Raw genomic sequence first — 56,174 nt, 5'->3', positions numbered from 1 at the left:
CTCGCGCCCGGCTGCGGAGTCGTCGGCGGCGACTTGAGTGTGTCGAGCGTGCTGACTATCGCCGTCACGGCGTTCGGCGACCTCGACGACCGTGACCCCGTGACACGCTCGGGCGCGCGGCCGGGCGACTGGGTCGCGGTCTCCGGCCCGCTGGGGCTCGCTGCCGAGGGGCTGCGGATCCTCTTCGAGCACGGGGTCGATGCGACGGGGGCTCCGGATGCTGATGCCGCAGCTCGGCTGCGCGCCGAGCATCCCGTGCCGCTCGCCGCCCAGCTCACGCCGCACCCGCCGATCGCGGACGGCGTGGCCGCCGCCCTCGGCGGAGCCTCGTCGATGCTCGACCTCAGCGACGGGCTGGCCCTCGACGCGCGCCGCATCGCTCGCGCGAGCGGCGTCAACCTCGACCTCTCGAGCGAGCAGGTGCGCGAGGTCGCGCTCGCGCATGGCCTCGACCCCGCAGCCCCGGCGTCGCTCGCGCTCACCGGGGGAGAAGACCACTCGCTGCTGGCGACCTTCCCGCCCGACGTCGCGCCGCCGCTCGACGCGCTGCCGGGCGGCTTTCGTGTCATCGGCCGGGTGGTCGCTGCCGATCGTCACGGGCCCGCGTTGCTCGTCGACGGCCGGGTGTTCGACGAGCGCGGCGGCTGGGACCCGTTCGCGGAGTGGAGCGGGCAGACTGGCTGACCAGGTTGACGACCTCGGGACAAGGTCGGCTTGACCGCTAACCTTTCGTCGTGGACGTCGGATGGGTTGAACGAGAGTTTGACCGCCGTGCCTCCACCTACGACCAAGGCTCCTTTCACGCTTCCGTTGCGGACGCCGCCGCGCGGTTCGCCGCTCCGACAAGCATCGAGACCGTGCTGGATGTTGCGACGGGCACGGGACTTGTCTTGCGCAGCCTGCAGACGCTGCCCGCTGCTCACCTGACAGGCATCGACGTTTCCTTGGCCATGTTGAAAGTTGCACGTACTGCTTTGCCAGGTGTGCGCTTCCTCCAGGCGAGTGCACATGATCTGCCCTTCGAGTCGGGGGAGTTCAACGTGATCACCTGCGTTTCAGCGATGCCCTACATAGGAAGTCCCGACGCGGCTGTCCGCGAGTGGCGCCGAGTACTCGCCGACGATGGGCGCATTGTTGTTTCCGCCTTCGTGACCGACGGACTGACCGGCCCGACGCTGACTCGACGCGCCGCCCATCAGCACGGTCTGATTGTTGAGGATCCGAACGCGGCGACGTCCACTGTCGAGAAGTGGCGCGAGATCTCCGCGAGGGCCGGGATGCACGTTGTCCGCGCCGAGATCTCGACGACGCCAATTCCGAGTGCGACGGCAGACTCATTGCTCAGCCCGCAGTACCCGTTCGACGTGCGCAACGACCTACACGACGCAACCCCGGATCAGTGGGCTCTCGTCGGTGCAACATTGCGCGAATTGATTACAGCAACCGTCGAATGGCGGGCATCGGTCTTGTTGGTGGAGCTGCGCAACGATCGGAACTCGCGCTCCCAGCGGAAGTGACCGTCACACCCACTTTGATGTACATCTGCATGAGTCGGTTGTACAATAGGCACATGAATCCCCTCAGCGTCGCCGACGCCCGCAAGCAGTTCTCCGAGGTCATCGACCGTTCGCAGACCGAAGCGGTGTTCATCGAGCGCCGCGGACAACGTGCTGCGGTCGTCATCAGCCCCGAGCAGTATGAGCGCATGCTTGACGCGCTCGACGAAGTCGACGACGTTGCCGCGTTCGACGCGGCGATGGAAGAGGAGGGGCCGAACATCCCCTGGGCGCAAGCGAAGGCCGACCTGGGCTGGGCGTGAGCTACCGAATTGAACTGCGGCCGGCCGCCATTCGAGCCCTCAAGAAGATCGACCACCGAGATCGCGAGCGCATCCGCGGGGTGATCGCCCTACTCGGCGACGACCCTCGGCCGCCGGCCGCGAAACCCTTGCGCGGGCGACCCGCCTGGCGCGTGCGCGTCGGCGACTATCGCATCATCTACACGATCGACGACGGAGTGCTGCTCATCGTCGTCGTGACGCTTGGCCATCGCCGCGAAGTGTACGACCGCTGACCCGTGTCAGCTGCCGGTCGGCTCCAGCCAGTAGATGACCGTTTCGCCGTAGCGAGATGTATTGGCGAGCTCGAACCCGACCACAGCACCGTGCGGCAAATGCCGCCCGCGGATTTCGACCACACCGGCGAGTTCTAGCTCCCCTCGGTTCCGATTGGCGCACTTGGGCGGGGAGCGCGCCAGAGCTTGGGCTCAACTAACCGGTCCTGCACCTATGGCCCTCGGCGATCCCAATGGTGCCTGCTGACACGTTGAGCGGTCACCGTAGGCGGGGAGCTCCTTCCAAAACCTGATTCTGTCGGGTCCGACTGCCAGAATGAAACGGTGGATGTCGAGGCGATCGCCGTTGCTGAGGTCAGTCGGCTCGTGGCCACTTGCACCGCCCTAAAGCCCTACATTTCGCTGAACGACAAGACCCCCTTCACTGATGGTCACGTCGACCTCTACTCCGGCCTGAAGCAGTCCAAAGAGCAATGGTTGGGCAGGGTGGACGTTCAAGTAAAGGGTCGGTCAGTAAAGGCAAACGAGCGGACGTCGATAACGTTTTCGATCAAGCGCACTGATCTGAAGGCGTACCAGAAAAACTCCGGCGTGCTCTACTTCGTGGTGTTGGTCGAAGACTCCGGTGCGAGTACCACGTATTGCGCCCTGCTGTCACCGTTCGCCATCGAGGACCACTTTGCCCGGTCGTCGCCAACGACCAAAAACATAACGGTTGGCCTGAAGCTGTTCCCCACGTCGCCATCGGAGATCCAGCCCATCTTCGCGTTAGCTCTGAAGACACGGGAGCAGCGCATCTCTCAAGGATTCGATGCGGTTCTCTTCGAGCGGATGAAGAGCTTGACCATCCACACAGCAACAGAGATCGACTTCGCTGTGCCAGTAACTCTCTCCCCTGGCTCTGCCGATTTTGCGCTTGTGCTCACCACTGAGGATGGGCTCGAGGTTCCCTTGTCGGGGGTCTTTCAAGTCACGCCGCTGGCCTTTACGAAGCGTCCGATCGCCGTGGAGTTCAGAAGTGGAGATATGGCGTACAAGGGCGGGACAGCAGTTCAAACGGCCGACGGTTCAGTTGAGATTGAACTTGCAGCTGGTCTGAGCATCGTCTTTCGAGCTTCTGGCGATCAACACTCGATGAGTTTCTCGTTCACGCTGGAGCGCTCCCTTGCGGACCGCCTGAAGGGCCTTGAGTTTTACGCCGCGTTGCTCGCCACTCGGGCAATCAGCATTGACGGTGTTGAGCAGCAATTCGTAATGGCGGAAGGTGACTCAGACGCGGAGTTGATCACGCACCTTAGTGCGCTTAGAGAACTCCGTGAGCTTTTCGACTTGCTGAATGTGGACACGCGGTTTATCGACATCCAAGCAATCGACGACAAGCTTTCGAGGCAACTGAGCGTGCTTCGACGGGCCTTCGTTCACGGTGAGGAGATATCCGATCCAGAGCTCGAGACTTCTCGTGTGCTTCAGAAGGTGGGGGACTGGGGGCTCATGTTCTTGGTCGTTCCCGGGAGCAAGCCGGGGAGATGGCGAATGGTCGACCCGTTCAATGATCTGACTCGCCAGCAATACAGGATGAGCTATATCGATGAGGGAGTTCGTCAGGTCATTCCAGTAACTGCGTACGACATGGTGGAACCCGATCAACTTGGCACAGTTCTGAATGCGAACCTGCGCTCGATCGTCGGAGCCTATGAAGCGCTGTCGGACTATTCTTCGACATTCGGTCAGGCAAATCTTCGTGTGCTCGCCTTGATCGCGGCGGCTGATACGCACGAGGCGCGAGCGGAGGAACTGCTCGAAGCGGCAATCGCGCTGAACAACTGGCTCATTGCTTCTGAGGGACAGAAACCACAGCATCTACTGAATTCTTGGCAGATGAAATGGCGTAAGGGCGGTCTTTCGGCTCCGGAACGCAACGAGGTGCGCGCCTTCCGAAAGAGCATCAAAGACGATTCAGAGATCTCTCCGCGGAAGCTCCTCTTGGCCTGCGCCCTGCTTCTTGGAGAAGAGGAGGAGGTGGCTTTCTTGGCGGGTCAACTCACACCAGACGAATTGAGTGAGATGCAGGGGTGGCCAATCTGGAGACTTCGCAAGGACCCACCTTCGTAGAGGTCTTCTTTGCAGGCTCTACCAACGCCCCGCTCGAACCAATCTGAAGCAAGGAGCGGCGAACCTTTACTTCGTTGGTGGGATCCGAAGCACAAGAGTGCTCTTGGTCTTGTGTCCTTTGCCTACGGCACTGGCTACCGGGCCTAGTGGAACTCGGCGGCGGCCAACCCAAGTTCGATCGCAAGCAGGCAGGGTGAGGTGTGGCGTGGAGCAATCGGTGAACGAAGCTTGCGCTCTAAGGGACTTCTCTCCATCTATCGGATTCTGGCTCCAGCCAGTAGATCGCCGTCTCGCCGTACCGCGACATCTTGTCGAGCGCGAGTCCAGCGGGCCAGGCGGGCACCGGGGTGCGTGACGAGCGCTCGAGCGCGATCACCGCATCCGTCGCCAATCGCGGCACGAGCCCCTCGAGTACGTGGTCGAGCTCGAGCCCGACCACCTCGTACGGCGGGTCGATGAAGACGAGATCAAACTGGTCGAGCGCCGACGACAGGTACGAGGTCGCGGGCTTGCCGATGATGCGGATGCTCGGCCTCTCGCCGCGCCCCGCCCGACCACTCACGAGCGCGGCGTTGGCCTTGCACACCTGCACCGCCGAGTACGACTTCTCGACGAGCACGGCCGAGGCGGCCCCGCGGCTGATGGCTTCGAGCGCGAGGGCTCCCGAGCCGGCGTAAAGGTCGAGCACGCGTGCTCCGGCGATCGCGTCGCGGGCCTCGAGCGCGCTGAAGAGCGCCTCGCGCACGCGGTCACTCGTGGGGCGCGTGCCAGCGCTCGGCACCTTGAGCGTCAGCGAGCCCGCGAACCCGGAGATGATGCGTGTCACGGCCTCCACGCTACTGCGCTGCTGGGCGGCGCACGGCGCCGGGGCGCCAGACGGTCGGGTCGCGCGAGTAGCGTTGAACCCGTGAACACCAGCCCGCTCGACGCCAAACTCAGCAGCGCGGTGGGCGATCGCAGCGCGAACTCGCTGAAGAAAGCGTTCGGGATGCTCACGGTGGGTGATCTGCTCACCCACTATCCCCGGCGCTACGCCCGGCGCGGCGAGCTCACCGCGCTCAGCGAATTGCGCGTCGACGAGTCGGTGACCATCGTCGCCGAGGTGATCGAGGTCGTCGAGCGGTCGATGAAGCAGCGCAAAGGCAGCATCCTCGAGGTGCGCATCACCGATGGCAAAGGCATTCTCGTTCTTACGTTCTTCAACCAGGCGTGGCGCAAGAACGACCTCAAGCCCGGGGTGCGGGGCATCTTCGCCGGCAAGGTCGGCGAGTACCGCGGCACGCGGCAGCTCGCGCACCCCGACTACGAGCTCTTCGAAGCGGGCGACGAGCGCGACTCGGGGCCCGAGGCGAAGAAGTGGGCGATGATGCCCATTCCGATCTACCCGGCGACCTCGACGGTCGCGAGCTGGCAGATCGCCAAGGCGCTCGGCGTCGTGCTCGATACGCTGCCGACGCTCGACGACCCCGTGCCCGCCGAGGTGCGCTCGGCTCTGCGAGCCCACGACTCTGAAGCCCCCGAGCTGCTCGACCTCACAACCGCATACCAGTACATCCATCGGCCCGAGAATGACGGCCAGTGGCGCCGCGCGCGCGACACCCTGCGCTTTCACGAGGCCTTCGTGTTGCAGGCCGCCCTGCTGCAACGTCGCGCGGCCCTGCGCGAGCAGCCCGCGACGCCGCGCACGCCCGGCGCCGAGCTCGCCGGCTTCGACGCCGAGCTGCCCTTCACGCTCACCGACGACCAGGTGCTCGTCGGCGACGAGATCGCCCGCGACCTGGCCGCCGACGCACCGATGAACCGGCTCGTGCAGGGCGAGGTCGGGTCGGGCAAGACCCTCGTCGCGGTGCGCGCCATGCTCGCGGTCGCAGAGAGCGGCGGGCAGAGCGCTCTGCTCGCTCCGACCGAGGTGCTCGCGGCGCAACACTTGCGCTCCATCGTGCACACCCTCGGCCCTGACCGCGCTGCCCGCCTCAGGCCCGTGCTGCTCACCGGGCAGCTGCCGATGGCCGAGAGGCGCAAGGCGCTGCTGGCGATCGCGAGCGGAGCATCCCGCATCGTCATCGGTACCCACGCCCTGCTCGGCGACCAGGTGCAGTTCGCCGACCTCGGCCTTGTCGTCGTCGACGAGCAGCACCGCTTCGGCGTCGAGCAGCGCGAGAGCCTGCGCCGCAAGGGCGCTCGGCCGCCGCATGTGCTCGTGCTGACAGCCACGCCGATTCCGCGCACCGTGGCGATGACGGTGTTCGGCGACCTCGACATCTCGACGATCGCCCAGTTGCCCGCGGGCCGCACGCCCATCGTGAGCCACGTCGTGCCGCTTGCCGACAAGCCGGGCTGGTGGAATCGCGTGTGGCAGCGCCTCGGCGAAGAGCTCGAGCAGGGTCGGCAGGGCTTCGTCGTCGTGCCGGCGATCGACCCAGCGACACGCGAAGACGACCCGGATGCTCTGGCCGATGACCCGACCGACGGCTCTGCCGACGACGTGGATGCGGTGGCCCGCCCGCCCGCGACCGTCGCTGAGTTGACGCCCCTGCTGCAATCGCACCCAGCGCTCGCCGGGCGCCGAGTCGAGCCGCTGCACGGCCGGATGGCGACCGACGAGAAAGACGCGACGATGCAGGCCTTCGCGCGCGGCGAGATCGACGTGCTCGTCGCGACGACCGTCATCGAGGTCGGCGTCGATGTGCCGAACGCCTCGACCATGGTCGTCGTCGACGCCGACCGGTTCGGCGTGAGCCAGTTGCACCAGCTGCGCGGCCGCGTGGGGCGCGGCGGCGTGCCCGGACTGTGCCTGTTCGTGACCGCCGCGGTGCCCGAGAGCCTGGCGCGCGAGCGGGTCGAGGCCGTGGCGAGCACGCTCGACGGCTTCGAGCTCGCGCAGGTCGACCTCGAGCTGCGGCGCGAGGGCGACGTGCTCGGGGCTACCCAGAGCGGCGGGCGCTCGAGCCTCAAGCTGCTGCGTGTGGCCACCGACGGCGACCTCATTCTCGCGGCCCGCGAGGCCGCGGACGGGGTGCTCGAGGGGGATGCGGCGCTGAGCGGGCATCCGGCGCTCAAGGCCGCGCTCGATCGCCGTCTCGATGACGCCGCCCGCGACTTCTTGGCGAAGAACTAGCGTTTCGTCGATTTCGCGGCTGACCGCGCGGGAGAGAAGATAGGCCTGTGAGGGTCATCTCGTACAACCTGCGCAAGCACGCCGCCCGCGGCGAGCTCGAGAAGCTCGTCGAGTCGCACTCACCCAACCTGTTGTGCCTGCAAGAGGTCGACACCGAAGACCTGCCACGTGAGCTCGGCCCGCTGCATCTCGCCGATGCGACCAAGCTGAATCGGCTCGGCCTGGCGATCTTCTACAACCGCGAGCGTTTCGAGGCGCTGAGCACGAAGGCTTTCGCTTTGAAGCGCTCGCTGCACGATGTCATCGCCAAACCGGCCCACGAGCGGCTGCTCGGCACTCACCTGATCGATCGCGTGCACGACCGCGAGCTCGTCGTCGGGTGCTTCCACGCCGCCCCGCTCACGGCGCTCAACTCGTTGCGCCGCACGCAGATCCGCGCGGCGCACGAGGCGCTCGACAGCTTCGGGTCGACGCTGCCGACTCTCATGGTCGGCGACTTCAACTACCCCATCTTCAAAGACCACCTCTCGACGAGCGTGCAGGAGACCGGTCACGAGGTCACTCTGAGCGATGCGCGCACGTACACCCGCTACAAGTTCTTTCGAGGCCACTTCGATTTCGCCACGTCGATCGGACTCGACATCACGCGGGTCACGACCCTGCCGCAAGGCGAGTCAGACCACCTGCCGATTCTGGTGACGGCGAACTACTCAGACACCGACCGCGTCGACACGGGCTCGATCGAAACTCTGAAGTCTGACGACGAAACATCCGTGTGATCTGTGCTCGCTAGGGTGGGGGCATGAGCACCATTGCTGTTGTTCCCGGGTCGTTCGACCCCGTCACCCTCGGCCATCTCGACGTCATCGAGCGGGCGGCGGGCATCTTCGACGAAGTGCACGTCGTCGTCGTGCATAACCCGGCGAAAGAAGCGATGCTGCCGATTGCGCAGCGGGTGTCGCTCATCGAGCAGGCGGTCGCCGACCGAGCGCTGCCCGACAGCATTCTCGTGACGAGCTGGAGCGTCGGACTGCTCGTCGACTATTGCTCTGACGTCGGAGCCAGCGTGCTCGTGAAGGGCGTGCGCAGCCAGGTCGATGTCGCCTACGAGACGCCGATGGCCATCGTCAACCGCAACCTCGCGGGCGTCGAGACCATCTTCATGCTGCCCGACCCCGCTCACGCTCACGTCTCGAGCTCGCTGGTGCGGCAGGTCTCGGCGCTGGGCGGCGATGTAGCGCCCTACGTGCCGCGGGCCGTGGCCGAATACCTCGACACGGTCGATCAAGACTGACGTCGGGCCCGAGCGGCTCAGAGCGCTCTGAGGCCGTTGCCCACGAGTACGACACCGACGAAGAGCAAGATCACGCCGAGCATCGCCGAGTTGTGGCGGATCATCCAATCGCGAATGCTCTCGAGACTGCCGTAGACCCGTTCGCCGGCGATCAGAAAGGCGATGATGGGCGCTCCGAGTGAGATCGACGAGACCCCGAGAAAGATCCCGAGCACCACGACCGCCTGAGCGCCGACGAGGCCCGCCGTGCTCGCGGCGACGCCCGACCCGAACGCCAGAATGATGTTCTTCGGTTTCGTGGCGGCGAGTGCGGCACCGAGCGCGAATGATCGCAGGGCCGAGAGCCCGTCGATGCGCGACATCCACCCCGGCAGCTCGACCTCGTCGTCGGCGCTGGGCCGCCCGCGCCACTGCCGTGCTGCGAAGCCGATGCTCACGCTGCCGAGAACCACCAGCGTGATGGGGCCGATAACGCTTCCGCCGCCCACTCCTTCGGGCACGAGCTCGGCGAGCAGGTAGCCGGCCACACCGACCACGGCGATGCCCGAAGCCCACCCGAGCACGAAACCGATGCTGGTGGCACGCGGATAGCTCGACAGCAACATGACCACGACGGCGACGACTCCGAACGGGCTGAAGGCGATGGCGATCGCGAGCGGCAGAGTCTCGCCGATGACCGTCAGCACGCGCGACCGCTCACGCGCCGAGGGTGCTGAGGGCCTTGCCGATGAGCAACACACCCACGAGCAGCAGAATGACGCCGACCACCGCAGAGTTGTGACGCACCATCCAGTCGCGCAGCCGGTCGAGCGCGCCGCTGATGCGCTCGAGCGCGACCATCGAGAGCACCACCGGCACCATGATCGGAATCGACGAGACCACGGCGACAGCCACGAGCACGATCGCGGCCTCGCCACCGCTGATCATGGTCGCCTCGACGCTCACGCCAAGGCCGACGCTCAGCAGAAGGTTCTTGGGCTTGATGCCGCCGAAGAACGCACCGAGCGTGAACGCCGAAGGGGTCGAGATACCTTCGACCTTGGCGATCCACCCCGGCAGTTCGAGTTCGTCGCCAGGCTTCGGGCGCGCGCGCCACTGACGCACGGCGAGCACGATCGCCGCGATTCCGAGCAACAGCAGCAGGTAGGGCGCCGAGATGGAGGTGTCGTCGTCGCTGTGCGGCAGCACCGACGCGAGCAGAAAGGCCGCGGTCGAGACGACGGCGATCGAGATGACGAAGCCAATCAAGAAGGCGAAGCTCGCAGCCCTCGGCTTGCTCGACAGCAGCATGAGCACGACCGAGGCGATCGCGAGCGGGCTCAGGGCGAGCGCCACGGCGAGTGGAAGAACGGTGCCGATGGCATCAAGCATGGCGGGGCCTCCTCGGGCCGCAGGTGCGATCGCCTGCGCGAACGCGCGAGCACCTCACAGTGAACACCAGTCATGCACCGGGCACCAGTGGCTAGGGTGGCCACCATGGGTGCATGGGGATCAGGCGCGTTCGAGAACGATGCGGCGATGGATGCCGTCGACGAACTCGTCGACGGAACTTTCTCGTTCGACGAGCTGCGCGAGCTCATGGCTTCGGAGTACCTGGAAGAGCCGGGCGGCTCGATCGCCCTCGCCCTGACCGAGGTGGCGCTCACGGCGCTCGGTCGTATCGACCCGCCTGCTGCGCTCGACGAGGTCGACATCAGACTGATCTCGACGCAATTCGACGACCAGACCTACGATTTCATTCTCACCGCGGCCGAGCGGGCCGTCGGCTCCGACGGCTCCGAGCTCTACGAGCTCTGGGAAGAAGCGGGCGACGACGACCTGCGCGAATGGCGCACGGCATCTCTCACCTCGATCGAGACGCTGCGCGCCGCGATCTCGGAATGACCTCGACTACTGAACGGACGGACCCTCAATGACGCACCCCCTCACTCTCGGCTACAAAGCCTCGGCCGAGCAGTTCGACCCGCGCGAGCTCGTCGAGATCGCGGTCGCGGCCGAGGCGCACGGCATGGAGAGCGTCGCCGTGAGCGACCACTTTCAGCCGTGGCGGCACACAGGAGGGCATGCTCCGTTCTCGTTGACGTGGATGTCGGCGGTCGGCGAGCGCACGTCGAGCATCCGTATCGGAACTTCGGTGATGACACCGACGTTCCGCTACAACCCCGCTGTGCTCGCCCAGGCCTTCGCGTCGATGGGCGTCATGTACCCGGGGCGCATCTTCCTGGGTGTCGGCACGGGTGAGGCACTCAACGAGATCGCGACCGGCTTCGCCGGAGCGGGTGAACAGGAGTGGCCCGAGTTCAAAGAGCGCTTCGCGCGCCTGCGCGAGAGCGTCGACCTCATGCGGCAACTCTGGAGTGACGACCGCGTCAACTTTCGCGGCGAGTACTACTCGACGCACGACGCGTCGATCTATGACCGGCCCGAGCAACCCATTCCCGTCTACATTGCCGCCGGTGGGCCGTTCGTCGCGCGCTACGCGGGTCGCGCGGGCGACGGCTTCATCTGCACGTCGGGCAAGGGTGTCGAGTTGTACACCGACGAGCTCATCCCGGCCGTGAAGGAAGGCGCCGAGAAGGTCGGCCGCGACTTCGAGCAGATCGACCGGATGATCGAGATCAAGCTCTCGTACGACACCGACCTCGACGCGGTCCTCGAGAACACCCGGTTCTGGTCGCCACTCTCGCTCAGCAAAGAGCAGAAGCACGACATCACCGACCCGGTCGAGATGGAGAAGGCGGCGGATGCTCTGCCGATCGAGCAGATCGCGAAGCGCTGGATCGTCGGCAACGACCCTGACGCCGTCGTCGCCGAGATCGCGAAGTACGTCGAGTACGGCATGAACCACCTCGTGTTCCACGCCCCGGGCCACGACCAGCGCCGGTTCCTCGAGCTGTTCGAGCGCGACCTTGCCCCCCGATTGCGGGCGCTCAGCTGAACCTGGGCGAATCCGGGCCATCGCCGCGGGCGCTGGTCTCCTAGAAGACTGTCACTGGCCCAGACTCCCGCCCGGTGACGTTCTCTGGGGGGATTCCGCACCATGTCGAAGCACCGTCGTCACGCGTCGCGCGCGGCGTACCGACGTCACGCCTGGTCGACGACGCGCACGGTCTTCACGTCGATCATCGCTGGCCTCGTGCTCATGGCGAGCCTGGGCTTCTCGACGCCGACGCGCGAAGAACTGTTCGCCGTGTACGTCGATGAGAACGCGCAGCCGCTCGCAGTCGCGGCCGTGGATGCTCTGCCGATTGCCGAGCGTCACGACTTCGGGGCCACTCCCGGGTACGAGACGTTCATCGCCGGTGGCACGAATCACGACTGGGCGAAGCTCGTGCTGCTGATGGGCGACTTTCCGCTCACCGACAGCAACGTGACTGTGGTGACGCGGTGGATGCGTCAAGAGAACTACGTTGACGCCTGGTGGACTCGCAACAACCCGCTCAACAACGGCTGGGGCTCGGGCGGTGGGGGCGGAACCGGTCGCTACGCGACCCTCGTCGACGCTGCCGAGAACGCTGCCGAGGCGCTCAACACCTTGGGCCGCTACAGCGAAATCGTTGCGACGCTGCGCGCCTCTGCGCCGACGGCCGAGGTCGAGCGCGCGATCTGGTTCTCGGGCTGGGCCACAGGCATGTACAACAACGGTGCGCACTGGTCGTACGCCGACGTGCCGGTGATCGAAGCCCCGCCGAGCGCCTGGGGTAGGTAGCCGCCAGGCGCCCGGCTCAGTGCTGTCATCGCTCGCGCTAGCGCGGAGGCAGCAGCTGCAGCATGAGTCGCTGCGTCTGCCGTTCGCGCTGCTCGGTCGACATCTCGCGCTGCACCTGTCGAGACAGCTGGTCGCGCGAGTCGAGCTCGCGCGGCCGTCGGCTCCAGGCGACCAGCGCCACGCCCAGCCGCAAGGCCAGACGGTCGATGAGGCCGACGCGCCGCGCCGAAGCGCGGGTCGTGATCGTAGGACTCGGGGGGTGCTGCTGTTGACGACCCGGCCGGGCCGCCGTCATGGTGGTGTTCATCAGAAGTGGTTCCTCACTGCCGTCGGGCGCACGGTGGTGCAGCCCTGTCGAGATGCGGTGCTCATGGCACAGCGGGGGAGGGCGGCGCGCACGGTCGCGCGCGCCGCCCGAGAGCCCTGCGCAGCGCACCCACGATCAGGTGCAGCCGTCAGAGCCGTGGCGGATTCGAAAGAGTTCGAATCGGGCTTCGAGAGCGTCGCCACCGGCATGGAGCGGGCGGCGGAAGTGCTGCTGCCCGATCAGGCGGTGAAGACGCCGACGAAGCCGGCGGTGGTGGGGATCATCCCCTGGGTGAATCGAATCAACACGCTCGGCCTCCTTTCGTCATATGGCGCTCACAGAACCTAGCGCCCCCGACGGCCGTCGCGCAACGACCGAAACTCGCCGTATCGCGACCGATGCCGTTTCGTTACAGTGAGCGCATGACTCAGGCTTCGTCACCCACTGTGGATGCGCGTCGACCTGGCGGCGTGAGCTTCATTGGCGTGCTCGCCTATGTGGGCGGCATCGTCGACATCATCGGCGGCTCGATGTTGCTCGTGCTCGTCACAGGCGCCGCGATCGTGCAGAACCCGGTGCCGGGCGGGCTGCTCACGGCCATCACGATCATCATCGCTGGCATCATCGTGGTGGCCGTCGCGGGGGGCCTGTTGCGCGGTAGCAACCTCTCGCGGCTGATCTTCACCGCCGTGCGCGTCGTCTCGATCGCCACTCAGATCATCGCCCTCACCTCAGGAGGAATCGCCCTCTTCGCCGGCGTCGTGAGCGTGCTGATCTCGGCCATCGTGCTGAGCTGGCTGTGGACTCCGCGGGCGAACGCCTACTTCGCGCTGGAGCGCGCCCCGCGTTGAAGAATACCCCCTGGGGTATGCAGTAAGATGATCGTGACACGACAGAAGGAGTCACGATGTGCCAGCAGATCACGTGCCGTAAGTGCGGCAAGGCCACCTGGACCGGGTGCGGTCAGCACGTCAACCAGGTGATGCGGGGCATTCCGCAGCGTGATCGCTGCCAGGGTCACGAGAACGAGCCCGGCTTCTTCGCGCGGCTGTTCTCGCGCGCCTAGCGGGGGCAGATTAAGAGAACGACAGCGCGTATGCCGCCCCCGACTCACTGCGGCGTGGCGGCCGGCCGTCGCGCAGGCGACCTAGCCCCTCGATCACCAAATCGACCATGAGCGCATACTCCTCATGGTGATCGTGGCGCTCGCGGATGGTGCGGCTGATCCCCGGATACGTGTCGGCGAGGGTGCCGTCATGCAGCGCCTGCACCCGATCGCCGAGAGCGGCCGCACTGGGGCGGCGTGCCTGCTGGGCGGTGAAACCCATGATGGTGCCGTCGACAATGTGCAGTCCGTGGTGGGCGAGCTGGGGCGTGAAGCCACCGTCGAGAAGGGCGGTGGTGACCGCTTCGGCATAGCGCAGCCGCGCGTCGCCGACCCGGGGTCGCGCCGTGACCAGCTCGACTGCCCAGGGCCGCTGGAGCAGGGCGCGGTGGGCGCGGTGCATGATCGACGAGAGGCGAGCGCGCCAGTCGTCAACCGCGGGGTGCGCGTCGTCGACCCACGTCTGAACGATGGCGTCGACCATGGCGTCGAGTAGAGCGTCTTTGTTGGCCACATGGCGGTATAGCGACATGGCTTCCACCCCTAACTCCGAGCCGAGACGGCGCATGCTGAGCGACTCGAGTCCGTGCACGTCGGCGAGGGCGAGGGCAGCCTGCAGCACGCGGTCGTAGCTCAGGGCATCCCGGGGCGGGGTCATGCGGCCTCCTTGACAGGGTGGTCGATCCATGAGTAGTTTACGCCGTAAGCATACAGTGTAAGCAACTCAGCGGAAGCCCGAAGGAGCCCGTCATGAAGTCAGTCGTCGCCACCACGTACGGTGGGCCCGAAGTGCTGCGTGTGGTGGATGCTCCGACTCCCGTTGCCCGTGAAGGCCAGGTGCTCGTGCGCGTCGCCGCGAGCTCGGTGAACCCGCTCGACTGGCACGAATTGCGCGGCAAGCCCTATCTGGTGCGGATCATGCGGGGTCTCACGCGTCCCAAGGCTTCGTCGACCGGCATGGGCTCTGATGTCGCCGGAACTGTCGAAGCAGTCGGACCCGGGGTGACCAGGTTTGCCGTTGGCGACGAGGTGCTGGGCTTCGGCTCTGCGGCCTGGAGCGAGCTGATGGTGGTGGGCGAGGCCGGGCTCGTGCACAAGCCGACGGCGCTGGCGATGACCGATGCGGGTGGCGTGGGTGTGGCCGCGATAACAGCGCTTCAGGGTCTGCGCACGGGCGGGCTCATGGCGCCAGTGGCGTGGCTGCCGGGCGAGGTCGAGCCGATGCGCCCCCGGGTGCTCATCATCGGCGCCTCGGGCGGGGTAGGCACTTTCGCCGTGCAGATCGCGAAACTGCTCGGTGCCCACGTCACGGCGGTGGCGAGCACGCGCAACGTGGAGCTTGTGGCGCGGCTGGGGGCAGATGACGTGATCGACTACACAACGACCGAGGTCGCACACGGCCTGGCTCGGTTCGACCTCGTGCTCGAGCTGGCGGGCATGCGCAGTCGGCGCGATCTCGCGCGTATTCTGACGGCGACCGGCACCCTCGTCGCCTGCGGTGCGCCGAAGGGCCAGTGGTTCGGTCCGCTCGCAGCACCGGCCGGGCTGGCGATCGCCTCCCGATTCTCGAAGCGCACCTACACGTCGTTTCTTGCGAAGCGCGACACCGACGACCTGCAGCAGTTGGCCGACTGGCTCGGCACGGGTGCGCTGCGGGTCGTCGTCGACGAGGTTTACGCCCTCGAACGCATTGCCGTCGCCGTCGCGCACAACGAGGGCGGTCACGCCCGCGGCAAGGTGATCGTGACGATCTGAGCCGGGCGCGTGACCTGCAGCTGGCCGGTCTCTAGGCTCAGAGCAGGGCGCCGAGAGCGCAGCCAGACGGAGAGAGGGCATCCATGTCGTTCCAGGCGTACCTCGACGCGATCGAGGCGAAGACCGGCAAGACGCCGCGCGCGCTACTCGACGAGGCCCGAGATCACGGCTACGACGACGCAGCGGTGAAAGCGGGTGTGATCGTGCAGTGGCTCGCCGATGACTACGGTCTCGGGCGCGGGCATGCGATGGCCATGGTGCACGTCATCAAGAAGGGTCCGTCGATCGATCCGAAGCACGTCGGCACGGGTGGCACCCACAGCGACGCCAGTGACACGCTCTGGCTCGACGGCGTCGCCACAAAGCCCGCGTAGTCGCTGTCGCCCCTCGCCTCTACGCTCGAACCGTGGTCGCGAACTCTGAGAAGCCCGCGCTGCTGTTCGAGAGCGTCGAGGCGTGGGAGTCGTGGCTCGCCGAGCACCTCGACGACCCTGGAGTGCGGCTGAAGATGCGCAAAAAGCGCTCGACCGCGCCGGGCATCACCTACGACGAAGCGCTCGAATCGGCACTGTGCTTCGGCTGGATCGATGGGCAGATCTACGGCCTCGACGATGACTACTCACTGCAGGTCTTCACACCGCGCCGTCCTCGGTCGGTGTGGTCGCAGCGCAACGTCGGCATCATCGAGAGGCTCACGGACGCGGGGCGTATGCGCCCGCCGGGTCTCGACCAGGTCGAGCGCGCGAAAGCCGACGGGCGGTGGGATGCCGCCTACAGCCAGAAGGGAATGGTCGTGCCCGCTGATCTGCAGGCGGCTCTCGATGCTTCGCCTTCGGCCGCCTCGACGTTCGCGTCGTTGAGCTCGACTGCCCGATTCGGCATCGTGTTCCGCCTCGACGGCGTCAAGCGGGCAGAGACCCGCGAACGCAAGCTCGCTGGCTACCTCGAGCAGCTCGAGCGGGGCGAGTCGCCGATCTGAGCGGGCTCGTCGCGGGCGGGGCCGCACCCTCTCGGGTATGTGCCGTCTGCGGCATGTGCCGCGAGAGGCACACTGGCTCAGCAGGGATCCACTCGCACGGCATACCGGGGCAGAATGGGCCAGTGACCGAGTTGCGCGTGTGGGGAATTCCGGGTCTTCCTGAGGTGGCTCCCGGCGACGACCTGCCGCGTCTGATCGCCGACGCGGCGCGTGACGCGGGCGTCATTCCCGGCGACATCCTCGCCGTCACGAGCAAGATCGTGAGCAAGGCCGAGGGCCGCATCGTGCATGCCGCCGACCGTGAGCAGGCGATCACTGACGAGACGGTGCGCATTGTGGCGACACGTACGCGCGCCGACGGCGGCACGACGCGCATTGTCGAGAACCGGCTCGGTCTCGTCATGGCCGCCGCCGGCGTCGACGCGAGCAACACCGCCGACGGCACAGTGCTGCTGTTGCCGGTCGACCCTGATGCGAGTGCCGCGGCGATCCGCACCGCCGTCGAAACGGTCGTCGGCGCACCGATCGGCGTCGTCATCACCGACACTGCCGGGCGAGCCTGGCGAGAGGGCCAGACCGATATCGCGATCGGGGCGAGCGGCGTGCGCCTGCTGGATGACCTCCGAGGCTCGCACGACGCCGCGGGCAAACTGCTCGAGGTCACGGCGCCAGCCGTCGGCGACGAGATCGCGGCCGCCGCCGACCTCGTGAAGGGCAAGTCGAGCGGCATTCCCGTGGCAGCCGTTCGCGGACTCGAGCGACTGCTCGACGCCGCGGCACCGGGCGCTCGCAGCCTGGTGCGCCCGGCCGAGGACGACCTCTTCACGAAGGGCACGAAAGAAGCCTGGGACGACGGCTTCTCTGCCGGCGTTCAGATGATCGGCTACAACTGACCGGGCATTCGCGGTCAGAAGACTCCCAGAGCGCTCTCTGCCCGATCGTGGCAGAGTCGAGGAATGAGCATGATGACGACGTCGACGGCTGAGGGCCTCAGCGCTGAGGAGTTCGCCGAACTCGGTTCGAGCATCCGCAAGGCCATGAACGGCGTGCTCGACGGCAAGCCCGAAGCGGTCGATATCGCTCTCACCGTGCTGCTCGCCGAGGGGCACCTGCTGATCGAAGATGTTCCGGGCGTCGGCAAGACCATGCTCGCTCGAGCCCTCGCGAAGTGCATCGCCGGCACGGTCAACCGCATTCAATTCACGCCCGACCTGCTGCCGGCCGACATCACGGGCGTCAGCGTCTTTCGTCAGCAGCTCGGCACCTTCGAATTCACGCCAGGGCCGGTGTTCGCCCACATCGTCATCGGCGACGAGATCAACCGCGCGAGCCCCAAGACACAGAGCGCCCTGCTCGAGTGCATGGAAGAGCAGCAGGTCACGGTCGACGGCCGCACCCACCACCTCGAGAGCCCATTCTTGGTCGTCGCGACGCAGAACCCCATCGAGATGGAGGGCACCTACGCCCTGCCCGAAGCGCAGCGCGACCGCTTCATGGCGCGTATCTCGATCGGCTACCCCGACGCAGAGAGCGAAGCGCTCATGGTGCGCGATCGCGAGCACGGCAGCCCGCTCGAACGGCTGTCGCCCGTCGTCGACATAGCGGGCTTGCGCCGCATGATCGCCACGGCGCGCGAGGTCTACGTGAGCCCCGCCGTCGAGCGCTACGCCGTCGCCATCGTGCAGGCGACGCGCGACGACTCCGCTCTGCGGCTGGGTGCCAGCCCGCGCTCGACCCTGCAGCTCGTGCGCGCCAGCCGTGCCCGCGCCGCGCTCGACGGCCGCGACTTCGTCGTGCCCGACGACATCGACGCTCTCGCGACCACCGTGCTCTCGCACCGCATGCTGCTCGTGCCGCGCGCCCAGCACCCCGATGGCCGGCCGGTGCGCAGTGTCGACGAGGTGGTTGACCGCATCGTCGCAGCCACAGCGGTGCCTGTGCCCTCCTCGCGGGCCTAGGTCGCACCGTGCCACGCCTGACCGCGCGCGGCATCGCGTTTCTCGTGGTGGGAGTCGCGATCGGAGTCGTCGCCTACCTCATCGAGCGACCCGAGTTGCTGCCCATCTCGGCGGTCGCGGTTGCGGCGCCCCTCATCGCTCTACTGGCCGTGGCCACCTCGCAGCCTCGCGTTCGGGTCACGCGCCAACTCGACCCCGTGGTCGCCATTGAAGGTGAGACGGTGCGGGTCGACGTCACCGTCAATGGCCGCGCCCGAGCCGCCGAATGGGTCGAGCGCGTGCCCATGCACCCCGGCTTCGCCGGCCCGGGTCGACTGCGCGAGGTGCGGTCGACGCGGCCCGCCACCTTCGGCTACCGCTTCGCACCCGGTCGACGCGGGCTCGTGAGTGTCGGCCCTCTGCTGATCGAAAACCGCGACCCTTTCGCGCTCGCCGTGCGGGTGAGCGACACGATCGCGACGACCACCCAGCTTGTGATCCCGGCCGTGACGCCGCTGTCGGTCGGGCCGATGCCCGATCCCTCGACGGAGGCGGGGCCGCGCACCACGCGCTCGCGCGAGCGGTCTGACGATGACGTCGTCACGCGCGAGTACCGCGACGGCGATGCTCTGCGCCGCGTGCACTGGCGCGTGACGGCGCGGCAGGGTGAGCTCATGGTGCGCCAGGAAGAGCCGCAGGCCGGGCCCCATGCTCGGCTCATCGTCGACACCCAGGCAGCGTCATATGCTGACGCTCGCAGCGTGCGGGGCACCCGAGGCCGAACGGCGTCGAGCGACGACTTCGAGTGGATCGTGCGCATGGCGGCCTCTGCTGCCGTACACCTCGCCGAGCGCGGCTACACGGTCGAGCTGGCGACGCCCGACGGCCGCGAGGCGCTCGACGACGAGCAGACTCCGGTCGCCGACGGCCCGGTCGGCGACGTGCTCGGGGCGCTCGCGATCGCCACGCTGACCCCGGCCGACAACGACCTCGAGGCGAGCCTGCCATCACTCCTGCGCTCGGGCTCTCTGCCGATCGTCGCGCTCTCGGGCGCGCCCGACGCTGAGACGACGCGATGGATGCTCGCTCAGCGCGCATCCGCCGCCCCCGCCATTGCACTGCTCGTGGGCCCGCCCGCCGCGGTCGTGCGCGATGACGGCTCGATCGACCCCGACCCGGCACGGGATGCGTTCGAGCGTGCCGGCTGGACCGTCGCTCGGGTGCCTGCGCGCTTCGCCCCTGATAGCGCGTGGCTCGCCCTGCTCGGCGTGCCCGAGCCGAGCCTGCCCGACTGGGCCGTCGCGCCTGAGGCCTCTCGTGTCTGAGCGCGCGACCTCGCCGATTCCGCAGCGGCGCTCGACCCTGGGGTTGAGCGCGGCGGCGCTACTCGCCGTCGCTGCCGCCCTCACGGGCTTCGGCGTGCTGCTCGACGAGGGGCTCTGGGGCCCGACGGCGCTGGTCGTCGCGACCGCGGCCATCGCTGCCGCAGCGCTCGTGCGCGTCGCGATGCGGCGCGCGCGTCGGCTCTTCTCGGTGGTGGCGGCACTCGGCGCCGCGGGTGTCGCTGCGCTGCTCTCGCTGACTCTGCTGTTCGCCGCCGACACAGCGCTGCTCGGGCTCGTGCCTACGCCCGACACGCTGCAGCGCTTCGTCGAGCTGATCCGCGCGGGTGAGCTGTCGATCGCCGAGCAGTCGATTCCGGCAGTGGCCGACGAGGGCATCCGCTTCCTGCTCGCCTCCGGCGTCGCCGCCTTCGCAGTTCTCGTCGACACCGTGGTGACGGCGAGCCGACGTCCAGCCGCCGCGGCCATCCCGTTGCTGGGCATGCTCGCTGTTCCGGTGATCCTCGCTCCAGGAGCCCTGCCGCTGCTCACGGTGCTCGCGACGACCGCGGCCTTCCTGCTGCTGCTCGCTCTGCATCGACCCGCGGCGAGCGGTGGAGCACCCGCACTCGGTCGCGCGGTCGCGGTCGCGGCCTCGGTACTCGTCGCGGCGCTCATCGTGCCGCCCTTGCTGCCTTCTGTGGTCGCGGGTGCCGCACTGCCCGGTGGGGGAGTCGCGGGCCTCGTCACGGGCATCAACCCTGTGCTCGAACTCGGCGACGACCTGCGGCGCAACACCCCCGTGACCGCCCTGCGCTACAGCACCGACGCCGACGGCGGCCTCTACCTGACGCTCTCGCACCTCGCCGAGTTCACCGATGACTCGGTGCAGCCCGTCGTCGCGGGCGAGCAGGTGCAGCCCAGCACCATCGGCCCGCCCGCGTGGCTCGGTGCCGCAGTCGAGACCACCTCGGTGTCGACCCGCATCCAGCTCGAGAATGTGCGCACGCGATGGCTGCCGTTGCCCAGTGCTCCCGAGACAGTGACAGGGCTCGCGGGTGAGTGGCGCGTGAACACCGCCGGAGTGACCCTGAGCACGGTCGAGGGCAGCGTGCGCGAGGGAGCCTACGACGTCGAAAGCCTGGTCGCACAGCCGACGCCCGAGCAGTTGCGCAGCGCCCTCGTGGCCGCACCGCGACTCGAGCCGTACCGCGCCCTGCCCGAGGGCATCGACCCGATCATCGCCCTCACGGCGCAGCAGGTGGCCGACGCGGCCCCAGGCGACTCGGCCTACGACGCCGCGCTCGCACTGCAGCGATACTTCACCCAGGGCGACTTCGTCTACTCCGAGTCGGCGCCCGTCGAGCTCGGCTACGACGGCACGAGTGCAGACATCGTCGCCGTGTTCCTCGAGGCGCGCGCGGGCTACTGCGTGCACTACGCCTCGGCGATGACGCTCATGGCGCGCACGCTCGGCATTCCGGCGCGGATCGCGGTCGGCTTCTTGCCCGGCGTGCGCAACCCCGACGCACCGAGCGAGTACATCGTGAGCACCGACGACCTGCACGCGTGGCCTGAGCTGCACTTCGATGGCATCGGCTGGGTGCGGTTCGAACCGACCCCTTCACGGGGAGCCGTGCCCGAGTACGCCTCTGCTGACGTGCCGGCACCCGACGATGTGCCCGAGATCGACCCCGAGACGGGCGAGCCGATCGATGCGGGGCCCGACGCGCCGGCTCCTGGTACCGATACCGAGACCGACCCGGTCGATCGCGTCGTCGGGCCGACCGACGCTCCCGACGCGGGCGGACTCATCGACGGCGGCAACGACGGGTCGGCAGACGGTTCCGGGGCACCGGGCACGCTCGATGGCGGCACGGATGCTCGCGCTCTCGCCGCGGCCCTCACCGCGTTGCTCGTCGCTCTCGTGCTCGCCCCCGCGCTCTGGCGAGTACTGCGTCGCACGGCGCGGCTGCGCTCGCCGGATCCCCTCGACCACTGGCGCGAGGCGCGCGACACAGCGCGCGATCTGGGGCTGCTCGCCGACCCCGAGCAGACACCGCGCCAGCTCGCCGAATCGTGGTCGTCGGCGTGGTCGACCGACGAGGTCGCTCAGCTCGATGCCCTGCGTCACGCGCTCGAGCAGCGGGCGTTCGCGGGCGGGGCGCTGCCAGCGACCACTCCCGGCTCCACGGCCCGGGTGCTGGGCGCCCTGCGCGGGTCGGCACCCTGGTGGGCCCGCGCGATCGCGCGCATCGCGCCCGTGTCGCTTCTCGACCGCACACCGCGTGACGAGCGGTTCTCGGTCGATTCGGCCTCGATGGCCGGTGTGGCCGACAACTAGGCTCATCCTCATGTCTGCACGCGCCTCGCTCGTGATCCCGGTGCGTCCGGCTCTCAGCGCCAAGGTGCGGCTCGCTGTCGATACCTCGCCCGAAGCGCAAGAGCGGCGCGTGGCGCTCGCCGCGGCGATCGCGCTCGACACCGTCGAGGCGGCCCGCCGGTCACCGAGCGTTGGCGAGCTGTTCGTCGTCGGGTCGCTCGCCGAACCCGTCGACGGCGTGCACGTCGTGACCGACCCGGGCTTCGGGCTTCTCGTCGCCATCAGCGAGGGCCTCGCGCGATGCGACGATGCCCTACCCACGGCGGTGCTGCTCGGCGACCTGCCCGCCCTGCAGCCCGCCGACCTCGATGCCGCCCTGCTCGGGGCCAGCGAGCACCACTGGGCGTTCGTGCCCGACGCCGATGGGGCCGGCACCACCCTCGTCGTCGCGCAAGAGGGGCTGCCGCACTCGCTGCGGTTCGGCGACGACTCAGCCGAGCAGCATGGCCGCAGCGGCTATGCCGAACTTGAAGTCGCGCGGACGTCGGGGCTGCGGCGTGACGTCGACACTCTCTCGCAGCTCGACGAGCTCGTCAGGCTCGACGCTGAGGGAGTCGTCGTGCTCGGCCCCCGCACGCGCGCCCTGCTCTAGGTCGCGCTAGGCCCCGTCGCGCACGTCGGTGATCGTCAGCGCGAGCCGTCGGCCGGTCGCCGCATAGCCCTGCTCGCGGTGCGCCTGGGCGACCGCGACGCGCTCGGGGCTCGGCGTGCCGTATGTCGTCGTGCGCTGGCGCGCGACGCGCCCGATCGACGCGGCCATCGCCTCGAGTTCGGCGACCGTCTTCTCCGAACCGTTGTCGGCGCCGGCCATGCGGCTGATCGTCTCTTCCATGAGCGTGCCGCCCACGTCGTCGGCGCCGCCCTGCAGCATGAGCTTGGTGCCGTCGTCGGTGAGCTTGACCCACGAGGTCTGAATGTGGTCGATGTGGCCGTGCAGCATCAAGCGCGCGACGGCGTGCACCGCACGGTTCTCTTGAGGCGTCGGGCCGGGCCGCGCCACACCCGCGAGGTAGACCGGCGAATTCGCGTGCACGAAGGGCAGAAGCACGAACTCCGTGAAGCCCCCGGTGTCGTCCTGCACGCGAGCCAGGGTGCGCAGGTGGGCGACCCAGTGGTGCGGAGCATCCACATGCCCGTACATCATCGTGCTCGACGAGCGAATGCCGAGGCGGTGCGCCGTGCTGACGATCTCGATCCACTCGGCGGCGGGCAGCTTGCCCTTGGTGAGCACCCACCGCACTTCGTCGTCGAGAATCTCGGCGGCCGTACCCGGAATCGAGTCGAGACCCGCCTCTTTCGCCGCCGTCAAGAACTCCGCGAACGACAACCCGGTGCGGGATGCTCCGTTCACGATCTCCATGGGGCTGAAGGCGTGCAGGTGCATCTCGGGCTGGCGCTTCTTCACCTCGCGCGCGAGATCGAAGTACGCCGTGCCGGGAAGGTCGGGGTGAATGCCGCCCTGCATGCAGATCTCGGTCGCGCCGAGCGCCCACGCCTCGTCGACCCGGTCGCCGACCTGCTGCATCGAGAGCGTGAAGGCGTCAGCATCGGTGCGTCGCTGCGCGAAGGCGCAGAAGCGGCAGCCTGTGTAGCAGACGTTGGTGAAGTTGATGTTGCGGTTCACGACGTAGCCGACCGAGTCGCCCACGGTGTCGTGCCGCACGCGGTCGGCGAGGTGCGCGAGCGCGTCGAGGTCGGCGCCGTCGGCCGAGAGCAGGGTCAGGTAGTCGTCGTCGGTCAAGCCGGCCGGAGCATCCTCGGCTCGCCGCAGCACCGCGCGCACGCCCGTGCTGACGGCGACGGATGCTCGCCGCGCCTCATTCGTCATGCGCGGCCCTCGTGCCGCGGCCGTGCTCTCGCGCAGCTCGGCCCAGTCGCCGTAGACGTCGTCGAAGTCGCCGCGGGTCTCGGTGCGCCGACCCTCGGTGTCGATCTCGACGTGCAGGTCAGTACGGCCGGTGCCCTCGCGCGTCGCCCAGTCGGGGTCGGGCTCTTGCCACGGTGATCCCTGCACGACAGCCGATTCATCGGCGAGACCGTCGGGCAGTGCGAGCGCGCGCACGTGCGGCACGATGCGCGGGTCGAGCCACGGTTCTTCGGCGCGCACGTAGTGAGGGTGCGCGGTGAGGCGCTCACGCAGCGTGAAGCCGGTCTCGGCCGTGAGGCGCGCGAGCTCGTCGATCTGCGGCCAGGGGCGCTCGGGGTTGACGTGGTCGGGGGTGAGCGGGCTGACGCCGCCCCAGTCGTCGATGCCGGCGCGCACGAGCAGCTGCAGCTCTTCGGCGTCGGTGAGGTTCGGCGGGGCCTGCACCCGGGCACTCGGCCCGAGCACGAGGCGGCTGACGGCGACGGCGGCGATGTACTCCTGCAGCGCGAGGTCGTCGGCGGCGCGCATGGCCGTGCGCGGCTTGGCCCGGAAGTTCTGAATGATGACCTCTTGCACGTGCCCGTGCCGACGCGCGGTCGCGCGAATGGCGAACATGCCGTCGACCCGCTCGGCGTAGGTCTCGCCGATGCCGAGCAGCAGGCCTGTCGTAAAGGGGATGGCGCTGCGGCCAGCGTCTTCGAGCACGCGCAGGCGAAGTTCGGGGTCTTTGTCGGGCGAGCCGAAGTGGGCGAGCCCGCGCGTCTTGAACAGCCGCTTGCTCGTGGTCTCGAGCATCATGCCCATGCTGGGCGCGACGGGCTTGAGCCGCTGCAGCTCTTGCCAGGTCATGACGCCGGGGTTGAGGTGCGGCAGCAGTCCGGTCTCTTCGAGCACGAGAATCGCGACGCTGCGCAGGTAGTCGATCGTCGAGTCGTAACCGCGGGCGTCGAGCCACTCGCGGGCGGCGGGCCAGCGGTCTTCGGGTCGGTCGCCGAGCGTGAAGAGCGCCTCTTTGCAGCCGAGCGCGGCACCCTGACGCGCGATGTCGAGCACCTCGTCGGGGCTCAAGAACGGCGCTTTGCCCTGCGCCTCGAGCTGGTTCGGCGTCTGCACGAAGACGCAGTAGTGGCAGCGGTCGCGGCACAAGTGCGTGAGCGGAATGAACACCTTGCGCGAGTAGGTGATGACACCGGGGCGTCCGGCCTTCTCGAGCCCCGCATCCCGAACCCGCCCCGCCACAGCGAGCAGTCGATCGAGGTCGTCTCCGCGGCAGTGCAGCAGGGTTTCGGCCTCGCTCGCGTCGAGCGTCACACCGTTCTCAGCGCGCTTGAGAGCGCGAGAGATCGCGGATGCCGTGGGAGTGAAGTCGAACGCAGTCACAGTGCGCTCAGCCTACGCCCGGCGCGCTCGTGCCCCCTGAGCCTGCTTGGCGCTCTGCAGTCGACCTTGCCCTCATGACGCAGTCGAGTCACAGGCACGCAGTCTTCTCGAACTGAGCCCTGGTGCTCGTGATGGTTCCGGCGTGACCACCATTGAAGAATCCGTGGACGACGAGATCGGGGGTGAGCCTGGCGAGGTCATCGAGATCGAACCACGCGTACTCGAGTCTCTTGTACTCACCGCGTGGCCATGCGTCGTGCTGGGAGCCCGCGCGCACTTCGTATTGTTGCGATTCCGCGAGTTCGGTCAAGGGAGCGTCCAGCTGCACTTCGGTCGGTGCGTCACCCTGCTCGAAGTCCCATCGCTTGAGGAGCTCGATCTGAAAACCGTCCTGATCGACGATGCTCAGGGCGACTCCCGTTACTTCTCCCTCGCACGGAGCCAATACGGCGATAGGCACACCGGCGCTCGAGATCGTCACGCCGACCGCGCCTCGAACTGCTGGCGTGCATCCTGACATCGACACGCACAGCACGATTGCCGCCACCCCGGTCGCAACGTTCCGAGCTGCCATGTGATCGACGCTAGCAACTCGCCGAATGTCACGGCATCACGGCTCGTCACGGTCGCATATCGACCGACACCGATGTGACCTGCCCCCAGCTGCCGAACTCTCGGTACTCAAGACAGGACCCACGTCGCCCGAAGAGCCGACTCGGGGCCTTCGTGGGGTCAGGTTCCGCAGAAAGTCGTGTACGGCCCCAACGCGTCGGTGGCGGCCTCGGCATAGCGCTCGAGTCCGGGGCGCACGTCGTACGGACGGGCGACGGCCTCGAGCAGCCGGTCGAACGGCGCGAGGTCGCCATCTGTCGCTGCCCCCAGAGCCTCTTCGACCAGGTGGTTGCGCGGAATGTACACCGGGTTGACGCGGTCCATGGCGTCAGCGTCGGGCTCGAGAGCGAGCCACCGTTCGGCCCAGGCCGTGCCGGTCGCACTGTCGAGCACGACGGGTCGAACGCCACCGCTGGCGCATACCGAGAGCGCGCGCAATGTCGAGGTGTAGTCGACCCGCGCCTCCTCCATCAACCCGAGCAGGTCGGTGGCGAGTACCGCCGCTGTCTCATCGGAGACTGCCTCACCGAGCCCCAGCTTCGCACGCATGAGCGACAGCCACGCGTCGGCATAGTGCGCGCTGAACCGCTCGAGGGCCGCAGTCGCGAGCCCGATGGCGTGCTGCAGGTCGTCGTCGATGAGCGGCAGCAGCGTCTCGGCGAAGCGGGCGAGGTTCCATTCGGCGACGACCGGCTGGTTGCGGTAGGCGTATCGGCCACCGTGGTCGATCGAGCTGTAGACGGCGCCGGGGTCGTAGGCGTCGAGAAACGCGCAGGGGCCGTAGTCGATCGTCTCGCCCGAGATCGTCATGTTGTCGGTGTTCATGACGCCGTGCACGAATCCGATGCTCATCCACCGCGCGACGGTCGTCGCCTGTGCTTCGATCACCATGTCGAGAAGGGCGAGCGCCGGGCGCTCCGCCTCGGCCGCCGCTGGCGCGTGCCGGGCGATTGCGATGTCGGTCAGGCGATGGAGCAGGTCGCGGTCGTCCTGCGTCGCCGCGTACTGAAAGGTGCCGACCCGTAGGTGGCTGCTCGCGACGCGAGCGAGGAGCGCTCCATGCAGCGCGGTCTCACGATGCACCGTGCGGCCGGTCGTGACAACGGCTAGCGATCGTGTGGTCGGCACGCCGAGCGCATGCATGGCTTCGCTGATGATGTACTCGCGCAGCATGGGCCCGATGGCCGCGTAGCCGTCGCCGCCGCGTGCGAAGGGTGTTGGGCCCGACCCCTTGAGGTGCAGGTCGTGCAGAGCGCCGTCGATGTCGGTGAGCTCGCCCAGGAGCAGTGCACGCCCGTCGCCCAATCGAGGGCTGAATCCGCCGAACTGATGGCCCGCGTAGGCCTGGGCGACCGGCGTCGCTCCCTCCGGCACCGCGGAGCCCGTCAGCAGCGCGATGCCCGCGTCGCTTCGGAGCCAAGTCGGCTCGATGCCGAGCTCGCGGGCGAGCGGCTCATTGAGCGCGAGCAGTCGCGGTGCAGGCGCGGTCTGCGCCGACCACGGGATGCTCAGCTCAGGCAACTCGCGAGCGAAACGCCCGTCGAGCGCGACGGAACCAGCGACCGTGTGCGCGGTCTCGCGGCGGGTTGCCGTGGGCGAGCTCATCCCACGACCGTACGCCGGTCACCTGAGCGCGTCGACCGCGCCAGGCGCGAGCCTCGACGCGAACCAACCACAGAGTGCGGCACGACATGTCTTTGCGTGCACCTACCCCAGAGACTTCAACCGATGCGGAAGTACGCGAACACCATTCACGAAGTTCCGCATCCGTTGAAGTGCACCGAGGTGCCCTGTTGCTGCTGGCGGATCTGGGGCGGGAGCGACATGGATCTGCGTGTCCTCCCCAGTCGCGAACGGAGTTTGCTCGCACCCGACCTCTCCAGGGCGCGAGAAAGTGGGCGATCCGCAGGGCACGCTGGTGGGATGGCCGGCTTCTCAGGGTTCGATCCCGTCATCCGTCGACTCGGCGGTATCGCGTCGCGACGCGAGTTGAGGCACGCCGGGTGGAGCGAGACAGATCTCTGGTTCGCCTGGCGCTACGGCAACCTCGACCGTATTCGCATCGGGTGGTACGCGGCGAGCGACCTGCCCCTAGACGCTCGGGCGGCGTGGGCAGCCGGCGGGCCGCTCGCGTGCGTGAGTGCGCTCGTTCACCACGGAATGGTCAGGCCCGAGGTCGCTGACGAGCTCGACCTGCACATCTCTCTGCCTGCAGACGGACACGTGGCACGACATGCGCCCGAAGGCCTCGTGGTGCACTGGAGCACGGCCGCCCGATACTCGGGCACGCGCCAGGCGGTGGCGCCGTCGGTGGCGTTGCGTCAGGCGCGGGGCTGCTCGAGCCCCGCGGCAAGGGCTGCTGCGGCGAGAGTTGCCGAAGTGTCGAGGTCGCGCATCCAGAGCGGCACCGCGCTGGCGGCGAAGCCGTCCGCGCGCAGCCCCGTAAGGAGCGACTCGTCTTCGACGCCGACAAGCCAGGCGTCGAGCAGACCGCCCGATGACCGCGAGCCGTAGTGCCGGGCGACCGCGGCGGCATCCGTCTCGACGCCGATCGCCGTGAGGCACGCGTCGGCCATGCCGCGCACGGCCGCTCCGGCGATGATCGGTGAGACGCCGACGATGGGCGCGCGGCCGGCCGGCGACGACGAGCCGGCGCTCAGCACGGCGTCGCGCATGCCGGGGATGCTCAGGATCGTGCCGATCGACACGACCGGGTTCGACGGCGCGATGAGCACGACATCGGCGGCCGCCAGCGCCGCGAGCGCGCCGGGGGATGGGCGTGCCGTCGCGAGGTTCTGCTGCTCGAACCGTGCGGCGGGCAGGGTAGCGCGATGGCGCGTCCACCACTCCTGAAAGTGCAGGCGCTCGCCGGCCGTCGTCACGACATAAGTGTCGACCTCGTCGTCGGTCGCGGGGTGCAGCGTCACGCCGAGCGGCCACCGCGCTTGCAGTCGAGCCGAGACCTCAGACGGCGTGAGCCCCGAACGCAGCCATGCGGTGCGCGCGATGTGCGTGCCGAGGTCGAGGTCGCCGAGGGTGAACCAGTCGGGGGTCACTCCATGGGCCTGCAGCTCGGCCGAGACCCGCTCGGTCTCGCCCACTCGCCCCCAGCCGCGCACCTCGTCGTTCTGGCCGCTCAGCGTGTAGAGCAGCGAATCGTGGTCGGGCGCGATGCGCAGCCCGGCGAGCCACCAGTCGTCACCTGTGTTCACGATGACGTCGACCTGCGCATTCGCGAGCGCAGCATCCGCATCGTTCGGCGCACCCGACGACGCGCGCCGCACCGCCTCGCGCACACCGCGCACGAAACGTGCTCCGCCGACGCCGCCCGCGAGCACCACGATCTTCATGCGGTCAACGCTAGCGGCGGGCGATCGTTGACCGAACCATGCTCATGTGCGCGCGAACCTGTTGATCTGCGCAGATGCGGCCTAGCGTGTCATGCAACCGTCACTGCGCGAAACGCGTTCGAAACGACGTGAGCGCACACTGGCCCTTGTTCAACGCTGCAGAGGGGAACCACCACCCATGACCACGATCCGCGCCGCCATCACCCAGACCACCTGGACGGGCGACAAAGAGTCGATGATCGCGAAGCACGAGCAGTTCGCGCGCGATGCCGCCGCCGACGGGGCTCAGATCATCTGCTTCCAAGAGCTCTTCTACGGGCCCTACTTCGGCATCATCGAAGACGCCAAGTACTACGACTACGCCGAGCCGGCCGACGGGCCGATCGTGCAGCGGTTCGCTGCGCTCGCGAAAGAGCTCAAGCTCGTCATGGTGCTGCCGATTTACGAAGAAGACATGCCCGGCGTCTACTACAACACCGCGGTGGTGGTGGATGCTGACGGCACGGTTCTCGGAAAGTACCGCAAGCACCACATTCCGAACCTTGACCGGTTCTGGGAGAAGTTCTACTTCCGCCCCGGCAACCTCGGCTACCCGGTGTTCGATACGGCCGTCGGCAAGGTCGGCGTGTACATCTGCTACGACCGGCACTTCCCTGAGGGATGGCGCGAGCTGGGCCTCAACGGCGCCGAGCTGGTGTTCAACCCGAGCGCGACGAAGCCCGGCCTCTCGAACCGGTTGTGGGAGCTCGAGCAGCCCGCCGCGGCCGCCGCGAACCAGTACTTCATCGCGGCCAACAACCGCATCGGCACCGAGAGCGACGAGTTCGGCGACCTCGCGGTGACTTTCTACGGCTCGAGCTACTTCGTCGACCCGCGTGGCAACTACGTCGGCGACGTCGCGAGCCAAGACAAGACCGAGATCGTCACACGCGATATCGACCTCGACCTCATTCGCGAGGTGCGCAACAGTTGGCAGTTCTACCGCGACCGCCGCCCCGACTCGTACATCGCGACGGTGAAGCCCTAAGGAGGCCCGGCCATGACCACCACCCTCATCACCGGCGGCACCGTCGTCAGTGCCACGGGCCGCGGCGCGGCCGACGTACTGCTCGATGGCGAGACCATCGCCGCGGTGCTCGCGCCCGGGTCGACTCTGCTCGGGCACGATCTGTCGGCATCCGTCGACACCGTGATCGACGCGACGGGCAAGTACGTGATCCCTGGCGGCATCGACGCGCACACGCACATGGAGCTGCCCTTCGGCGGCACCGCGGCGATCGACACCTTCGAGACGGGCACGCAGGCCGCGGCCTGGGGCGGCACGACGAGCATCATCGACTTCGCGGTGCAGACAACCGGTGCCAAGGTGTTCGACGGCCTCGCCGAGTGGCACCAGAAGGCCGCGGGCAATTGCGCGATCGACTACGGCTTTCACCAGATCGTCGGCGGCGTCGACGACGACTCGCTCGCCGCGCTGCCCAAGCTCATCGACGAGGGCATCACGAGCTACAAGATGTTCATGGCCTACCCGGGCGTCTTCTACGCCGACGACGCCCAGATTCTGCGCGCGATGCAGGTGGCCGCCGAGCACGGGCTCATGACGATGATGCACGCCGAGAACGGCCCGGCGATCGACGTGCTCGTTGCTCAGTTGCTCGCCAAGGGCAAGACCGACCCGTACTACCACGGTGTCGCCCGCGCCTGGCAGATGGAAGAGGAGGCGACGCACCGCGCGATCATGCTCGCTAACCTCACCGGAGCCCCGCTCTACGTTGTGCACGTGAGCGCCAAGCAAGCCGTCGAGCAGCTTGCTGCCGCGCGCGACATCGGCCAGAACGTGTTCGGCGAGACGTGCCCGCAGTACCTTTACCTGTCGCTGGAAGAACAGCTGGGTGCCGTGAGCGAAAAGTACGGTGCCTTCGAGGGCGCCAAGTGGGTGTGCTCGACTCCGCTGCGGTCGAAGGCCGAGGGGCACCAAGACCACATGTGGCAGAGCCTGCGCACGAACGACATTCAGATGGTCTCGACCGACCACTGCCCGTTCTGCATGAAAGACCAGAAAGAGCTCGGCCTCGGCGACTTCTCGAAGATACCCAACGGCATCGGCTCGGTCGAGCACCGCATGGATCTCATGTACCAGGGCGTCGTCACGGGCCAGATCACGCTCGAGCGCTGGGTCGAGATCACCTCGACCACGCCCGCGCGCATGTTCGGGCTCTACGGCAAGAAGGGCGTCATCGCTCCCGGTGCCGACGCCGACATCGTGGTCTACGACCCCAATGGCCACACGTCGATCGGCATGCCCGTCGACGAGGCTGGCAACCCCACGGGCAAGAAGCACCACATGAACATGGACCACGCGGCGTGGGAGGGCTTCGAAATCGACGGGAAGGTCGACACGGTCATCTCGCGCGGCTCGGTCGTCATCCAGAACGACGAGTTCCACGGGCGAGCCGGGCACGGGCAGTACTTGCGCCGCGGCCTCTCGCAGTACCTGGTCTGAGTCGATACCCACCGCGCACGAGCAACGAGAGACGAGCATCCATGGATTTCGGCGCTGTTCTGCAGACCAACCCGCCCGCCAGCCGCACGGTGCACCTCGCCATGCTGGCGGAGCAGTACGGGTTCAGTCACGTGTGGACCTTCGACAGCCACATCCTGTGGCAAGAGCCCTACGTGATCTACTCGGCGATCCTCGCCGAGACGAAGCGCATCACGGTCGGTCCATTCGTGACGAACCCCGCGACCCGCGACTGGACGGTGACGGCGAGCGTCTTCGCGACCCTCAACGAGCTCTACGGCAACCGCACGATCTGCGGCATCGGCCGGGGCGACTCGGCCGTGCGCGTGACGAACGGCAAGCCCACGACCCTGGCCGAACTGCGCGAGTCGATTCACGTCATCCGCGAGCTCGGCAACTCGCGGGCCGTCGAGTACAACGGCTCGACGCTGCAGTTTCCGTGGAGCCACGGCAGCGAGCTCGAGGTCTGGGTGGCCGCCTACGGCCCGCTCGCGCTCAAGCTCACGGGCGAGGTCGGCGACGGCTTCATTCTGCAGCTCGCCGACCTCGACATCGCGAAGTGGATGATCGAGACCGTGCGCACCGCGGCCGACAACGCCGGGCGCGACCCGATGGCGATCAAGTTCTGCGTGGCGGCCCCGATGTATATCGGCACCGACTGGGACCACATGCGCAATCAGGTGCGGTGGTTCGGCGGCATGGTCGGCAACCACGTGGCCGACATCGTCGCGAAGCACGGCGAGAGTTCAGACGTGCCGAAGGCGCTCACCGACTACATCGCGGGCCGCCAGGGCTACGACTACAACACCCACGGCAAGGCCGGCAACGACCACGTCGACTTCGTACCGGACGAGATCGTCGACCGCTTCTGCGTGCTCGGCGACGGCAAAGACCACATCGAGAAGCTCGAGGCGCTGCGCGACCTCGGTGTCGACCAGTTCGCCGGCTACCTGCAGCACGACAACAAAGAAGAGACGCTGCGCGTCTACGGCGAGCACGTCATCCCGGCGATGAAGGGCAGCAAGACCGCGCGCGTGTGAAGGCTCGGGATGCCCGCGGCGGGCATCCCGCTGCTTCCCAGGCACCCGAGCGCACGATGAGGGCATGACGTTCGAACCCACGCGTGAGGCCGGGCTCGCCCGGCTCGCCGAGTTCGTTCCCCGTGCCGGTCGTGCCTACGCTGCTGAGCGCAATACCGACCGAGGCCCGGGGGATCGCTCGAACGTGTCGACCCTCTCGCCCTGGGTGCGGCACCGCCTCGTCACCGAGCGCGAGGTCGTCGAGGCCGTGCTGCAGCGGCACTCGCTCGACGCGGCGGGCAAGTTCGTGCAGGAGGTCTACTGGCGCACCTACTGGAAGGGCTGGCTCGAGCTTCGCCCGAGTGTGTGGGCTCGCTATAGCGCGAGTGTGGCGCCCGCGCTCGACTCCCTGAGCGCCGCCGACCGCGCGACATACGACGACGCGATCGCGGGCCGAACGGGCATCGAGGGCTTCGACGACTGGGCGCGCGAACTCGTTGAGCTCGGCTATCTGCACAACCACGCGCGCATGTGGTTCGCGAGCATCTGGATCTTCACGCTGCGCCTGCCCTGGCAGCTCGGCGCCGACTTTTTCTTGCGGCACCTGCTCGACGGCGACCCGGCCTCGAACACGCTGAGCTGGCGGTGGGTCGCGGGCCTGCAGACTGTCGGCAAGACCTACCTCGCCACGACGCAGAACATCGAGTTCGCGACCGAAGGCCGGTTCAGCCCGCGCGGGCTCGCGGAGAGCGCGCCGGCGGTCGACGACGACGGGCCGATTCCTGCGCCCGGCCCGGCGCCTCGGCCCGAGCCGCTGCCGCGCGGTCGCGTCGGGCTCCTCCTGCACGAAGACGACCTGCACTCCGAGAGCCTCGAGCTCGCCGGCCTCGAAGTCGTCGCGGTCGCGAGCCCGACGGCGGGGGAGCCGCGGTCGCCCGCGGCCGATCCGGCGAACGCGCTCGTGGCGGGCTTCACCGCGGCGGCGCTCGCCGACGGCCGCGCACGGGCCGGCGCGCACTTCGGGGCCGACGCCAGCGCGCTCGACAGGCTCACGGCATCCGCGATTCGCGACTGGGCGAGCAGCTACGACCTGACCGCGATCGTGACCCCGTACGGCCCCGTCGGACCGGTGCGCGACCGCCTCGATCAGCTCGAGAGAGAGCTGAGCGACGACCTCACCCTCACCCGCATCCTGCGCCCGTGGGATGCCCTCGCCTGGCCACACGCGACCCGCGGGTTTTTCCCGTTCCGCGAGAAGATTCCTGCACTTCTGCGCGAGCAACAGATCGGGCCCTGACCGGCGATAATGGGCGCTATCCCATTCCTGCGACTCAAGGACCGATAACCATGACCGACACTCTGAACCGGTCACACACTCCCGCCCCCGCTTCCGACCCGGCCGACGGCACGCGTGCCTACGACCTCGATCGTGAGTACGTCTTTCACTCGTGGAGCGCGCAAGGGGCACTGAAGCCCTTCGTCATCGCGAGCGCGAAGGGTTGCGAGGTCTACACCTACGACGGCGAGACCTATCTCGACTTCTCGAGCCAGCTCGTCAACACCAACATCGGCCACTCGCACCCGAAGGTCGTCGAGGCGATTCAGCGCCAGGCCGCCGAGCTCGCCACCGTCGCGCCCTCGCACGCGAACCTCGCCCGCGGCGAGGCCGCGAAGCGCATCGTCGAGAAGGCGGGTGACGGCTTCTCGAAGGTCTTCTTCACCAACGGCGGCGCCGACGCGATCGAGAACGCCGTGCGCATGGCCCGCCTCACGACCCACAAGCACAAGGTGCTGAGCACCTACCGCAGCTATCACGGCAACACGGGTGCGGCGATCGCGGCGACGGGCGACTGGCGCCGCATGCCCAACGAGTACGCCTACGGCCACGTGCACTTCTTCGGCCCGTTCACCTACCGCAGCGAGTTCTACTCCGACAGCCCCGAGCAGGAGTGCGAGCGCGCCCTGCGCCACCTCGAGCGCACGATCGTCGCTGAGGGCCCCGGCACGATCGCGGCTATCCTGCTCGAGTCGGTGCCTGGCACGGCCGGCATCTTCGCGCCTCCGGCCGGCTACCTCGAGGGCGTGCGCGCGATCGCTGACAAGTACGACATCGTCTGGATCGCCGACGAGGTCATGGCCGGCTTCGGCCGCACGGGCGACTGGTTCGCGTGGCAGAACCCCGAGATCAACCCGAGCCGGGCGACTCCCGACCTCATCGCCTTCGCGAAGGGCGTCAACAGCGGCTACGTGCCCGTGGGTGGTGTGGTCATGAGCCCGAGCATCGCCGCGGCATTCGACGAGCGCGTGTTTCCGGGCGGACTCACCTACAGCGGGCATCCCCTCGCCGCCGCCTCGATCGTCGCCTCGATCGACGCGATGACCGACGAGAAGATCGTCGAGAACGCACGGATGATCGGCGAGCAGCACCTCGGACCGGGCCTTCGGGCGCTCGCCGAGAAGCACCCGATGATCGGCGACGTGCGCGGCCTGGGCGTGTTCTGGGCGCTCGACCTCGTGACTGACCGCACGACACGCGAGCCCGTCGGCCCCGAGATCATCGGCGCGCTCAAGGCCGAGCTCATGGCGCGCAAAGTGCTGCCTTTCGCGGCCGACAACCGCATCCATGTCGTGCCGCCGTGCATCGTGACTGCCGACCAAGTCGCAGTCGCCTTGCAGGCGTATGACGGCGCTTTCACGGCTGTCGCGCAGAGTCACGGCCTGTAATCAGAACTGGCCGCGGGCACCTCTTGCGATCGGGCGGGAGATGCTCGCGGCCGTTCTATGAGCGCCCCCCCGTTGCCGACGGCGGTGAGTGCCCTGCGGCGCTAGACTGGGACGCTATGCCTGCCCCCTCGAGCCCTTATCGCGTGAATGTGCGCGACATCGTGCACCGCCCCGGCGAGATGCGCGAGAAGACCCTCGACCTCGTGACGCCCGAGCAGCTCGGGGCTGGCGCGGCGATCGTGCCGGCGGGTGCCGAGCTCGAAATCGACCTGCGCCTGGAAGGGCTGCACGACGGCATTCTCGTAACGGGTCAGGCCCGCACGACGGCGCGTGCCGAGTGCGTGCGGTGCCTTGACGAGGTCGCGATCGACCTTCGAGTCGATTTTCAGGAGCTTTTCGCGTATTCTCCTGAGGTTGCCGATGACTACCAGGTTCACGAAACCCACGTGGATGTTGAACCGGTCGTTCGTGACGCGGTAGTGCTCGCACTGCCGTTCCAGCCGGTGTGCCGAGACGATTGCCCGGGGCTCGACCCCGAAACGGGCGAGCGCCTCGCAGACCATCCGGAACGGCGGCCGAGCGAAACCATCGATCCTCGGTGGGCCGCGCTCGAAGGCTTTCAGGCCGAATCAGACTGACACCGTGGTGCGCTCACGCGCACGGCGGTGGTGAGAGAGAAGAGAGACATCATGGCTGTTCCCAAGCGGAAGAAGTCGCGCGCCAACACCCACGCACGTCGTTCGCAGTGGAAGGCCGAGGTTCCCACCCTGGTCAAGACCATCGAAAACGGCAAGGTCGTCTACAGCCTCCCGCACCGCGCGAAGGTCGTCGAAGACTCCGCCGGCACGCCCCTGTACATGGAGTACAAGGGCCGCAAGGTCGCCGACGTCTAGTCAATCAACGGTGGTTCATTCCACTCTCGAGCAAGCTCTGGGAGTCACTATCGAGCCCGAGCTGCTCGACCTGGCGCTCACGCATCGATCGTGGGCGTATGAGAACGGCGGCGTCGCGACGAACGAGCGGCTCGAGTTTCTCGGCGACGCCATTCTCGGGCAGGCCGTCACGGTCATGCTTTACACGACCTACCCCGACTTGAGCGAGGGCGATCTCGCCAAGCGTCGGGCCTCGCTCGTCTCGGCCGTGGCACTGGCCGAGGTTGCTATCTCGATCGGCCTCGGCGAGCATCTCAAGCTCGGCAAGGGCGAAGAGCTCACGGGCGGCCGCGAGAAGTCGTCCATCCTCGCCGACACCGTCGAGGCTCTGATCGGCGCCGCCTACCTTGACCTCGGCGGTGAGGTGGCCACCGATCTCGTGCTGCGCCTCATCGCGCCGTTACTCGCTGACCCCGACCGGTTCGGCGCGGGCATGGATCCGAAGACGTCGCTGCAAGAGCTCGCCGCTCGCCTCGGGCTGGGCCTGCCGACCTACGAGATCGCCGACGACGGCCCCGACCACTCAAAGGTTTTCACTGCCACGGTCATGCTCGCCGACAAACCGGTTGCCACCGGCCAGGGCAGCAGCAAAAAGCAGGCCGAGATGGGCGCTGCTCTCGAGGCCTTCACCACCTTGCAGTCGCGGCGCTGAGCCGTGCCCGAACTGCCCGAAGTCGAGGTCGTTCGACACGGACTGGAACCGGCCGTCACCGGCGCACGCATCGACGCTGTCGAGGTGTTCGACGAGCGCTCGCTGCGCAGACACGTCGGCCCGAGTGAAGATTTCATCGAGCGGCTGACGGGCGCGACGCTGCTGGGCGCGGTGCGTCGCGGAAAGTTTCTGTGGTTGCCATTGGCCGGGGCAGATACACCTACCGAAGCCCTCGTCGCCCACCTGGGCATGAGCGGCCAGGTGCTGCTGCGTGACCTCGACGCCGAGCCTTCTGCACTCACGCGCGTGCGGTTCACTCTGACTCATCCGCTGCACGGCCCGCTGCGGGTCGACTTCGTCGATCAGCGCATCTTCGGCTCGATGGCGATCGACGCGCTGCTGCCGACGCCCGACGGGGCGGCGGCCGGATACGGTCTACCGCTCGCGAGCATCCCGAGCCAGGTGGCCCACATCGCGCGCGACCCTCTCGACCCGGCCTTCGACGAGCGGCTCTACCGTCGCCGGCTCGCCGCTAAGCGAACCACCGTGAAGCGAGCGCTGCTCGACCAGACCCTCATCAGCGGCATCGGCAACATCTACGCCGACGAGGCGCTCTGGGCCGCGCGCGTGCACTACGACCAGCCGACCGAGACGCTCTCGACGCGCAAGAGCGGCGAACTGCTCGCCGAGGTGCGCGCGGTGCTGCGTCGCGCGCTCGTCGAGGGCGGCACCTCGTTCGACGCGCAGTACGTCAACGTCAACGGAGCCTCGGGGTACTTCAGCCACTCACTGCGCGCCTACGGCCAGCAGGGTCGACCGTGCGCCCGCTGCGGTCGCCTCATCGTGCGCGAGCAGTTCATGAACCGCGGCTCGCACTTCTGCCCGCGCTGCCAGCGGATTCGCTGAGCGTCACAGGTCTTTGCGCCACGCGCCTTCGTAGACGAAGGGCACGAACCCGAGCGCTTCGTTCACATCGAGCATCGGCCGGTTCTCTTCAGCGTTGTAGGTGACGACAGCCGGATGCCCGGGGCGAACTCGTTGCAGGTGCAGCAGGTTCGCGGCCTTCAGCAGCAGGCCCAGGCGGTGCCCGCGGTGCTCGGTGAGCACGATCGTGTCTTCCTGGTCGACCGGTCGAGTGCCATCGTCGGGTGCGACGAGTTCGGTGAACCCCGCGAGCCTGCCGGTCGGCACGTGCTCGACCGCGGCGACGAAGGGCGTGCGCGGGCCATCCGCCTCCCCTTCTTCATCGGCCAGCAGGCGCTCGACGGTCCACGGGTCTTCGGGTTCTTCGAGACCGGCCGATGGAGCATCCGTGCTCATGCGTGTCAGAAGGTGCGCGATGTCTTCGCGCCACTCCGGGGGAGTCCGATCGCCCCACAGATGCACGCGGTAGTCGGGCCCGGCGATCTCGGAGGCTTCGTCGTGCACGAGCCGCAGCGCCTGCTCGTCGAGCGGCAGCGGCAGTTTGCTGCCGCGCTCGACTTGCTCGAGCCGGTAGCCGAGGGCGACCAGCAACCGCGTCTCGGCGGTGTCGGCGGCGACATCGCCGAAGCCCGTCGGGGCCGCCATTCGCTCGCCACCGACCTTCCAGCACGGCGCGTAGACGATGGCGCGACGCTTGCCGTCGACACGCGCAACGTTCTCAACATGCTCGGCGAGCGCGCGCCCGACTCCGCGCCCGCGTGCCTCCGGCAGCACTTCGACGTGCAGCCACGCCGAGTCGATCGCCTCTCCGAGCCGGTACTCGGCGATACCCCGCCCGACGACCTCGCCGTCGCGGCGCGCGAGAAACAGTCGCTTGGGCTCGAACTGCTGCTTGCGCCAGCCGGGCAGCATCTCCTCTGGTGGTCGCGCCTCGTCGCCGGTTCCCGAGTCGTGCGCGTTGACCCGCGTGCGCACCGCGACGGCCGCGATGAAGTCGGCGGCGTCTGGTGCATCCACGGTCTCAGGAATCACCACTTCGGTAATCACGATCTCGCTCATGAGGTCTCCTCGTCGGCAGGCCAGCCCGCCAGAATAGCCCTCGCCGCTCCGGTACGGTAGGCCTGACCGTTCTGCGCCGTGCGGCGGTCGCCGTCGACCGTGCCGAGAGGGGGCAGCGCGTGCACCTGAAGAGCCTGACCCTCAAGGGCTTCAAGTCGTTCGCGCAGCCGACCACCTTCCAGTTCGAGCCGGGCGTCACCTGCGTCGTCGGTCCGAACGGCTCGGGCAAGTCGAACGTCGTCGACGCTCTCGCCTGGGTCATGGGCGAGCAGGGAGCCAAGACCCTGCGCGGCGGCAAGATGGAAGACGTCATCTTCGCCGGCACCGCGACGCGCGGGCCGCTCGGCCGCGCCGAAGTGCTGCTCACCATCGATAACGCCGACGGCGCCCTGCCCATTGACTACAGCGAAGTCACGATCTCGCGCACCCTGTTCCGCAACGGCGGCAGCGAGTACGCGATCAACGGCACGGCCTGCCGCCTGCTCGACGTGCAAGAGCTGCTGAGCGACTCGGGTCTCGGGCGCGAGATGCACGTCATCGTCGGGCAGGGTCAGCTCGATGCGGTGCTGCACGCGAGCCCCGAAGACCGTCGCGGGTTCATCGAAGAGGCGGCGGGAATCTTGAAGCACCGCCGACGCAAAGAGAAGACGGTGCGCAAGCTCGAGGCGATGCAGTCGAACCTCACGCGCCTGAGCGATCTGGCGGGTGAGATTCGGCGCCAGCTGACTCCGCTCGGCCGGCAGGCTGAGATCGCGCGCGAGGCGCAGACGATCGCCGCGATCGTGCGGGATGCTCGCGCGAGGCTCCTCGCCGACGAAGTGGTCGCCCTGCGCGAGTCTCTGGCCGACCACGCCCGCACCGAGAGCGAGCGCACGAGTGAGCGCATCGTTGTGCAGAGCCAGCTCGACCAGACGCGTCTGCGCGTGCAGCGCATCGAATCGCAGCAGGTGGGTGACGCTGTCGATGAGGCTCGGCGCGTGACCTTCGAGCTCGAGCAGGTGCAAGAGCGCGTGCGCAGCCTCTCGAGTCTCACGCAGCAGAAGTTGACGCTACTGAGTCAGCAGGCCGAGCTGCCCGGCATGTCGACGACCATCACGCAGGCTCAGGTCGATGAGGCTCGCGCCGAGGCCGAGGCTCTGCGCGAGGGTGTTGCTGCCGCCGAGCAGCAGGTGGGCGAGGTCGCCGCCCGCACGGCGACCGCGCGTGCCGCGCTCGACGCCCTCGACGACGAGATCGCGGCGCAGAGCGCGCTGGTCTCGCAGCACGACCTCGAGCTCGCCGCGCTCGCCGGGCGCGTCGACGTGGCACGCTCGACGCTCGCGGCCGCCCGGGGCGAGCTGCTGCGCCAGCAGAACGCCCTCGAGGCGGCGACCGCGCGGCAGCAGGCGACCCGCGCCGACCTCTCCGCCCTGCCCGAGGTCGACGAGGGCGAAGGCACCGACGAATCGCGCGCCCTCGATGCCGCGCTCGCCGACGCCGATGCGCGCGTGGCCGAGATCACAGCACGACTCGACAATGAGCGCGACACCGTGCACGCCCTCGAGCGTGAGCGCGATGCCCTCGCGGCCCGAGTGAGTGCCCTCTCTCAGGCCATCGACACGGGTGACGGAGCGAGCGGACTCGTGGGCTCAACCGGCATTCGCGGCCTCGTCAGCGACCACCTGCAGGTGACGCCGGGCTTCGAGGCCGCGATCGCCGCAGCGCTCGGCACCCTCGCCGATGCCGCGCTCGCCGACGACCTCGACGCGGGTCTCGCCGCCCTCGAGCGCGCGCACGCCGCCGAGGCGGGCCGCGTCGATGTCGTGCTCGCCCGCGTGTCCGGCGCTACCGCGACCCTGTCAGCGGTGGGCGAACTCACGCCCGCCACCGAGGTGCTGACCGCGCCCGACGGCGTGCTCGCCCTGCTCGCGCGCACCTTCATCGCCGACGACCTCGCCGCCGCCCGCGCCGCCTGGCCCGCCGTGCAGAAGCTCGACGGCGCCGACTCGGTGAGCATCGTAACCCGCGAGGGCGACGTGCTGACACGCTCGGTGCTGCGCGGCGGTTCCGGTGCCGGACGCAGCCGGCTCGAGCTCGCCGCCGAGCGCGACGCCGCCTCGGTGCGGCTGACCGAGGTCTCGACCGGCATCGAGCGAGCTCGGGGCGTGCTCGATGAGTCGCGGGCATCCCTCACCGCATCGAAGCAGCAGGCCGCTGAGGCGCTCGCCGCCGTGCGCGATCAGGATGCTCAGCGCGCCGCCCGCAGCGAGCAGGTCTCGCGGGCGCGAGCACAGGCCGAGGCCGCCGAGGCAGAAGCCGCCCGGCTCGCGCTCGGGGTAGACGCGGCGCAAGAGTCGGTGCGCGAGGCCGAGGCGGCCGTCGAGCGTGCGCAGGCCGAGCACGAGGCCTTCGCTGCTCGCCCTCGCCCCATGCTCGACGCGTCGGCGCGCGATGCTCTCGTCGTCGACCTCGAGGCGGCGCGGGCGGCCGAGCTCGAGCGACGCATCGAGCTCGAGACCGTGCGCGAGCGCGTGCGCGGCGCGCGCGAGGCCGCCGAGCAGCTCGAGAAGCGCCGCTTGGCCGAGAAGGCTGCGGCCGACGAGGCCGCACGCCGCACGGTGCTGCGGCAGCGCCAGGTCGAGCGTGCGACGGCCGTGGCGGTCGCCCTGCCGGCCGTGCAGCAGTCGATCGACCGCTCGGTCGCCGAAGCACGTGTTGCCCTTGCTCAGCGCGAGTCGGAGCGCGCGGCCCAGAACGACGAGCTGCTCGAGCTGCGCCGCACCGAGAGCTCGCTGCGCGAGCGCCTGAGTGCGATCACCGAGGGCGTGCACGGCCTCGAGTTGCAGATCTACGAGAAGAAGCTGCACCTGACGCAGCTGCTCGAGCGCGCGGGCGACGAGCTCGGCCTCGTCGAAGACGTGCTCGTCGCCGAGTACGGCCCCGCAGTGCCCGTGCCCGACGATGATGCGCTGACCGCGGCCGCGCGGGCCGTCGCCGACGCGATCGCGGCCGAGGCGGCGTCGCGCGTCGACCCCGATCCCGACGCGCCAGCATTCGACCCGACGAGCGACGACGAGGCCGCCCGGGTAGCCGACATTGTGGCCCAGGCCGCCGTGCACCCGTTCGCAACTCAGGCTGAGCGGACAGATGTGACAGGTAGCACAGCACCTGACGACGCTCAGCCTGAGTTGCGAACAGACGCTGCCGGCAAGCCCTTCGACCGCGCCGAGCAGCAGGCCCGCCTCGCGCGCGCCGAGCGCAAGCTCAGCCAGCTCGGGCGCGTCAACCCGCTCGCCCTTGAAGAGTTTGCGGCGCTCGAGCAGCGCCACAAGTTCCTCACCGAGCAGCTCACCGACCTCGCGAGCACGCGCCGCGACCTGCTCACGATCATCGACGAGGTCGACTCGACGATGCAGACGATCTTCGCCGCCGCGTTCGCCGATACTCAGGCGGCCTTCGACGTCGTGTTCCCGATCTTGTTCCCCGGCGGCACCGGCAGCCTGCTGCTGACCGACCCCGAGAACATGCTCACGACGGGCATCGAGGTCACGGTCAAGCCCGCCGGCAAGAAGATCGAGCGCTTGAGCCTGCTGAGCGGCGGCGAGCGCTCGCTCGCGGCGGTGGCGCTGCTCATCGCCATCTTCAAGGCCCGCCCGAGCCCGTTCTACATCATGGACGAGGTCGAGGCCGCGCTCGACGATGCCAACCTCGGCCGCTTGCTCACGATCTTCCGCGACCTGCGGCAGAGTTCGCAGCTCATCATCATCACGCACCAGAAGCGCACGATGGAGATCGCCGATGCGCTCTATGGCGTCAGCATGCGCCACGACGGCGTGAGCGCCGTCGTCGGTCAGCGCGTGCAAGCGCCCGACGAACGTGCCGTTTAGCAGGCTCCGACTGAAAGGTCTACCCCCTTTCGGGGGGTAGCGTGCGCGCCTAGCGTGGAAGCTCCTCATCGAAAGGAGCACAACATGAAACGAGGACTCGCAGCACTCGGAATCGCCACGGTGTTCGCACTGTCGGCGTGCGGCAACCCCACGACGGCGGAAGACGAAATCATCGACGAGCCGATTCCAGGTGAAGAGCAACCGTTGCCCGACGACGACCTGAATGACGACGTCGACGACGACATGAACGACGACCTCGACGACGACCTCGACGAGGACACCGAGGAAGAGACCGAGGGCTGATCTCGTCTCGTCTCGGGGCGCGATAGCGCCCGCTGCTGCCCCCGCTCCGGCTACCCCCGGCGGCGGGGGCAGTGCCGTTCACGGCGTTCGTGCTGCGAGCGAACGCTGTGGCCCTGTTAGGTGAGCCGCAGATCATCGCTGCGGTGTACCCGCAGCCAGCGCGCGCCGTACCCCTGAAGCTCGAGCTCGACCCGGCCTCGACCGTCGGTCTCCACGCGTCCGTCGTCGAGCAATTCGACCAATTGCACTGGGCCCTCCACATCCGGCACCGTGATCGACACCGTCTGAGGATGGGATGAGAAGTTGTGCACGGCGATCATGGCCCCTTGTTCGCCGATCATCGCGTGCGCAAGCACGCAGGTCGACTCCTGCTCGAGCAGGAGGAACCGACCCCATCCGATCTCTGACGATGCTCGATAGCGCTTGATCAACAACTCCATGTACCGCAGCAAAGAGTCGGGGTCATTCCGCTGCTGGGCGGCGTTGACGTGCGCAGGGCCGTAGCCGTCGCCGGTGACACGTGGCGCCAGGCCCCGTCGCGGCGTCCGTGAGAAGCCTGCGCCCGGGGAATCGTTCCACTGCATCGGTGTGCGCACCGCTTGCCTGCCCTCGATGTCGAGGTTTTCACCCATGCCCAGCTCTTCGCCGTAGAAGAGCACCGGAGTGCCCGGTAGCGAAAACAGCAGACTGTAAATCATGCGCACCCGTCGCGGGTCGCCATCGAGCATGGTCGGCAACCGGCGACGGATGCCCCGATCGAACAGTCGCATGTGCTGCTCGGGCGCGAAAGCCTCGAACACCTCAGCGCGCTCGTCGTCGCTCAGCTTGTCGAGCGTGAGCTCGTCGTGGTTGCGCACGAAGTTTGCCCACTGCGCCTCTTCGGCCAGAACCGGCCGGTCCTGCAACGCTGCGGCCAGAGGCCGGGCATCCTCTCGAGCGAGCGAGAGGTACATCTGCTGCATGGCGACGAAGTCGAACTGCATCGTGAGGCCTTCGGCATCGCCGTCGCCGAAGTAGGGCAACTGCTGCTCATAGGGCAGGTTGTTTTCGCCGAGCAGCACGGCGTCACCCGCGCGGCGAGAGAGATACTTGCGCAGGTTCCGCACGAGCTCGTGCGGGTCGCTCTCGGCTTGTTCCTCCAGCAGGTACGACACAGCGTCGACACGAAATCCGCTGATTCCGAGCTCGAGCCAGAACCCCATCATCTTGGCAATCTCATCGCGCACGCGGGGGTTGCCGAGATTGAGGTCTGGTTGGTGATGGTAGAAGTTGTGCAGGTAGTACTGCTGAGTCTTCTCGTCGAACTGCCACACGCCGTCTTCAGCGTCGGGAAAGACAGGCTTGGGCTGCGTCGCCGGAGGCTCGTCGCGCCAGATGTAGAAGTCGCGGTACGGCGAATCACGGCTCGAGCGGGCGGCGCGGAACCACGGATGCTGATCTGAGGTGTGGTTGACCACGAGATCGGCGATCACGCGAATGCCCCGGTCGCGCGCGGTACGGATGACCTCCACGAGGTCTCCGAGGTGCCCGAGTCGAGCATCCACCCCGTAGAAATCAGTGACGTCGTAGCCGTCATCCCTGCCGGGTGTCGGGTAGAACGGCATGAGCCATAGGCATGTCACTCCAAGCTCGGCGAGGTAGTCGATGCGGTGAGAGAGTCCTTGCAGGTCACCGACACCGTCGTCGTTCGAGTCGAGAAAGGTCTCGATGTCGAGGCAGTAGATGACCGCGGTCTTCCACCACAGGTCGCTTGTGTCGGTGAGCCTCATGCTCCGACCTCCGCGAACGCCGGAATCAGGTGCGTTGCGGCCATCTCGAGGAACGCGCGCTGGTCATTTGGTACTTGGTGCAGGTACACACGATCGAACCCCACATCGAGCATCCGCCCCACCTCGTCGACGTGAGCGGTGGCGTCAGCCGACACGAAGACCGAACCCTTCACCTGCTCGGGGGTCACGTGCTGGGCAGCCTGTTCGAATGCTTCGGGCGAGTCGATGTCCCAGCACAGCGGGGGAGGGAAGACGTTGGTGCGCCACAGCTCGTGAGCTTCGCGCAGCGCCTGTTCGTGCGAGTCGGCGTAGGCGACGTGCAGCTGAAGCATGACGGCGCCGTCGCCACCCGCATCTCGGTAGGCGCCGATGACCCGCTCGAGCTTCTCGGTCGACTGATTGACGGTGAGCAGACCGTCGGCCCACTCTGCGGCCCAGGCGGCCGTCTCAGGGGTGACCGCCGCGGCGAAAAGTCGAACCGGATGCTCGGGCAGTGTCCAGAGGCGTGCCCGGTCGACGCGCACTCGCCCCTCGTGACTGACCTCGTGCCCGGCGAGTAGCTCTCGGATCACGTGCACACTCTGCTCGAGGCGCTCGTTGCGTTCGGGCTTCGACGGCCAGCGGTCGCCCGTGATGCGCTCGTTGAGGTTCTCGCCGCTGCCGAAGGCCGTCCAGATGCGATCGGGATACATGGCGCCCAGGGTCGCGATCGCCTGGGCGATGATCGCGGGGTGGTATCGCTGACCGGGAGCATTGACGGCGCCGAAGCGCAGGCTGGTCGCCTCGAGAGCGGCACCGAGCCACGCCCAGGCAAACGCCGACTCACCCTGGCGGGTGTTCCACGGAGCGAAGTGATCGGAGCACATGGCTTCGGTGAAGCCCACTCGCTCAGCGAGTTGCACGGCCTCGAGCAGGGTGCGAGGGCCCAACTGCTCATGAGATGCGTGATACCCCAGTCGTGTCATGGTGGTCCCCCGGTTCGCGCCAGCACGGTCGTTCATCGACCATAGGGAGGTCAGGGCCACCGCAGATAGGGGTCACGCTGGGGGCAGTGGTCGTGTACCCTGCCGGTTCACGAACGCGGTTCAGACGGTCAGCACCGGCAGCGCGGGCTCGCCACGGCTGAGTCGGAGCGCCGAGGCCGGCAGCTCGGTGACCGCGGCCGCGCAGTGTTCGCGCGCTGCCTGCACGCCCGCCGGGCCGAGCCAGCGCGGGTCTGCGACGCCGTCGGTCATGAGCGGCACCGTGAGCTCGCGCGCCTGCACTGCGGCGTCGGGCTGCAGGCCTTCGGGCACGCCGTCGTGGTCGTCATCGACGACGATGCGTTCGGCGAGAGCGACGCCGTCGCGCAGCAGCCGCTCGGCCCTCTTGGTTCCGCCCGCCGAGACCTTGCCGGGCGATGACTTCGCGACGGGCATCCACTCGGCACTCTGCTCATCGCGCCGCGCGACAAGCTTGTAGACGAAGCCGGCCGCCGGTGACCCAGATCCCGTGACGACAGAGGTGCCGACACCGAAGGCATCAACCGGGGCACCACGCAGGGCCGCGATCGACGACTCGTCCAGGTCGTTCGTCACGGTGATGCGGGTCGCGGTGGCGCCGAGCGAGTCGAGCTGCGCGCGCACTTCGCGCACGAGCGAGGGCAAGTCGCCGGAGTCGAGCCGCACGGCACCGAGCGAGGGCCCAGCGACACGCACCGCGGTCTCGATGGCCGTGCGCACGTCGTAGGTGTCGACGAGCAGGGTCGTTCCCGATCCGAGCGAGTCGACCTGTGCGCGAAACGCGTCTTCTTCGGTGTCGTGCAGCAGGGTGAACGAGTGGGCGGCAGTGCCCATGGTCGGCACACCCCAGGTTCGTCCGGCTTCGAGGTTCGATGTCGCACTGAAGCCCGCGATGTAGGCAGCGCGGGCCGCGGCGACGGCCGCCGATTCGTTCGCGCGGCGCGACCCCATCTCAGCCAGCGGACGCCCGTCGGCCGCCGAGACCATGCGGGCCGCGGCTGTCGCCACGGCGGTGTCGTAATTCAGGATGCTCAAGATGACCGTCTCGAGCACGACCGCCTCGGCGAAGGTGCCGTGCACGGTCAGCACCGGCGACGTCGGAAAATACAGCTCGCCCTCGCGGTAGCCCTCGATGCTGCCCGTGAACCGGTACGAGGCGAGCCACTCGAGCGTCGCATCGTCGACCACGCCTTCGTCGGCGAGCCAGTCGAGCTCGGCGCGACCGAAGCGAAATGCTTCGACGGCGTCGAGCAGACGGCCCGTTCCGGCGAGCACGCCGTAGCGCCGCTCGCTCGGCAGTCGACGGCCGAACACCTCGAACACGCACTCGCGGTGCGCGCGGCCCGAGCGCAGGGCCGACTCGATCATCGTCAGTTCGTAGCGGTCGGTCAGCAGAGCGGTCGTCACGCGCTCAGCCTACGCGCGAGGCCTCGCCATAGGGTCGGCGCATGACCGAGCACGCCTCGCCCCCGCCCACGCGCTGGCTCACCGCCGAGCAGCTCGGTCCGGCCTTCGACGACGGCGGGACGATCGTGCTCATCGAGAACACTGAGGTGTTCCGCCGCCGCCCGACGCATCGCCAGAAGGCGCACCTGTATCTGACTGCGCTGCGGCATCGTGCGCGCGAGCTGGGCGAACGCGGCACGCTTCTGCGGGCGGGCAGCTATCGCTCCGCGCTGACGGATGCTGGCCTCACGGGCGAGAGGCTCGAGTCGATCGACCCTCCGTCGTGGGCCGCACGGCGGCTCGTGCGCGAGCTCGGGGCGAGCATCCTGCCGTCGCGGGGTTTCGTGACGAGCGAGGCCGACTTCGCCGAGTGGGCCGCGGGGCGCAAACCGACGCAGCTCGTGATGGACCGCTTCTACCGCGACGTGCGCGAGCGCACCGGCGTGCTCATGCAAGGTGGCGAGCCGGTCGGCGGGCAGTTCGGCTACGACGCCGACAACCGGCAGCCGCCGCCCGAGGGGGCGACGAGCCTCGGCCTGCCCTTGCCGTGGCAGCCCGTCGAAGACGACATCGATGCCGAGGTGCGCGCCGAGCTCGACCGCCTCGAGGCCGACGGAGTGCGCTTTCTCGGGCGCGACGGGCCCCGCCGGTTCGCAGCGACACGCACCGAGGCGCTCGCCGCCCTCGACGACTTCGTCGAGTCGCGCCTGAACGACTTCGGGCCGTACGAAGACGCCATGATGCTCGGCGACGACACGATGGCGCATGCGCGGCTGAGCGTGCCGCTGAACCTCGGCCTGCTCCATCCACTCGAGGTCGTCGAGCGCGTCGTCGCCGAGTACGAGGCGGGGAGGGCTCCACTGAACAGCGTCGAGGGTCTCGTGCGGCAGCTCATCGGCTGGCGCGACTGGGTCTGGCACCTCTACTGGCACCTCGGGCCCGACTACACGCGGCGCTCGAATGCGCTCGCCGCTCACGAGCCGCTGCCAGCCCACTGGTGGGCGCTCGATGGTTCGGCGACGGATGCCCGCTGCCTGTCACACACCCTCGACACGGTCGGCGGCTCGGGCTATGCGCACCACATTCCGCGCCTCATGGTGCTGGGCAACGCCGCCCTGCAGCGCGGGTACGACCCCGCCGAGCTCACGGCGTGGTTTCAGGGCGCGTTCGTCGACGGCACGCCCTGGGTCATGCCGGCCAACGTCGTCGGCATGAGCCAGTGGGCCGACGGGGGAGTCGTGGCGACGAAGCCCTACGCCTCGGGGGGTGCGTACATCGACCGCATGGGTGACTTCTGCGGTTCGTGCCGCTTCAACCCGAAGGTGCGCGTCGGCCCGGACGCCTGTCCGTTCACCGCGGGGTACTGGGCGTTTCTCGATCGGGTCGAGCCGAGCATCCGCGGCAACCACCGCATGGCGCAGCCGCTCGCGGGGCTGCGGCGTCTCGCCGACCGCGAGCATGTGGTGGCACAAGAGCGAGCCCGCGGCCCGCTCTAGAGCAAACCCGACCCAGATCTGGGGCAATTTGGCGTTAGGCGCCATGGGTTACGCCTTTTTGGCCCAGATCTGGGCCGATTGCAGGGCACTAGACTCGACCCCCGTGAGCAGCGCGCCGATCGGAGTCTTCGACTCAGGGGTCGGCGGCCTCACCGTCGCCCGCGCGATCATCGATCAGCTGCCCCGCGAGCAGCTGCTCTACGTCGGCGACACCGCGAACGGCCCCTACGGTCCGCTGCCTATCGCCGAGGTGCGCGAGCACGCGCTGCGCATCATGGACGAGCTCGTCGACCAGGGGGTCAAGCTGCTCGTCATCGCCTGCAACACCGCGAGTGCCGCCATGTTTCGGGATGCTCGTGAGCGTTTCGAGCAGGGCCACGGCATTCCCGTGGTCGAAGTCATTCAGCCGGCCGTGCGCACCGCCGTGCGGCGCACGCGCAGCAAGCGCATCGGCGTCATCGGCACCGCGGGCACCGTGCGCTCGGGCGCCTACGTCGATGCGTTCATCGCCGACCCTGAGATCGTCGTGACGCAGGCCGCAGCCCCGCGCTTCGTCGAGTTCGTCGAGGCCGGCATCACGAGCGGGCCCGAACTCTTCGCGGTCGCCGAGCAGTACCTCGCGCCGCTGAAGGCTGCCGAGGTCGACACGCTCGTGCTCGGCTGCACGCACTACCCGTTGCTCGCCGGAGCCATCCAGTACGTCATGGGCGCCGACGTGTCGCTCGTCTCGAGCGCCGAAGAGACCGCCTACGACGTCTACCGTCAGCTCGTGGCGCACGGCCTCGAGACTCCGTCAACGGATGCTCCCCACCACGTCTTCGAGGCCACCGGCCCCGACACCGAGCACTTCCGGTTGCTCGCCCATCGATTCCTCGGCCCCGAGATCGGGCATGTGGAGGCCTTTCCGACCGGAACGTTTCCTGCAGTCTCAACCCCGAAAGGCACCTCATGACCACCATCGCCGAAGCAGCCGGCCTGCGCGCCGACGGCCGCACGCCCTCGCAACTGCGCCCTGTCACGATCGAGCGCGGCTGGAGCGCCCAGGCCGAAGGCAGCGCCCTCATCACGGTCGGCAACACCAAGGTGCTGTGCACGGCGAGCTTCACGAATGGCGTGCCGCGCTGGCTCGTCGGCAAGGGCCGCGGCTGGGTGACGGCCGAGTACGGCATGCTGCCGCGCTCGACGAACGACCGCATGGACCGCGAGAGCGTCAAGGGCAAGGTTGGCGGTCGCACGCACGAGATCTCGCGGCTCATCGGCCGCAGCCTGCGCGCCATCATCGACACCAAGGCGCTGGGTGAGAACACCATCGTCATCGACTGCGATGTGCTGCAGGCCGACGGCGGCACGCGCACAGCATCCATCACCGGCGCCTACGTCGCCCTCGCTGACGCCGTCGAGTGGGGTCGCGAGCACAACTTCATCGCCAAAAAGGCGACGGCGCTGACCGACTCGATCGCCGCCGTGAGCGTCGGCATCATCGATGGAGTACCGATGCTCGACTTGCCCTACGACGAAGACAGCCGGGCTGAGACCGACATGAACGTCGTCGTCACCGGCAGTGGAAAGTTCGTCGAGGTGCAGGGCACCGCCGAGGCGGCGCCCTTCGACCGCGCCGAGCTCGACGCCCTGCTCGACCTCGCGCTCGGCGGCTGCACCGACCTCGCGGCTCTGCAGCGCGCAACGCTGGCAGGCTAGACCCATGCAGATCGTCGTCGCGACGCACAACGCCCACAAGGTGGCCGAGTTGCAGAGCATTCTCGAGCAGCAGGTGCCGGGCATCCACCTGCTGGCCTACGGCGGGCCCGTGCCCGTCGAAGACGGCGACACCTTCGAGGCCAACGCCCTCATCAAGGCGCGCGCTGCCGCGGTGCACACGGGGCTGCCGGCGATCGCGGACGATTCGGGCATCAGCGTGGATGCTCTCGGCGGCGCCCCCGGCATCGACAGCGCCCACTACTCGGGTCGGCGAGACGACACGGCCAACCTGCAGCTCGTGCTCGCCGAGCTCGGCGACGAGTCGAACCGCGCGGCGCACTTCACCTGCGCGGCGGCCCTCGTCGACCCGCTCGAGGGTAAGGGCACCTCGTTCGAGCACGTTGCCCTGGGGGTGTGGCCCGGCACGATCGCGCACGATGCGGCAGGAATCGGCGGCTTCGGCTACGACCCCATCTTCGTGCCCGAGGGCCTCGAGGTGACGAGCGCCGAGATCAGCGCCGACGAGAAGAACGCGATCAGCCACCGCGGCCGGGCCTTCACCTCGCTGGCCGAGGTGCTGCGCGAGCGCTACGGTCAGCCCGACTCGTAGGCTGGCGAGCATGACTTCGTCGCTCCGCCCGCCCCCGCGCACGACGGCCGATGCGATCGACGACTACCTCAAGACGATCTTCCAGTTCACCGAGTGGCAACCCGAGCCGATCACGCCGAGCCAACTCGCCGAGCGGCTCGCCCTCGCACCCTCAAGCGTCACCGAGATGGTCAAGAAGCTCGCTGCCGCCGGGCTCGTCGACCACCGCCCGTACAGTGCGATTCGGCTGACGCCCGAGGGCGAGCAGCGCGCTCTCGCGATGCTGCGCCGGCATCGGCTGATCGAGACGTGGCTCGTCAACGAGCACGGCTACGGCTGGGACGAAGTGCACGACGAGGCCGAGGTGCTCGAGCACGCCTTGAGCGACCGTCTGCTCGACGCGATCGACGCGCAACTCGGGCACCCGACGCGCGACCCGCACGGCGACCTCATCCCCGCCGCCGACGGAACGCTGCACCGCCCCGACGCCGTGCGCCTCGACGCCGCCCCCATCGGATTCAGCGGCCGCGTCGTGCGCATCAGCGACCGTGATCCGGATGCCCTCCGCGTGCTCGACCGCCTCGGCGTCGCCCTCGACGAGGCCGTGACGGTCGCCGAGCAGCAGTCGCCCGCGGGCGTCACCATCACCCGCGGCACGGGCTCCGAGATCGTGGTGTCGCCCGCCGTCGCCGCCGCCGTGTGGGTCGAGCGCTTGGCCATCGACTGAATATTTCGGTACACCGAAATCTCGATGCTACAGTCGGAGCGTGCCCGATGAAGCCGCCCCTGCGCCTGCCGCACGACTGAAGGCTGCGCGCCGCGGCCTCATCATCGCCCCGATGCTTGGCCCTGCGATGGTCGCCGGCGTCGCCTACCTCGACCCGGGCAACGTCGCCGCGAACATGACGGCAGGTGCCCTGTTCGGCTACCTGCTCATCTGGGTCGTCGTGACGGCCAACGTCATGGCCTGGCTCATCCAGTACCTCTCGGCGAAGCTCGGCATCGCCACAGGCTTGAGTCTTCCCGAGGCGCTCGGGCAGCGCATCCGTCGTCGTCCAGCCAGGCTCGGCTACTGGGGCCAGGCCGAGCTCGTCGCGATGGCGACCGATGTCGCCGAGGTCATCGGCGGGGCCGTCGCGCTCTATCTGCTGTTCGACCTGCCCCTGCTCGTCGGCGGCGTCATCACGGGCGTCGTCTCGATGCTGCTGCTCGTCGTGCAGAGCCGCAAGGGTGCGAAGCCTTTCGAGCGCATCATCACCGGGCTCATCGCGATCATCGTCGTCGGCTTCTGCGCCGGTCTCATCATCGGACCGCCTGACCCGGCTGCGGCCGCGGCGGGCCTGCTGCCCATGTTCGACGGCACCGAGAGCGTGCTGCTCGCCGCGAGCATCATGGGTGCGACGGTCATGCCGCATGCGATCTACGCGCACTCCGCCCTCACCCGCGACCGCTTCGGTCAGGTGGCTGCGGGCGCCGAGCGCTCGCTCGTGCTCAAGGCCACGCGCATCGACGTGACGATCGCCCTCGCGATCGCGGGCACGGTGAACGTCGTCATGCTCTTGCTCGCGGCGGCGAACCTCGCGGGCGTCGAGGGCACCGACACGCTCGAAGGCGCTCACGCGGCGCTCGGCGCCGCGCTGGGTCCGGCCGTGGCCTTCCTCTTCGCGATCGCCCTGCTCGCGAGCGGCCTGGCCTCGACGTCGGTCGGCGCCTACGCGGGAGCCGAGATCATGAAGGGGCTGCTGCGCGTGAACATCCCTTTGCTGCTGCGCCGCGCGATCACGATCGCACCCGCCCTGGTGATTCTCGCGCTCGGCGTCGACCCGACGTTCGCCCTGGTGCTCAGTCAGGTTGTGCTGAGCTTCGGCATTCCCTTCGCGCTCATCCCGCTCGTGCGGCTCACTGCCGACAGGCGGCTGATGGGGGAGTCGGTCAACCGCCGGGGTACGACGGCCCTCGCGATCCTGTGCGCGGGGCTGCTCGTCGCGCTCAACGTGACGCTGCTCGTACTTCTAGCGTTCGGGCTCTGACCGGGGCTGCGCGCCTTCGGTCGGCAGCTCGCCCTCGACTGCCGTCTCGTCGGGCTCGTGTGGCTCGGGGTCGGCGATGATCTCGGGTGAGAGCATCCGTCGTTTCAGCAGTGCCGCCTCGACGGCCATGATGCCGAGAACGAGGCTCGCGCCGATGACGACGAGCAGCAGCACGAGGCCGAGGTCGTCGTCGGGCGGCAGCACCCCGCCGGTCTCGGTTTGCCACGGCCAGAGGGCACGCAGCGAGCCGAGCATGAGGCCGGTCATGATCACGAGCGTGATACGGCGGCGGTGTTTGAGCAGCCATTGCAGGCCCGAGACGAAGACGCCGAGACCGACGATTGCGCCCACGATGAACGCGCCGAGGTAGGCGAAGTCGCGATCGTTCACGGCGGCGAGCGTCGGCGCGTACATGCCGACGGTGAGCAGCAGGTACGAGCCCGAGACGCCGGGCAGCACGAGCGCGCAGACCGCGAAGGCCGCGGCGACGGCGACGACGAGCAGGGTCGGGTCGGCGTCAGCACCCCGCGGCAGACCGGTGAGCACGAAGGTGAGAACCGCGGCGAGCAGGCCGATGACAACCTCGAACGGCGACCAGCGACCCCCGACCATGCGGGCGGGCACGATGAGCGAGGCGGCGATCAATCCCGCGAACACGGCGCGCGTGCCCGTCGGGTACGCCTCGAGCAGGGGAGCGAGCAGGGCAGCACCGACCACGATCGCCGCGAGCATGCCGATGCCGATCGGCAGCACGACGCTCCAGCGCACTGAGCGGAAGTGCGCGACGGCCTTCGAGAGACCGCGGCCCCGCATCCCGTCGCCGATCGTGCGCGCGACCCCGCGCGCGAGGTGACCGGCCCCGTCGATGAGCGTGTCGTAGACGCCCACGATGAGGGCGATCGTGCCGCCGCTCACCCCGGGAACGATCTCGGCGAACCCGATGAGCGCGCCGCGCGCCGCGTCGCCGACGGTGCGAGCGACGGGATGCACGCGCGTCACGAGACGCTCGGCTTCTTTTCGTGCTTGCCGTCGTGCGGGCCGATGCCGTAGGTCGCTTTCGGATGCTCCGCCTCGTGCCGCCCGTCGTGCTCGGGCTCGGCCGTCCAGATCTCGATCTCGGGCACAGGCTCGCCCGCGGCAGCGGCCTTCGCCTCTTTGCGCTTCTCCCACTGCTCGCGGCCCAGGTGCCAGCCGATACCGGTGACGGCCATGCCGATGACGACGAGGAAGACGATCTCGATGTACTCGGTGACGACGTCGGCGACGCCCGGAATGTGCGCTGCCCACCAGCCGATGAGCGGCAGGCCGACGCCCCAGAGGAAGGCGCCGAGCATGTTGAAGAACAAGAACTTCTTGTAGGGCATCTTGCCGACACCCGCGGCCACAGGTGCAATGGTGCGCACGACGCCGATGAAGCGGGCGATCGTAACGGCCCAACCGCCGTAGCGCGCGAAGAAGTACTCGGTGCGGGCCACGCTCTTCTTGCTGAAGAAGCCGGCCGATTTACGCTCGAAGATCGGAGGGCCAGCCTTGTAGCCGATGTAGTAGCCCAGCTGATCGCCCAGCACCGCGGCGATGAAGATGCACAGCACGACGAGCCAGATCGGCTGCGGAATCACGCCCGTGAAGGTCAAGATGCCGGTGATGAGCAGCAGCGTGTCGCCGGGCAGCAAGAAGCCGATGAGAAGGCCTGTTTCGACGAAGACGATCGCGCAGACGAGCACGAGGCCCCACGAGCCAGCGGCGGTGATCCACGCCTCGACATCGAAGAGGCCGAGGTCCATCGGCATCATGCGCGGCTCCAGAGCTGAGTGGTGAACAATCGGTGTCTCAGGCTACCGGGCAGAAGCCATGTGTGGGCCTCGCCTACGCTGAGAGCGATGCTCAGCCTGCTCGCTCTCACCCCCGTGATTCTCGTGCTTGTGCTCATGACGGTCGCGGGCTGGTCGGCCGCGCGTGCGGGGCTCGTGACGGCGGTGTTCACGATCGCGCTGGCGATCGTCGCTTTCGGCTTCGGCGGGGGCGAAGAGTTCGGGGTCGTCGAGGGCATCGCCGGCGTGCTCGCCGAAGCTGGCTTCATCGCGCTCACGGTCGTGGGCATCATCGGCCCGGCTCTGGGCATCCACTATCTACAGCGCAGCACCGGTGCCGCAGCTCGCCTGCGTCAGGCACTCGCCCTGCTGCACCCCGACCCGCGGCTGGGCGCCATTCTGGTCGCGTGGTTCTTCGCCCTCTTCCTCGAGGGGGCGGCCGGCTTCGGCACGCCCGTGGCGCTCGCTGCGCCCTTCCTGGTCGCTGCGGGCATGCCGGCGCTCGCCGCGGTGTCGGCCGCGCTCATCGGGCACGCGGCCGGCGTCTCATTCGGCGCGATCGGCACGCCCGTGCTCGCGCAGAGCACCCTGGTCGACTTCACGCCGGCTGAGCTCGCGCAGGCGACTGTTGTCTTCCCCTTGGCGCTCGGCATCGTGCTCACCGCCGTCATGATCGTCATCATCGGCAAGGCCTACGGCCACTTCCGCGGGCTGTGGCGCTGGGGGCTGCTCGCGGCGGTCTGCTTCTTCGTGCCGTTCGGTCTCATCGCGTGGTTGATCGGGCCCGAGCTGCCGACTCTTGGCGGAGCCCTCGTCGGAGTGCTGCTGTTCTCGTTCGTGCTCGTGCGGCACCGTCGGCACGTGCACTCGCGCGGGCTTCGCGCCGTGCCCGACGAGATCACGGTCACCCATCCGCACCCGGATGCTCGCGACGTGGTCGCCGCCGACCTCTCAGTTCTGCGTGCCGCGGCCCCGTACCTCGTGCTCGTGCTCGTCGTGCTGCTCACGCGGCTCATCCCACCGCTGAGGGA

General features: G+C 68.3%; 56 protein-coding genes (2 of these 56 cut by a window edge). 40 read left to right on the top strand and 16 right to left on the bottom strand.

All coding sequences use genetic code 11. The features are described from left to right. From thiL to KL788_RS05000, 5 genes are all read left to right on the top strand, one after another. A protein-coding gene (thiL, locus tag KL788_RS05020) for a thiamine-phosphate kinase (protein ID WP_293169090.1) crosses the window boundary here: on the top strand, positions 1 to 684 show its 3' portion. Its footprint begins 369 nt before the window's first position; 684 of the gene's 1,053 nt are visible here — the last part of the coding sequence; the start codon falls outside the window, past its left edge; its stop codon occupies positions 682 to 684. A 50-nt stretch (positions 685 to 734) separates the two neighbouring features. Then, positions 735 to 1,517 (top strand): class I SAM-dependent methyltransferase, encoded by a 783-nt coding sequence (locus KL788_RS05015; RefSeq protein WP_293169088.1) that lies wholly within the window; start codon positions 735 to 737, stop codon positions 1,515 to 1,517. Between the two features lie 53 nt (positions 1,518 to 1,570). Next, positions 1,571 to 1,819 carry a type II toxin-antitoxin system Phd/YefM family antitoxin gene (locus KL788_RS05010; RefSeq protein ID WP_293169086.1) on the top strand — a complete coding sequence of 83 codons (249 nt, stop codon included), beginning with the start codon at positions 1,571 to 1,573 and terminating at the stop codon, positions 1,817 to 1,819. Further along, complete coding sequence (locus KL788_RS05005; protein WP_293169084.1) at positions 1,816 to 2,073, top strand: type II toxin-antitoxin system RelE family toxin; 258 nt, start codon at positions 1,816 to 1,818, stop codon at positions 2,071 to 2,073. Before KL788_RS05010 ends, KL788_RS05005 begins: the two co-directional genes overlap by 4 nt. A 324-nt stretch (positions 2,074 to 2,397) precedes the next feature. Further along, positions 2,398 to 4,185 carry a hypothetical protein gene (locus tag KL788_RS05000; protein WP_293169082.1) on the top strand — a complete coding sequence of 596 codons (1,788 nt, stop codon included), beginning with the start codon at positions 2,398 to 2,400 and terminating at the stop codon, positions 4,183 to 4,185. Between the two features lie 235 nt (positions 4,186 to 4,420). Here the strand turns inward: KL788_RS05000 and rsmD are convergent, their stop codons facing one another. Beyond that, the gene (rsmD, locus tag KL788_RS04995; RefSeq protein ID WP_293169080.1) at positions 4,421 to 5,011 is read right to left on the bottom strand and encodes a 16S rRNA (guanine(966)-N(2))-methyltransferase RsmD; all 591 of its coding nucleotides are present in this window, start codon (positions 5,009 to 5,011) and stop codon (positions 4,421 to 4,423) included. 81 nt (positions 5,012 to 5,092) lie between these two features. Here rsmD and KL788_RS04990 point away from each other — a divergent pair, with 81 nt between their 5' ends. The 3 genes from KL788_RS04990 to coaD are packed head-to-tail and all read left to right on the top strand — an operon-like array spanning position 5,093 to position 8,597. After that, the gene (locus KL788_RS04990) at positions 5,093 to 7,303 is read left to right on the top strand and encodes an ATP-dependent DNA helicase RecG (RefSeq protein ID WP_293169078.1); all 2,211 of its coding nucleotides are present in this window, start codon (positions 5,093 to 5,095) and stop codon (positions 7,301 to 7,303) included. A gap of 47 nt (positions 7,304 to 7,350) precedes the next feature. After that, positions 7,351 to 8,082, top strand: coding sequence for an endonuclease/exonuclease/phosphatase family protein (locus KL788_RS04985; protein ID WP_293169076.1), 732 nt, complete (start codon positions 7,351 to 7,353; stop codon positions 8,080 to 8,082). Positions 8,083 to 8,105: 23 nt separating this feature from the next. Next, positions 8,106 to 8,597, top strand: a complete 492-nt coding sequence (gene coaD / locus KL788_RS04980) for a pantetheine-phosphate adenylyltransferase (RefSeq protein WP_293169074.1) — start codon at positions 8,106 to 8,108, stop codon at positions 8,595 to 8,597. Positions 8,598 to 8,614: 17 nt separating this feature from the next. Here the strand turns inward: coaD and KL788_RS04975 are convergent, their stop codons facing one another. Then, the gene (locus tag KL788_RS04975) at positions 8,615 to 9,283 is read right to left on the bottom strand and encodes a GAP family protein (protein ID WP_293169072.1); all 669 of its coding nucleotides are present in this window, start codon (positions 9,281 to 9,283) and stop codon (positions 8,615 to 8,617) included. A gap of 10 nt (positions 9,284 to 9,293) precedes the next feature. Beyond that, positions 9,294 to 9,968 carry a GAP family protein gene (locus tag KL788_RS04970; RefSeq protein ID WP_293169070.1) on the bottom strand — a complete coding sequence of 225 codons (675 nt, stop codon included), beginning with the start codon at positions 9,966 to 9,968 and terminating at the stop codon, positions 9,294 to 9,296. A 105-nt stretch (positions 9,969 to 10,073) separates the two neighbouring features. On the opposite strand from KL788_RS04970, the gene KL788_RS04965 reads away from it, so the two are divergent. The 3 genes from KL788_RS04965 (at position 10,074) to KL788_RS04955 (ending at position 12,306) form a co-directional block, all read left to right on the top strand. Continuing rightward, positions 10,074 to 10,481, top strand: coding sequence for a DUF4259 domain-containing protein (locus KL788_RS04965; RefSeq protein WP_293169068.1), 408 nt, complete (start codon positions 10,074 to 10,076; stop codon positions 10,479 to 10,481). Between the two features lie 28 nt (positions 10,482 to 10,509). Then, positions 10,510 to 11,535 carry a glucose-6-phosphate dehydrogenase (coenzyme-F420) gene (fgd, locus tag KL788_RS04960; RefSeq protein WP_293169066.1) on the top strand — a complete coding sequence of 342 codons (1,026 nt, stop codon included), beginning with the start codon at positions 10,510 to 10,512 and terminating at the stop codon, positions 11,533 to 11,535. A gap of 102 nt (positions 11,536 to 11,637) precedes the next feature. Then, a complete protein-coding gene (locus KL788_RS04955; RefSeq protein WP_293169064.1) occupies positions 11,638 to 12,306 on the top strand; it encodes a hypothetical protein in 669 nt (222 codons plus the stop codon). A 37-nt stretch (positions 12,307 to 12,343) separates the two neighbouring features. Here the strand turns inward: KL788_RS04955 and KL788_RS04950 are convergent, their stop codons facing one another. After that, on the bottom strand, positions 12,344 to 12,613 hold the full coding sequence (locus KL788_RS04950) for a hypothetical protein (protein WP_293169062.1): 270 nt from the start codon (positions 12,611 to 12,613) through the stop codon (positions 12,344 to 12,346). 156 nt (positions 12,614 to 12,769) lie between these two features. On the opposite strand from KL788_RS04950, the gene KL788_RS04945 reads away from it, so the two are divergent. The 3 genes from KL788_RS04945 to KL788_RS04935 all read left to right on the top strand — a co-directional run bounded on the left by KL788_RS04945 (position 12,770) and on the right by KL788_RS04935 (position 13,679). After that, positions 12,770 to 12,961, top strand: coding sequence for a hypothetical protein (locus tag KL788_RS04945; protein ID WP_293169060.1), 192 nt, complete (start codon positions 12,770 to 12,772; stop codon positions 12,959 to 12,961). Between the two features lie 74 nt (positions 12,962 to 13,035). Continuing rightward, positions 13,036 to 13,464, top strand: a complete 429-nt coding sequence (locus KL788_RS04940; protein ID WP_293169058.1) for a hypothetical protein — start codon at positions 13,036 to 13,038, stop codon at positions 13,462 to 13,464. A gap of 56 nt (positions 13,465 to 13,520) precedes the next feature. Then, positions 13,521 to 13,679, top strand: a complete 159-nt coding sequence (locus KL788_RS04935; protein ID WP_293169056.1) for a hypothetical protein — start codon at positions 13,521 to 13,523, stop codon at positions 13,677 to 13,679. 10 nt (positions 13,680 to 13,689) lie between these two features. Here the strand turns inward: KL788_RS04935 and KL788_RS04930 are convergent, their stop codons facing one another. Further along, the gene (locus tag KL788_RS04930) at positions 13,690 to 14,376 is read right to left on the bottom strand and encodes a TetR/AcrR family transcriptional regulator (protein WP_293169054.1); all 687 of its coding nucleotides are present in this window, start codon (positions 14,374 to 14,376) and stop codon (positions 13,690 to 13,692) included. Positions 14,377 to 14,468: 92 nt separating this feature from the next. Here KL788_RS04930 and KL788_RS04925 point away from each other — a divergent pair, with 92 nt between their 5' ends. From KL788_RS04925 to cofC, 8 genes are all read left to right on the top strand, one after another. Then, positions 14,469 to 15,473, top strand: a complete 1,005-nt coding sequence (locus tag KL788_RS04925) for an NAD(P)-dependent alcohol dehydrogenase (protein WP_293169052.1) — start codon at positions 14,469 to 14,471, stop codon at positions 15,471 to 15,473. 83 nt (positions 15,474 to 15,556) lie between these two features. Next, positions 15,557 to 15,847 (top strand): DUF4287 domain-containing protein, encoded by a 291-nt coding sequence (locus tag KL788_RS04920; RefSeq protein WP_293169050.1) that lies wholly within the window; start codon positions 15,557 to 15,559, stop codon positions 15,845 to 15,847. A 32-nt stretch (positions 15,848 to 15,879) separates the two neighbouring features. Further along, the gene (locus tag KL788_RS04915; RefSeq protein ID WP_293169048.1) at positions 15,880 to 16,452 is read left to right on the top strand and encodes a YdeI/OmpD-associated family protein; all 573 of its coding nucleotides are present in this window, start codon (positions 15,880 to 15,882) and stop codon (positions 16,450 to 16,452) included. Between the two features lie 122 nt (positions 16,453 to 16,574). Next, a complete protein-coding gene (cofE, locus tag KL788_RS04910; protein WP_293169046.1) occupies positions 16,575 to 17,345 on the top strand; it encodes a coenzyme F420-0:L-glutamate ligase in 771 nt (256 codons plus the stop codon). A gap of 63 nt (positions 17,346 to 17,408) precedes the next feature. Next, the gene (locus KL788_RS04905) at positions 17,409 to 18,410 is read left to right on the top strand and encodes an AAA family ATPase (protein WP_428846109.1); all 1,002 of its coding nucleotides are present in this window, start codon (positions 17,409 to 17,411) and stop codon (positions 18,408 to 18,410) included. A gap of 8 nt (positions 18,411 to 18,418) precedes the next feature. Then, positions 18,419 to 19,714 (top strand): DUF58 domain-containing protein, encoded by a 1,296-nt coding sequence (locus KL788_RS04900; RefSeq protein ID WP_293169044.1) that lies wholly within the window; start codon positions 18,419 to 18,421, stop codon positions 19,712 to 19,714. Next, a complete protein-coding gene (locus KL788_RS04895; protein WP_293169042.1) occupies positions 19,707 to 22,055 on the top strand; it encodes a transglutaminaseTgpA domain-containing protein in 2,349 nt (782 codons plus the stop codon). The genes KL788_RS04900 and KL788_RS04895 overlap by 8 nt, the downstream gene beginning before the upstream one ends. Before the next feature lie 10 nt (positions 22,056 to 22,065). Then, positions 22,066 to 22,686, top strand: a complete 621-nt coding sequence (cofC, locus tag KL788_RS04890; protein ID WP_293169041.1) for a 2-phospho-L-lactate guanylyltransferase — start codon at positions 22,066 to 22,068, stop codon at positions 22,684 to 22,686. A gap of 6 nt (positions 22,687 to 22,692) precedes the next feature. Here cofC and KL788_RS04885 read toward each other — a convergent pair whose 3' ends face one another. The 4 genes from KL788_RS04885 to cofD form a co-directional block, all read right to left on the bottom strand. Further along, positions 22,693 to 25,341: a bifunctional FO biosynthesis protein CofGH gene (locus tag KL788_RS04885; protein ID WP_293169039.1), complete on the bottom strand. Its 2,649-nt coding sequence runs from the start codon at positions 25,339 to 25,341 to the stop codon at positions 22,693 to 22,695. An 88-nt stretch (positions 25,342 to 25,429) separates the two neighbouring features. Continuing rightward, a complete protein-coding gene (locus KL788_RS04880) occupies positions 25,430 to 25,822 on the bottom strand; it encodes a hypothetical protein (protein ID WP_293169037.1) in 393 nt (130 codons plus the stop codon). Between the two features lie 251 nt (positions 25,823 to 26,073). Further along, positions 26,074 to 27,558 (bottom strand): protein adenylyltransferase SelO, encoded by a 1,485-nt coding sequence (locus tag KL788_RS04875; protein WP_293169035.1) that lies wholly within the window; start codon positions 27,556 to 27,558, stop codon positions 26,074 to 26,076. Between the two features lie 716 nt (positions 27,559 to 28,274). Continuing rightward, a complete protein-coding gene (cofD, locus tag KL788_RS04870) occupies positions 28,275 to 29,303 on the bottom strand; it encodes a 2-phospho-L-lactate transferase (protein ID WP_293169033.1) in 1,029 nt (342 codons plus the stop codon). Positions 29,304 to 29,481: 178 nt separating this feature from the next. On the opposite strand from cofD, the gene KL788_RS04865 reads away from it, so the two are divergent. The 9 genes from KL788_RS04865 (at position 29,482) to mutM (ending at position 38,057) form a co-directional block, all read left to right on the top strand. After that, positions 29,482 to 30,330: a nitrilase-related carbon-nitrogen hydrolase gene (locus KL788_RS04865; RefSeq protein ID WP_293169031.1), complete on the top strand. Its 849-nt coding sequence runs from the start codon at positions 29,482 to 29,484 to the stop codon at positions 30,328 to 30,330. Between the two features lie 12 nt (positions 30,331 to 30,342). After that, a complete protein-coding gene (hydA, locus tag KL788_RS04860) occupies positions 30,343 to 31,806 on the top strand; it encodes a dihydropyrimidinase (RefSeq protein ID WP_293169029.1) in 1,464 nt (487 codons plus the stop codon). Positions 31,807 to 31,847: 41 nt separating this feature from the next. Then, a complete protein-coding gene (locus tag KL788_RS04855) occupies positions 31,848 to 32,864 on the top strand; it encodes a TIGR03842 family LLM class F420-dependent oxidoreductase (RefSeq protein WP_293169027.1) in 1,017 nt (338 codons plus the stop codon). Positions 32,865 to 32,928: 64 nt separating this feature from the next. Further along, on the top strand, positions 32,929 to 34,140 hold the full coding sequence (locus KL788_RS04850) for an FAD-binding domain-containing protein (protein WP_293169025.1): 1,212 nt from the start codon (positions 32,929 to 32,931) through the stop codon (positions 34,138 to 34,140). Between the two features lie 50 nt (positions 34,141 to 34,190). Then, on the top strand, positions 34,191 to 35,567 hold the full coding sequence (locus KL788_RS04845) for an aspartate aminotransferase family protein (protein WP_293169023.1): 1,377 nt from the start codon (positions 34,191 to 34,193) through the stop codon (positions 35,565 to 35,567). A gap of 116 nt (positions 35,568 to 35,683) precedes the next feature. Next, positions 35,684 to 36,205: a YceD family protein gene (locus tag KL788_RS04840; protein ID WP_293169021.1), complete on the top strand. Its 522-nt coding sequence runs from the start codon at positions 35,684 to 35,686 to the stop codon at positions 36,203 to 36,205. A gap of 51 nt (positions 36,206 to 36,256) precedes the next feature. Then, positions 36,257 to 36,460 (top strand): 50S ribosomal protein L32, encoded by a 204-nt coding sequence (gene rpmF / locus KL788_RS04835; RefSeq protein WP_100822306.1) that lies wholly within the window; start codon positions 36,257 to 36,259, stop codon positions 36,458 to 36,460. 10 nt (positions 36,461 to 36,470) lie between these two features. Then, the gene (gene rnc / locus KL788_RS04830) at positions 36,471 to 37,151 is read left to right on the top strand and encodes a ribonuclease III (protein WP_293169016.1); all 681 of its coding nucleotides are present in this window, start codon (positions 36,471 to 36,473) and stop codon (positions 37,149 to 37,151) included. A gap of 3 nt (positions 37,152 to 37,154) precedes the next feature. After that, positions 37,155 to 38,057 carry a bifunctional DNA-formamidopyrimidine glycosylase/DNA-(apurinic or apyrimidinic site) lyase gene (gene mutM, locus KL788_RS04825; protein ID WP_293169014.1) on the top strand — a complete coding sequence of 301 codons (903 nt, stop codon included), beginning with the start codon at positions 37,155 to 37,157 and terminating at the stop codon, positions 38,055 to 38,057. Between the two features lie 3 nt (positions 38,058 to 38,060). On the opposite strand, the gene KL788_RS04820 is transcribed toward mutM, so the two are convergent. Beyond that, the gene (locus tag KL788_RS04820) at positions 38,061 to 39,134 is read right to left on the bottom strand and encodes a GNAT family N-acetyltransferase (protein WP_293169012.1); all 1,074 of its coding nucleotides are present in this window, start codon (positions 39,132 to 39,134) and stop codon (positions 38,061 to 38,063) included. Beyond that, positions 39,131 to 39,259, bottom strand: a complete 129-nt coding sequence (locus tag KL788_RS04815) for a hypothetical protein (protein ID WP_293169010.1) — start codon at positions 39,257 to 39,259, stop codon at positions 39,131 to 39,133. Before KL788_RS04815 ends, KL788_RS04820 begins: the two co-directional genes overlap by 4 nt. On the opposite strand from KL788_RS04815, the gene KL788_RS04810 reads away from it, so the two are divergent. Then, a complete protein-coding gene (locus KL788_RS04810) occupies positions 39,254 to 43,000 on the top strand; it encodes a chromosome segregation SMC family protein (RefSeq protein ID WP_293169008.1) in 3,747 nt (1,248 codons plus the stop codon). The two genes, KL788_RS04815 and KL788_RS04810, sit on opposite strands and share 6 nt — an antisense overlap. 84 nt (positions 43,001 to 43,084) lie before the next feature. Continuing rightward, on the top strand, positions 43,085 to 43,303 hold the full coding sequence (locus KL788_RS04805; RefSeq protein ID WP_293169006.1) for a hypothetical protein: 219 nt from the start codon (positions 43,085 to 43,087) through the stop codon (positions 43,301 to 43,303). A gap of 116 nt (positions 43,304 to 43,419) precedes the next feature. Here KL788_RS04805 and KL788_RS04800 read toward each other — a convergent pair whose 3' ends face one another. The 3 genes from KL788_RS04800 to KL788_RS04790 all read right to left on the bottom strand — a co-directional run bounded on the left by KL788_RS04800 (position 43,420) and on the right by KL788_RS04790 (position 47,480). Further along, positions 43,420 to 45,072, bottom strand: coding sequence for an alpha-amylase family protein (locus KL788_RS04800; protein ID WP_293169004.1), 1,653 nt, complete (start codon positions 45,070 to 45,072; stop codon positions 43,420 to 43,422). Then, positions 45,069 to 46,037 carry a TIGR03885 family FMN-dependent LLM class oxidoreductase gene (locus tag KL788_RS04795; protein WP_293169002.1) on the bottom strand — a complete coding sequence of 323 codons (969 nt, stop codon included), beginning with the start codon at positions 46,035 to 46,037 and terminating at the stop codon, positions 45,069 to 45,071. The genes KL788_RS04800 and KL788_RS04795 overlap by 4 nt, the downstream gene beginning before the upstream one ends. A 120-nt stretch (positions 46,038 to 46,157) precedes the next feature. Continuing rightward, complete coding sequence (locus KL788_RS04790) at positions 46,158 to 47,480, bottom strand: nicotinate phosphoribosyltransferase (protein WP_293169000.1); 1,323 nt, start codon at positions 47,478 to 47,480, stop codon at positions 46,158 to 46,160. Positions 47,481 to 47,521: 41 nt separating this feature from the next. Here KL788_RS04790 and KL788_RS04785 point away from each other — a divergent pair, with 41 nt between their 5' ends. From KL788_RS04785 to KL788_RS04760, 6 genes are all read left to right on the top strand, one after another. Beyond that, on the top strand, positions 47,522 to 49,015 hold the full coding sequence (locus KL788_RS04785; protein WP_293168998.1) for a cryptochrome/photolyase family protein: 1,494 nt from the start codon (positions 47,522 to 47,524) through the stop codon (positions 49,013 to 49,015). A 43-nt stretch (positions 49,016 to 49,058) separates the two neighbouring features. Further along, on the top strand, positions 49,059 to 49,967 hold the full coding sequence (gene murI, locus KL788_RS04780; protein ID WP_428846108.1) for a glutamate racemase: 909 nt from the start codon (positions 49,059 to 49,061) through the stop codon (positions 49,965 to 49,967). Beyond that, complete coding sequence (gene rph, locus KL788_RS04775; RefSeq protein ID WP_293168994.1) at positions 49,964 to 50,713, top strand: ribonuclease PH; 750 nt, start codon at positions 49,964 to 49,966, stop codon at positions 50,711 to 50,713. Before murI ends, rph begins: the two co-directional genes overlap by 4 nt. Positions 50,714 to 50,717: 4 nt before the next feature. Further along, positions 50,718 to 51,323: an RdgB/HAM1 family non-canonical purine NTP pyrophosphatase gene (gene rdgB, locus KL788_RS04770; protein ID WP_293168992.1), complete on the top strand. Its 606-nt coding sequence runs from the start codon at positions 50,718 to 50,720 to the stop codon at positions 51,321 to 51,323. A 10-nt stretch (positions 51,324 to 51,333) separates the two neighbouring features. After that, a complete protein-coding gene (locus KL788_RS04765) occupies positions 51,334 to 52,029 on the top strand; it encodes a metal-dependent transcriptional regulator (protein WP_293168990.1) in 696 nt (231 codons plus the stop codon). Positions 52,030 to 52,141: 112 nt separating this feature from the next. Then, positions 52,142 to 53,332 carry an Nramp family divalent metal transporter gene (locus tag KL788_RS04760; RefSeq protein WP_293173165.1) on the top strand — a complete coding sequence of 397 codons (1,191 nt, stop codon included), beginning with the start codon at positions 52,142 to 52,144 and terminating at the stop codon, positions 53,330 to 53,332. On the opposite strand, the gene KL788_RS04755 is transcribed toward KL788_RS04760, so the two are convergent. Together KL788_RS04755 and KL788_RS04750 are read right to left on the bottom strand one after the other, a co-directional pair. After that, entirely contained in the window at positions 53,315 to 54,331 is a 1,017-nt protein-coding gene (locus tag KL788_RS04755; protein WP_293168988.1) for a DUF368 domain-containing protein, read from the bottom strand. The two genes, KL788_RS04760 and KL788_RS04755, sit on opposite strands and share 18 nt — an antisense overlap. Beyond that, positions 54,328 to 55,125: a DedA family protein gene (locus tag KL788_RS04750; protein ID WP_293168986.1), complete on the bottom strand. Its 798-nt coding sequence runs from the start codon at positions 55,123 to 55,125 to the stop codon at positions 54,328 to 54,330. The genes KL788_RS04755 and KL788_RS04750 overlap by 4 nt, the downstream gene beginning before the upstream one ends. Positions 55,126 to 55,212: 87 nt before the next feature. Here KL788_RS04750 and KL788_RS04745 point away from each other — a divergent pair, with 87 nt between their 5' ends. Next, positions 55,213 to 56,174 carry the 5' portion of an L-lactate permease gene (locus KL788_RS04745; protein ID WP_293168984.1) on the top strand. It continues 595 nt past the right edge of the window, so only the first 962 of its 1,557 coding nucleotides appear in the window; its start codon is at positions 55,213 to 55,215; the stop codon falls past the right edge of the window.

Source organism: Microcella sp. (assembly GCF_019739195.1).
Taxonomy (GTDB): Bacteria; Actinomycetota; Actinomycetes; order Actinomycetales; family Microbacteriaceae; genus Microcella.
Note: the sequence above shows the minus strand (reverse complement) of the source record. Positions and strands in the feature narration are given on the sequence as shown.

What these genes read in the sequence shown, in the direction of transcription:
- KL788_RS05010 (WP_293169086.1), top strand. Translation starts at nt 1,571, where the DNA reads ATGAATCCCCTCAGCGTCGCCGACGCCCGCAAGCAGTTCTCCGAGGTC.
- coaD (WP_293169074.1), top strand. Translation starts at nt 8,106, where the DNA reads ATGAGCACCATTGCTGTTGTTCCCGGGTCGTTCGACCCCGTCACCCTC.
- KL788_RS04970 (WP_293169070.1), bottom strand. Translation starts at nt 9,968, where the DNA reads ATGCTTGATGCCATCGGCACCGTTCTTCCACTCGCCGTGGCGCTCGCC.
- KL788_RS04965 (WP_293169068.1), top strand. Translation starts at nt 10,074, where the DNA reads ATGGGTGCATGGGGATCAGGCGCGTTCGAGAACGATGCGGCGATGGAT.
- fgd (WP_293169066.1), top strand. Translation starts at nt 10,510, where the DNA reads ATGACGCACCCCCTCACTCTCGGCTACAAAGCCTCGGCCGAGCAGTTC.
- KL788_RS04955 (WP_293169064.1), top strand. Translation starts at nt 11,638, where the DNA reads ATGTCGAAGCACCGTCGTCACGCGTCGCGCGCGGCGTACCGACGTCAC.
- KL788_RS04950 (WP_293169062.1), bottom strand. Translation starts at nt 12,613, where the DNA reads ATGAACACCACCATGACGGCGGCCCGGCCGGGTCGTCAACAGCAGCAC.
- KL788_RS04940 (WP_293169058.1), top strand. Translation starts at nt 13,036, where the DNA reads ATGACTCAGGCTTCGTCACCCACTGTGGATGCGCGTCGACCTGGCGGC.
- KL788_RS04935 (WP_293169056.1), top strand. Translation starts at nt 13,521, where the DNA reads ATGTGCCAGCAGATCACGTGCCGTAAGTGCGGCAAGGCCACCTGGACC.
- KL788_RS04930 (WP_293169054.1), bottom strand. Translation starts at nt 14,376, where the DNA reads ATGACCCCGCCCCGGGATGCCCTGAGCTACGACCGCGTGCTGCAGGCT.
- KL788_RS04925 (WP_293169052.1), top strand. Translation starts at nt 14,469, where the DNA reads ATGAAGTCAGTCGTCGCCACCACGTACGGTGGGCCCGAAGTGCTGCGT.
- KL788_RS04920 (WP_293169050.1), top strand. Translation starts at nt 15,557, where the DNA reads ATGTCGTTCCAGGCGTACCTCGACGCGATCGAGGCGAAGACCGGCAAG.
- KL788_RS04905 (WP_428846109.1), top strand. Translation starts at nt 17,409, where the DNA reads ATGAGCATGATGACGACGTCGACGGCTGAGGGCCTCAGCGCTGAGGAG.
- cofC (WP_293169041.1), top strand. Translation starts at nt 22,066, where the DNA reads ATGTCTGCACGCGCCTCGCTCGTGATCCCGGTGCGTCCGGCTCTCAGC.
- KL788_RS04875 (WP_293169035.1), bottom strand. Translation starts at nt 27,558, where the DNA reads ATGAGCTCGCCCACGGCAACCCGCCGCGAGACCGCGCACACGGTCGCT.
- cofD (WP_293169033.1), bottom strand. Translation starts at nt 29,303, where the DNA reads ATGAAGATCGTGGTGCTCGCGGGCGGCGTCGGCGGAGCACGTTTCGTG.
- KL788_RS04865 (WP_293169031.1), top strand. Translation starts at nt 29,482, where the DNA reads ATGACCACGATCCGCGCCGCCATCACCCAGACCACCTGGACGGGCGAC.
- hydA (WP_293169029.1), top strand. Translation starts at nt 30,343, where the DNA reads ATGACCACCACCCTCATCACCGGCGGCACCGTCGTCAGTGCCACGGGC.
- KL788_RS04855 (WP_293169027.1), top strand. Translation starts at nt 31,848, where the DNA reads ATGGATTTCGGCGCTGTTCTGCAGACCAACCCGCCCGCCAGCCGCACG.
- KL788_RS04850 (WP_293169025.1), top strand. Translation starts at nt 32,929, where the DNA reads ATGACGTTCGAACCCACGCGTGAGGCCGGGCTCGCCCGGCTCGCCGAG.
- KL788_RS04845 (WP_293169023.1), top strand. Translation starts at nt 34,191, where the DNA reads ATGACCGACACTCTGAACCGGTCACACACTCCCGCCCCCGCTTCCGAC.
- KL788_RS04840 (WP_293169021.1), top strand. Translation starts at nt 35,684, where the DNA reads ATGCCTGCCCCCTCGAGCCCTTATCGCGTGAATGTGCGCGACATCGTG.
- rpmF (WP_100822306.1), top strand. Translation starts at nt 36,257, where the DNA reads ATGGCTGTTCCCAAGCGGAAGAAGTCGCGCGCCAACACCCACGCACGT.
- KL788_RS04820 (WP_293169012.1), bottom strand. Translation starts at nt 39,134, where the DNA reads ATGAGCGAGATCGTGATTACCGAAGTGGTGATTCCTGAGACCGTGGAT.
- KL788_RS04805 (WP_293169006.1), top strand. Translation starts at nt 43,085, where the DNA reads ATGAAACGAGGACTCGCAGCACTCGGAATCGCCACGGTGTTCGCACTG.
- KL788_RS04800 (WP_293169004.1), bottom strand. Translation starts at nt 45,072, where the DNA reads ATGAGGCTCACCGACACAAGCGACCTGTGGTGGAAGACCGCGGTCATC.
- KL788_RS04795 (WP_293169002.1), bottom strand. Translation starts at nt 46,037, where the DNA reads ATGACACGACTGGGGTATCACGCATCTCATGAGCAGTTGGGCCCTCGC.
- KL788_RS04785 (WP_293168998.1), top strand. Translation starts at nt 47,522, where the DNA reads ATGACCGAGCACGCCTCGCCCCCGCCCACGCGCTGGCTCACCGCCGAG.
- murI (WP_428846108.1), top strand. Translation starts at nt 49,059, where the DNA reads ATGGGTTACGCCTTTTTGGCCCAGATCTGGGCCGATTGCAGGGCACTA.
- rph (WP_293168994.1), top strand. Translation starts at nt 49,964, where the DNA reads ATGACCACCATCGCCGAAGCAGCCGGCCTGCGCGCCGACGGCCGCACG.
- rdgB (WP_293168992.1), top strand. Translation starts at nt 50,718, where the DNA reads ATGCAGATCGTCGTCGCGACGCACAACGCCCACAAGGTGGCCGAGTTG.
- KL788_RS04765 (WP_293168990.1), top strand. Translation starts at nt 51,334, where the DNA reads ATGACTTCGTCGCTCCGCCCGCCCCCGCGCACGACGGCCGATGCGATC.
- KL788_RS04760 (WP_293173165.1), top strand. Translation starts at nt 52,142, where the DNA reads ATGCTTGGCCCTGCGATGGTCGCCGGCGTCGCCTACCTCGACCCGGGC.
- KL788_RS04750 (WP_293168986.1), bottom strand. Translation starts at nt 55,125, where the DNA reads ATGATGCCGATGGACCTCGGCCTCTTCGATGTCGAGGCGTGGATCACC.